The organism is Pseudomonas sp. AC252, from assembly GCF_979258105.1.
In genome coordinates this window covers 5,536,630-5,593,000 of the sequence record NZ_OZ409837.1, presented here as the reverse complement: position 1 = coordinate 5,593,000, position 56,371 = coordinate 5,536,630, and the positions used below count along the sequence as shown (strand labels likewise).

Annotated in this window: 49 protein-coding genes and 2 pseudogenes; 29 read left to right on the top strand and 22 right to left on the bottom strand. The window is 60.8% G+C overall.

Features of this window, described 5'->3' with window-relative positions:
• The first annotated feature begins 69 nt into the window (after window positions 1-69).
• Window positions 70-501 (top strand): VOC family protein, encoded by a 432-nt coding sequence (locus ACZZZ4_RS25390; protein WP_039763259.1) that lies wholly within the window; start codon window positions 70-72, stop codon window positions 499-501.
• On the opposite strand, the gene ACZZZ4_RS25385 is transcribed toward ACZZZ4_RS25390, so the two are convergent.
• Window positions 483-1,601, bottom strand: coding sequence for a carboxylate-amine ligase (locus ACZZZ4_RS25385; RefSeq protein ID WP_463549102.1), 1,119 nt, complete (start codon window positions 1,599-1,601; stop codon window positions 483-485). The genes ACZZZ4_RS25390 and ACZZZ4_RS25385 overlap by 19 nt on opposite strands.
• 160 nt (window positions 1,602-1,761) lie before the next feature.
• On the opposite strand from ACZZZ4_RS25385, the gene ACZZZ4_RS25380 reads away from it, so the two are divergent.
• The 5 genes and pseudogenes from ACZZZ4_RS25380 to ACZZZ4_RS25360 all read left to right on the top strand — a co-directional run bounded on the left by ACZZZ4_RS25380 (window position 1,762) and on the right by ACZZZ4_RS25360 (window position 7,767).
• Window positions 1,762-2,037: a hypothetical protein gene (locus tag ACZZZ4_RS25380; protein ID WP_039763258.1), complete on the top strand. Its 276-nt coding sequence runs from the start codon at window positions 1,762-1,764 to the stop codon at window positions 2,035-2,037.
• Window positions 2,038-2,074: 37 nt separating this feature from the next.
• Window positions 2,075-3,724 (top strand): malate dehydrogenase (quinone), encoded by a 1,650-nt coding sequence (mqo, locus tag ACZZZ4_RS25375; RefSeq protein WP_463549101.1) that lies wholly within the window; start codon window positions 2,075-2,077, stop codon window positions 3,722-3,724.
• 183 nt (window positions 3,725-3,907) lie between these two features.
• Window positions 3,908-4,512, top strand: a pseudogene (locus ACZZZ4_RS25370) (biliverdin-producing heme oxygenase).
• Complete coding sequence (locus tag ACZZZ4_RS25365) at window positions 4,509-6,746, top strand: ATP-binding protein (RefSeq protein WP_415762110.1); 2,238 nt, start codon at window positions 4,509-4,511, stop codon at window positions 6,744-6,746. The pseudogene ACZZZ4_RS25370 and the gene ACZZZ4_RS25365 overlap by 4 nt, the downstream one beginning before the upstream one ends.
• Window positions 6,747-7,179: 433 nt before the next feature.
• Entirely contained in the window at window positions 7,180-7,767 is a 588-nt protein-coding gene (locus ACZZZ4_RS25360; RefSeq protein WP_130000059.1) for a LysE family translocator, read from the top strand.
• Window positions 7,768-7,819: 52 nt separating this feature from the next.
• Here ACZZZ4_RS25360 and ACZZZ4_RS25355 read toward each other — a convergent pair whose 3' ends face one another.
• On the bottom strand, window positions 7,820-8,653 hold the full coding sequence (locus tag ACZZZ4_RS25355; protein WP_463549100.1) for an AraC family transcriptional regulator: 834 nt from the start codon (window positions 8,651-8,653) through the stop codon (window positions 7,820-7,822).
• Window positions 8,654-8,821: 168 nt separating this feature from the next.
• Here ACZZZ4_RS25355 and ACZZZ4_RS25350 point away from each other — a divergent pair, with 168 nt between their 5' ends.
• Window positions 8,822-9,214, top strand: coding sequence for a GFA family protein (locus ACZZZ4_RS25350; RefSeq protein ID WP_463549099.1), 393 nt, complete (start codon window positions 8,822-8,824; stop codon window positions 9,212-9,214).
• A 1,011-nt stretch (window positions 9,215-10,225) separates the two neighbouring features.
• Here ACZZZ4_RS25350 and ACZZZ4_RS25345 read toward each other — a convergent pair.
• Window positions 10,226-11,056, bottom strand: coding sequence for an alpha/beta fold hydrolase (locus tag ACZZZ4_RS25345; RefSeq protein ID WP_039763251.1), 831 nt, complete (start codon window positions 11,054-11,056; stop codon window positions 10,226-10,228).
• A 251-nt stretch (window positions 11,057-11,307) separates the two neighbouring features.
• On the opposite strand from ACZZZ4_RS25345, the gene ACZZZ4_RS25340 reads away from it, so the two are divergent.
• Genes ACZZZ4_RS25340 through ACZZZ4_RS25325 form a run of 4 tightly spaced genes read left to right on the top strand, consistent with a single transcriptional unit; the run spans window position 11,308 to window position 15,545 of the window.
• Window positions 11,308-11,763: a (2Fe-2S)-binding protein gene (locus tag ACZZZ4_RS25340; protein WP_007956954.1), complete on the top strand. Its 456-nt coding sequence runs from the start codon at window positions 11,308-11,310 to the stop codon at window positions 11,761-11,763.
• Between the two features lie 22 nt (window positions 11,764-11,785).
• A complete protein-coding gene (locus ACZZZ4_RS25335) occupies window positions 11,786-13,948 on the top strand; it encodes a xanthine dehydrogenase family protein molybdopterin-binding subunit (RefSeq protein WP_463549098.1) in 2,163 nt (720 codons plus the stop codon).
• Between the two features lies 1 nt (window position 13,949).
• Entirely contained in the window at window positions 13,950-14,528 is a 579-nt protein-coding gene (locus tag ACZZZ4_RS25330; RefSeq protein WP_130000055.1) for a hypothetical protein, read from the top strand.
• A gap of 54 nt (window positions 14,529-14,582) precedes the next feature.
• Entirely contained in the window at window positions 14,583-15,545 is a 963-nt protein-coding gene (locus ACZZZ4_RS25325) for a sensor domain-containing diguanylate cyclase (RefSeq protein WP_463549097.1), read from the top strand.
• Window positions 15,546-15,675: 130 nt separating this feature from the next.
• On the opposite strand, the gene ACZZZ4_RS25320 is transcribed toward ACZZZ4_RS25325, so the two are convergent.
• From ACZZZ4_RS25320 to gloB, 9 genes are all read right to left on the bottom strand, one after another.
• Window positions 15,676-18,795 (bottom strand): hypothetical protein, encoded by a 3,120-nt coding sequence (locus ACZZZ4_RS25320; protein WP_463549096.1) that lies wholly within the window; start codon window positions 18,793-18,795, stop codon window positions 15,676-15,678.
• 150 nt (window positions 18,796-18,945) lie between these two features.
• Window positions 18,946-19,740 carry an enoyl-ACP reductase FabI gene (gene fabI / locus ACZZZ4_RS25315; protein WP_014339032.1) on the bottom strand — a complete coding sequence of 265 codons (795 nt, stop codon included), beginning with the start codon at window positions 19,738-19,740 and terminating at the stop codon, window positions 18,946-18,948.
• Window positions 19,741-19,759: 19 nt separating this feature from the next.
• On the bottom strand, window positions 19,760-21,370 hold the full coding sequence (locus ACZZZ4_RS25310) for an ABC transporter ATP-binding protein (protein ID WP_463549095.1): 1,611 nt from the start codon (window positions 21,368-21,370) through the stop codon (window positions 19,760-19,762).
• Window position 21,371: 1 nt separating this feature from the next.
• Complete coding sequence (locus tag ACZZZ4_RS25305; RefSeq protein ID WP_016774153.1) at window positions 21,372-22,391, bottom strand: ABC transporter permease; 1,020 nt, start codon at window positions 22,389-22,391, stop codon at window positions 21,372-21,374.
• Between the two features lies 1 nt (window position 22,392).
• Window positions 22,393-23,466 (bottom strand): microcin C ABC transporter permease YejB, encoded by a 1,074-nt coding sequence (locus ACZZZ4_RS25300; RefSeq protein WP_039763243.1) that lies wholly within the window; start codon window positions 23,464-23,466, stop codon window positions 22,393-22,395.
• A gap of 4 nt (window positions 23,467-23,470) precedes the next feature.
• Window positions 23,471-25,312, bottom strand: coding sequence for an extracellular solute-binding protein (locus ACZZZ4_RS25295; RefSeq protein WP_463549094.1), 1,842 nt, complete (start codon window positions 25,310-25,312; stop codon window positions 23,471-23,473).
• Window positions 25,309-27,141, bottom strand: coding sequence for an extracellular solute-binding protein (locus ACZZZ4_RS25290; RefSeq protein WP_310409480.1), 1,833 nt, complete (start codon window positions 27,139-27,141; stop codon window positions 25,309-25,311). Before ACZZZ4_RS25290 ends, ACZZZ4_RS25295 begins: the two co-directional genes overlap by 4 nt.
• Window positions 27,142-27,450: 309 nt before the next feature.
• A complete protein-coding gene (locus tag ACZZZ4_RS25285) occupies window positions 27,451-28,914 on the bottom strand; it encodes a transglycosylase SLT domain-containing protein (RefSeq protein ID WP_463549093.1) in 1,464 nt (487 codons plus the stop codon).
• Window positions 28,915-29,013: 99 nt separating this feature from the next.
• The gene (gene gloB / locus ACZZZ4_RS25280; protein ID WP_130000050.1) at window positions 29,014-29,781 is read right to left on the bottom strand and encodes a hydroxyacylglutathione hydrolase; all 768 of its coding nucleotides are present in this window, start codon (window positions 29,779-29,781) and stop codon (window positions 29,014-29,016) included.
• 66 nt (window positions 29,782-29,847) lie between these two features.
• Between gloB and ACZZZ4_RS25275 the strand changes: the two genes are divergently transcribed.
• The 4 genes from ACZZZ4_RS25275 to ACZZZ4_RS25260 all read left to right on the top strand — a co-directional run bounded on the left by ACZZZ4_RS25275 (window position 29,848) and on the right by ACZZZ4_RS25260 (window position 32,945).
• The gene (locus ACZZZ4_RS25275; RefSeq protein ID WP_463549092.1) at window positions 29,848-30,606 is read left to right on the top strand and encodes a class I SAM-dependent methyltransferase; all 759 of its coding nucleotides are present in this window, start codon (window positions 29,848-29,850) and stop codon (window positions 30,604-30,606) included.
• A gap of 90 nt (window positions 30,607-30,696) precedes the next feature.
• Window positions 30,697-31,167 (top strand): ribonuclease HI, encoded by a 471-nt coding sequence (gene rnhA, locus ACZZZ4_RS25270; protein WP_123441684.1) that lies wholly within the window; start codon window positions 30,697-30,699, stop codon window positions 31,165-31,167.
• Window positions 31,168-31,283: 116 nt separating this feature from the next.
• A complete protein-coding gene (gene dnaQ / locus ACZZZ4_RS25265) occupies window positions 31,284-32,042 on the top strand; it encodes a DNA polymerase III subunit epsilon (protein ID WP_039763238.1) in 759 nt (252 codons plus the stop codon).
• Window positions 32,043-32,330: 288 nt separating this feature from the next.
• Complete coding sequence (locus ACZZZ4_RS25260; protein WP_039763237.1) at window positions 32,331-32,945, top strand: GNAT family N-acetyltransferase; 615 nt, start codon at window positions 32,331-32,333, stop codon at window positions 32,943-32,945.
• On the opposite strand, the gene ACZZZ4_RS25255 is transcribed toward ACZZZ4_RS25260, so the two are convergent.
• A complete protein-coding gene (locus ACZZZ4_RS25255; protein ID WP_130000049.1) occupies window positions 32,911-33,804 on the bottom strand; it encodes a LysR substrate-binding domain-containing protein in 894 nt (297 codons plus the stop codon). The two genes, ACZZZ4_RS25260 and ACZZZ4_RS25255, sit on opposite strands and share 35 nt — an antisense overlap.
• An 85-nt stretch (window positions 33,805-33,889) precedes the next feature.
• On the bottom strand, window positions 33,890-34,120 hold the full coding sequence (locus tag ACZZZ4_RS25250) for a hypothetical protein (RefSeq protein ID WP_016774209.1): 231 nt from the start codon (window positions 34,118-34,120) through the stop codon (window positions 33,890-33,892).
• A 182-nt stretch (window positions 34,121-34,302) separates the two neighbouring features.
• On the opposite strand from ACZZZ4_RS25250, the gene ACZZZ4_RS25245 reads away from it, so the two are divergent.
• On the top strand, window positions 34,303-34,860 hold the full coding sequence (locus tag ACZZZ4_RS25245) for an NADPH-dependent FMN reductase (RefSeq protein ID WP_039763234.1): 558 nt from the start codon (window positions 34,303-34,305) through the stop codon (window positions 34,858-34,860).
• Window positions 34,861-35,010: 150 nt separating this feature from the next.
• On the top strand, window positions 35,011-36,294 hold the full coding sequence (locus tag ACZZZ4_RS25240; protein WP_463549091.1) for an arsenic transporter: 1,284 nt from the start codon (window positions 35,011-35,013) through the stop codon (window positions 36,292-36,294).
• A 111-nt stretch (window positions 36,295-36,405) separates the two neighbouring features.
• Here the strand turns inward: ACZZZ4_RS25240 and ACZZZ4_RS25235 are convergent, their stop codons facing one another.
• Window positions 36,406-37,356: a DUF1853 family protein gene (locus tag ACZZZ4_RS25235; RefSeq protein ID WP_463538393.1), complete on the bottom strand. Its 951-nt coding sequence runs from the start codon at window positions 37,354-37,356 to the stop codon at window positions 36,406-36,408.
• Between the two features lie 114 nt (window positions 37,357-37,470).
• On the opposite strand from ACZZZ4_RS25235, the gene ACZZZ4_RS25230 reads away from it, so the two are divergent.
• From ACZZZ4_RS25230 to pepN, 6 genes are read left to right on the top strand one after another with little or no spacing between them, the layout of a single operon-like run.
• Complete coding sequence (locus ACZZZ4_RS25230) at window positions 37,471-38,397, top strand: NAD(+) kinase (RefSeq protein ID WP_463538392.1); 927 nt, start codon at window positions 37,471-37,473, stop codon at window positions 38,395-38,397.
• A complete protein-coding gene (locus ACZZZ4_RS25225) occupies window positions 38,360-39,331 on the top strand; it encodes a metallophosphoesterase (RefSeq protein WP_415762120.1) in 972 nt (323 codons plus the stop codon). Before ACZZZ4_RS25230 ends, ACZZZ4_RS25225 begins: the two co-directional genes overlap by 38 nt.
• Window positions 39,328-40,197 (top strand): rhomboid family intramembrane serine protease, encoded by an 870-nt coding sequence (locus ACZZZ4_RS25220; protein WP_415762121.1) that lies wholly within the window; start codon window positions 39,328-39,330, stop codon window positions 40,195-40,197. Before ACZZZ4_RS25225 ends, ACZZZ4_RS25220 begins: the two co-directional genes overlap by 4 nt.
• Before the next feature lie 34 nt (window positions 40,198-40,231).
• A complete protein-coding gene (locus tag ACZZZ4_RS25215; protein WP_016774215.1) occupies window positions 40,232-40,492 on the top strand; it encodes a YeaC family protein in 261 nt (86 codons plus the stop codon).
• Window positions 40,489-41,319, top strand: coding sequence for a DUF2797 domain-containing protein (locus tag ACZZZ4_RS25210; protein ID WP_415762122.1), 831 nt, complete (start codon window positions 40,489-40,491; stop codon window positions 41,317-41,319). The genes ACZZZ4_RS25215 and ACZZZ4_RS25210 overlap by 4 nt, the downstream gene beginning before the upstream one ends.
• Before the next feature lie 10 nt (window positions 41,320-41,329).
• Window positions 41,330-43,987 (top strand): aminopeptidase N, encoded by a 2,658-nt coding sequence (gene pepN, locus ACZZZ4_RS25205; RefSeq protein ID WP_463549090.1) that lies wholly within the window; start codon window positions 41,330-41,332, stop codon window positions 43,985-43,987.
• 184 nt (window positions 43,988-44,171) lie between these two features.
• Here the strand turns inward: pepN and katG are convergent, their stop codons facing one another.
• Together katG and ACZZZ4_RS25195 are read right to left on the bottom strand one after the other, a co-directional pair.
• Window positions 44,172-46,448 carry a catalase/peroxidase HPI gene (gene katG / locus ACZZZ4_RS25200; RefSeq protein ID WP_463549089.1) on the bottom strand — a complete coding sequence of 759 codons (2,277 nt, stop codon included), beginning with the start codon at window positions 46,446-46,448 and terminating at the stop codon, window positions 44,172-44,174.
• 138 nt (window positions 46,449-46,586) lie between these two features.
• A complete protein-coding gene (locus ACZZZ4_RS25195; RefSeq protein WP_463549088.1) occupies window positions 46,587-48,797 on the bottom strand; it encodes an LTA synthase family protein in 2,211 nt (736 codons plus the stop codon).
• Window positions 48,798-49,126: 329 nt separating this feature from the next.
• On the opposite strand from ACZZZ4_RS25195, the gene ACZZZ4_RS25190 reads away from it, so the two are divergent.
• Window positions 49,127-50,143, top strand: coding sequence for an ABC transporter substrate-binding protein (locus ACZZZ4_RS25190; RefSeq protein WP_463549087.1), 1,017 nt, complete (start codon window positions 49,127-49,129; stop codon window positions 50,141-50,143).
• 36 nt (window positions 50,144-50,179) lie between these two features.
• On the opposite strand, the gene ACZZZ4_RS25185 is transcribed toward ACZZZ4_RS25190, so the two are convergent.
• Together ACZZZ4_RS25185 and ACZZZ4_RS25180 are read right to left on the bottom strand one after the other, a co-directional pair.
• Window positions 50,180-50,377, bottom strand: coding sequence for a helix-turn-helix transcriptional regulator (locus ACZZZ4_RS25185; RefSeq protein WP_101159038.1), 198 nt, complete (start codon window positions 50,375-50,377; stop codon window positions 50,180-50,182).
• On the bottom strand, window positions 50,374-50,748 hold the full coding sequence (locus ACZZZ4_RS25180) for a hypothetical protein (RefSeq protein WP_463549086.1): 375 nt from the start codon (window positions 50,746-50,748) through the stop codon (window positions 50,374-50,376). Before ACZZZ4_RS25180 ends, ACZZZ4_RS25185 begins: the two co-directional genes overlap by 4 nt.
• A 219-nt stretch (window positions 50,749-50,967) precedes the next feature.
• On the opposite strand from ACZZZ4_RS25180, the gene ACZZZ4_RS25175 reads away from it, so the two are divergent.
• Window positions 50,968-51,459, top strand: a complete 492-nt coding sequence (locus ACZZZ4_RS25175) for a hypothetical protein (RefSeq protein ID WP_463549085.1) — start codon at window positions 50,968-50,970, stop codon at window positions 51,457-51,459.
• Between the two features lie 88 nt (window positions 51,460-51,547).
• Here ACZZZ4_RS25175 and ACZZZ4_RS25170 read toward each other — a convergent pair whose 3' ends face one another.
• Both ACZZZ4_RS25170 and ACZZZ4_RS25165 read right to left on the bottom strand, forming a co-directional pair.
• On the bottom strand, window positions 51,548-52,027 hold the full coding sequence (locus ACZZZ4_RS25170; protein WP_463549084.1) for a copper chaperone PCu(A)C: 480 nt from the start codon (window positions 52,025-52,027) through the stop codon (window positions 51,548-51,550).
• On the bottom strand, window positions 52,027-52,632 hold the full coding sequence (locus ACZZZ4_RS25165) for an SCO family protein (RefSeq protein WP_016774221.1): 606 nt from the start codon (window positions 52,630-52,632) through the stop codon (window positions 52,027-52,029). Before ACZZZ4_RS25165 ends, ACZZZ4_RS25170 begins: the two co-directional genes overlap by 1 nt.
• A 273-nt stretch (window positions 52,633-52,905) precedes the next feature.
• Between ACZZZ4_RS25165 and ACZZZ4_RS25160 the strand changes: the two genes are divergently transcribed.
• The 3 genes from ACZZZ4_RS25160 (at window position 52,906) to ACZZZ4_RS25150 (ending at window position 54,936) form a co-directional block, all read left to right on the top strand.
• Window positions 52,906-53,832 (top strand): Gfo/Idh/MocA family protein, encoded by a 927-nt coding sequence (locus tag ACZZZ4_RS25160; RefSeq protein WP_463549083.1) that lies wholly within the window; start codon window positions 52,906-52,908, stop codon window positions 53,830-53,832.
• A 128-nt stretch (window positions 53,833-53,960) separates the two neighbouring features.
• Window positions 53,961-54,590 (top strand): isochorismate family cysteine hydrolase YcaC, encoded by a 630-nt coding sequence (gene ycaC / locus ACZZZ4_RS25155; RefSeq protein ID WP_016774235.1) that lies wholly within the window; start codon window positions 53,961-53,963, stop codon window positions 54,588-54,590.
• A gap of 145 nt (window positions 54,591-54,735) precedes the next feature.
• Entirely contained in the window at window positions 54,736-54,936 is a 201-nt protein-coding gene (locus ACZZZ4_RS25150) for a hypothetical protein (protein ID WP_434765919.1), read from the top strand.
• A 94-nt stretch (window positions 54,937-55,030) separates the two neighbouring features.
• Here the strand turns inward: ACZZZ4_RS25150 and ACZZZ4_RS25145 are convergent.
• Window positions 55,031-55,597: pseudogene (locus ACZZZ4_RS25145) on the bottom strand (helix-turn-helix domain-containing protein); the annotation flags it as partial.
• 45 nt (window positions 55,598-55,642) lie between these two features.
• On the opposite strand from ACZZZ4_RS25145, the gene ACZZZ4_RS25140 reads away from it, so the two are divergent.
• Window positions 55,643-56,338, top strand: a complete 696-nt coding sequence (locus ACZZZ4_RS25140) for a B3/B4 domain-containing protein (RefSeq protein WP_039763216.1) — start codon at window positions 55,643-55,645, stop codon at window positions 56,336-56,338.
• Window positions 56,339-56,371: the final 33 nt, after the last annotated feature.

The window sequence follows — 56,371 nt, the reverse complement described above, 5'->3', positions numbered from 1 at the left end:
AAAATCGACAGTGAATTTTTTGCTGGTGCCGCACAATGAGCGGATCGCCGCTTTCAAGGAAGCCAGCCCATGCATCCGTTTTCCATTCAACACATCGACCATATCGTCCTGCGCGTTGCTGACCTGCAACGCAGCATCGATTTCTACGGCAAAGTGTTCGGCGCCGAAGTCGTCAGGCACAACCAGCCGTTAGGGCTGGTGCATTTGCGGGCCGGCACGTCGATGATCGATCTGGTCGACCTGGCGGGCGAGCTCGGGCGCAAGGGCGGCGGCGCAGCGCAGACGCACAAGCGCAACGTCGATCACTTCTGCCTGCGCATCGAGCCGTTCGACGAAGCGGCGCTCAGCGCTCATCTGCAGTCCTTCGGGCTGACCGTGGAAAAAGCCGCCAGACGTTTCGGCGCCGAGGGCTACGGCCTGTCGTTGTACTGTTTCGACCCGGACGGCAATCAGGTCGAACTCAAGGGCGCGTCCGAGATTGCTCAGCCAGACGTTTCCTGAAGCAACAGTTCGCTCACTTGCGCCAGCGCCGAGCGGTTGTTTTGCGGTTGTTCAGATGCTTGCTCAAACAGCGCCAGTTGTCGGTCAGCACTGGTGCCGCCGGCGATGATCGCCCGAGCCCGTTCAAACAACTGCGCCGCGCCCAAGGCCTGCGCAGTATCGGCAAAGCGCTGCTCGGCCAGCTCCAGCCACTGCGCGATTGAACAGTCACCGTCGATGCCTTCGACCAGAAAGCGCGCATGAATCCCCAAGCGTTTGGCCCGCCAACGATTTTCTTCCAGCATCGAACGCGCGGTCTGGTCGTACAGCAATCCGGGGCGCCGCTGCGCGCTGGCGTGGGCCACCAGTACACGGAAAAACGCTGCCAGGGTCAGCGCGTCGTCGACCCTGGGGCAAGCGTCTGTCATACGCAGTTCGAGCGTCGAAAAACGCGCCGCCGGACGCACGCCCCACCAGCACTCGGCGGGCTGCGTGATCGCACCGATGCGCGTGAGAAATGCCACGTGCTCATCGTAATGGCGCTGATCGGCAAACAGCGGCGGGATGCCCATGCGCGGCCACTCGTCACACGCCGTCTGCCGATAACTCATGAAACCACTGGCGACGCCATTCCAGAGGGGCGAAGAACAACTCAATGCCAACAGCAGCGGCGTCCACGGCAGCACTTCATTCATCACCGCGATGCGGTCCAGCGGCTGCGCGACCTCGACGTGCACGTGCAGACCTGACACTACGCTGCGCCGCGCGACATGACCGTAGCGTTCGAATAAGCCCTGGAAATGTTCTTCTTCGGTCGGCATCTGTGCTCGCCAGTCAGCCAGCGGATGGCTGCCGGCGCTGAGCACGCCCAGACCAAACGGCGCAAGCGCTGCGCGCAAGGCCTGACGGCTGCCACGCAAGAAATCGCCGGCATGCTCAAAGTCGCTGAACACCGGCGAAGCCACCTCTATCTGCCCCTGAAACATCTCCGTGGCAAACCACGCGCCCAGCGCCGCACGACATGCCTCGATGGCCGGCTGCGAAGGGCTGCCGACCATGCGCAGGGTCTGCAGGTCGGTCAGGAAAAATTCTTCTTCGATGCCAAATCGCGGGCTGGTCATGGCGCTGCTCGAGCGACTGTTTCTCATGGGAACCGCGCGCGGCAGCGGTGGTTCACGCCAGGCGACCAGCGCCGCGAAATGCACCGTTGGTCTTTTCCATTGCACTTGGAAGGCCCGTGGTTTTCAAAAAAGGTCCTACCAATGTGCTCTGGAGGCAGACATGAACAACCCGTCCAGCAACGACAAAGCGCTCAACGAAACCCTCAATCCCAACGACGACGGCTTCGTCATCGGCACCGCCGGGCGCGATGAAGACCCGAACGCCACCACCGACTGGGATGTGAGCCGCGACAACGAAGATGTCATGACACCTGACGATACTCGCGGTCTGCCGGGTTATCCCGGTGCTGAAGAGAACAACCCATCGAAACCCGTTCCCGACAGCAGCGTGCCGGCCAATGGTGATCCGTCCGTGCAGAACGACAGCGCCGACTAAACTCGCACTAGCGCCGACAGAGCCGAAGGAGGCCTTTATGAACCATCCGATGCGCAAATGCGCACTGCTCGCCTTGACCCTCTCGGTCGGCATTGGCCAGGCGTACGCCGAACAAACCAAACGGGTCGACGTGATGCTGGTCGGCGGCGGCATCATGAGCTCGACGCTGGCGGTCTGGCTCAGTGAACTGGAGCCGGGCTGGTCGATGGAAATGGTCGAGCGTCTGGACAAAGTCGCCGAGGAAAGCTCCAACGGCTGGAACAACGCCGGCACCGGCCACTCGGCGCTCGCCGAACTCAACTACACGCCGGAGAAGGACGGCAAGGTCGACATCACCAAGGCTGTCGAGATCAACGAGGCGTTCCAGATCACCCGCCAGTTCCTCGCCTGGCAGGTGAAAACCGGCGTGCTGAAGAATCCGCGTTCGTTCATCAACTCCACGCCGCACATGAGTTTCGTCTGGGGCGATGACAACATCCGTTTCCTCAAGAAACGCTACGAGGCGTTGCAGGCCAGCCCCTTGTTCCGGCCGATGCAGTATTCCGAAGACCCGGAGCAGATCAAGCAATGGGTGCCGTTGATGATGGAGGGTCGCGATCCGACGCAGAAGATCGCCGCCACCTGGACGCCGATCGGCACCGACGTCAATTTCGGCGAGATCACCCGGCAGTTCGTCAGCCATCTGCAAAGCCGCGACAACTTCAACCTCAAGCTGTCCACGGAAGTGCGCGACATCACGCGCAACGACGATGGCTCGTGGCACGTTGAGTACAAGAACCTCAAGGACGGCACCACGGCCGCCACCGACGCGAAATTCCTGTTTATCGGAGCGGGTGGGGCGGCGTTGCCGCTGCTGCAGAAGTCCGGGATCGAGGAAGCGAAAGACTACGCCGGGTTCCCGGTGGGTGGTTCGTTCCTGGTCACGGATAATCCCGAAGTCGCGCAACAGCACATGGCCAAGGCCTATGGGATCGCTTCGACCGGCGCGCCACCGATGTCGGTGCCGCACCTCGATACGCGGGTGCTCGATGGCAAACGGGTGATTCTGTTTGGGCCGTTCGCCACGTTCTCCACCAAGTTCTTGAAAGAGGGTTCGTATTTTGATCTGCCGGCCAGTACGACCCTGCACAATCTCTGGCCGATGGTTCGGGTCGGCGTGCGCGAGTTCGATCTGGTGCAATACCTCGCCGGCCAGTTGATGCAGTCCGATGACGACCGTTTCGAGGCGCTGCGCACCTACTTCCCCCATGCGAAGAAAGAGGAGTGGCGACTGTGGCAGGCCGGCCAGCGCGTGCAGATCATCAAGAAGGATGAACAGCAGGGCGGGGTGCTCAAGCTCGGTACCGAAGTGGTCGCTTCCAAGGACGGCAGCATTGCCGGGCTGCTCGGCGCGTCGCCGGGGGCCTCGACCGCCGCGCCGATCATGCTTGATCTGATGGGCAAGGTGTTCAAGGACAAACTGGCCTCGGCGCCGTGGCAGGACAAGCTGCGCCAGATCGTGCCCAGTTATGGCACGCGCCTGAACGAGCACCCGGACAAGGTCATGGAGGAGTGGCGCTACACCAGCGAAGTGCTGCAACTTACGCCACCACCGGGCATCGATCAGGCCCCGGCGCAAAACCCGCCGGGCAATATCGACGCTGTGCAGCAGAAGAATCTGGACAGCGATCCCGATCTCAAGCCCTGAGATTGGCAGATGTGGCGCGGGTCGAACTTTTTGATCCGGCGCCACTCTGAACGTGTCATAGGGTCGCGGTTCGGCAGAAATAATCGCCCTGGCAGGCAGAAACGCTGTCTGTCGTGATAAATTCCTCCCCACGTCGAGCCCACCCAGAATGGCCCCTGCCGGGTCCCACCAAGAGCGATCTACATGCAAGCAAAGGCCCGTGAGGTTTATGTGCCACCGGTGCTGCAGGATCTGCGGGCCGGCACAGCCGAACTGCACATCGCACTGGAAAAACGCCTTCCTTTTTCTCCGATACCCTCGATACCCCCGCTTTCGAGCGCTTGATGCAGGCCTATTACGGTTTCTATCAACCGCTGGAACAGGCGTTGCTCGCCAGTGGTGCGGTCCCGGACGATTTCAACCTGACGCCGCGTCTGAAGGCTCAAACCCTGCGCGCCGACCTGCGCGCGTTGGGCGCAACCGCTGATGATTTGCCACTGTGTGAGGATCTGCCGGTTATCGACTCCAGCGCTGCCAGCCTTGGCGTTCTGTACGTGCTTGAAGGCGCGACCCTCGGCGGGCAGATCCTGCGACGGGAAATCGCCGCGCGGCTGAATCTGGACGCCGACAACGGCGCCGCGTTTCTCGATGTCTACGGCGCTGCCACGGGGCGGCGCTGGCGCGAGTTCATTGAATACCTGAGCAACCGGCCCATGGCGGCCAGCGAACGCGCGGCCGTGGTCAGCGCAGCACAAACCACATTCAGCTGTTTCGAGCAGTGGCTCGAGCGCCAGGAGGTACTGGCATGAACCCGCAAGACCAACAAGCCTTTGAAGAACTGCTGGCCAACTGTGCCGACGAGCCGATCCGCTTTCCCGGCGCGATCCAGCCCCATGGTTTGCTGCTGACCCTGACCGAGCCTGCGCTGCAGATCATTCAGGTCAGTGCCAACGTCGAAACGCTGCTGGCCCGTGCGCCCGAATCGCTGATCGGCCAGCCACTGCACAGTCTGATCGGCGCCGAGCACGCCGCGCAAGTGCTCGAAGCCCTGCAGCAGACGACATTCTCCGAAGCGGCGCCACTGCGTTTCGAGCTCAACGGCACCGCGTTCGAAGGGTTGCTGCATCGCCATCAGGGCGTGCTGATTCTTGAGCTTGAGATCCACGTACAGAATTTCCAGCCGCGCAACGTCGCCGGGGTCAAGACTCATCTGGGCCGCATGCTCCAGCGCCTGCAAGCGGCAACCACGCTGCAGGCCCTGTACGACATCAGCGTCAAGGAAATCCAGGCGATGACCGGTTACGACCGGGTGTTGATCTATCGCTTCGAGGAGGAGGGCCACGGTCAGGTCATCGCTGAAGCCTCCGATCCGTCGATGGAAGTGTTCAACGGCCTGTTCTTCCCGGCCTCGGACATTCCCGAGCAGGCGCGCGAGCTGTATCGCACCAATTGGCTGCGGATCATCCCCAACGCCGATTATCAGCCGGTACCACTGGTGCCGAAGTTGCGCCCGGACACGCAGACACCGCTGGACCTGAGTTTCGCCACGCTGCGCAGCGTCTCGCCGATTCACTGCCAGTACATGAAAAACATGGGCGTGCTGTCGTCGATGAGCATTTCCCTGCTCAAGGGCGACAAGCTCTGGGGCCTGATCAGCTGCGGCAACCGTCAACCGCTGCACGTGCCGCATGAATTGCGCATGGCCTGCCAGACCATCGGCCAGGTCCTCTCGTTGCAGATCAGTGCGATGGAAACCCTTGAACTGACCCGTCAGCGTGAAGAGAAGGTCGAGGCGCTGGCGCGGCTCAATCAGGCGATGGTCGATTCGCCGCAGAACGTGTTCGACGGCCTCGCCCAGCAGCCGGCGACGTTGATGGCGCTGGTCAATGCCGGTGGCATCGCAATCATCGAAGACAAGCAATTGCACCGTTACGGCAACTGCCCTGAGCCGGAAGAAATTCGCGCGCTGCACAAATGGCTGCAGGCGCGCGGCGAGCCGGTGTTTGCCAGCCATCATCTGTCCAGCGTTTATCCGCCGGCGGAGCAGTATCAGGCGGTGGCCAGCGGTGTGCTCGCCTTGAGCCTGCCCAAACCGGTGGACAACGGCGTGCTGTGGTTCCGCCCGGAAGTGAAGGAAAACATCAACTGGAGCGGTGACCCGCGCAAACCACTGGACCTGGAAAACTCCGACGCCGGCCTGCGCCTGCGGCCGCGTACCTCGTTCGAGATCTGGAAAGTCGAGATGGCCGGGATCTCCACCAAATGGAGCCACGGTGATCTGTTCGCCGCCAACGATCTGCGCCGTTCGGCACTGGAAAATGATCTGGCCCGCCAGGTCCGTCGCGAGCAAGAGGCCGTGCGAGCGCGGGATGAACTGGTGGCGGTGGTTTCCCACGATCTGCGTAACCCGATGACGGTGATTTCGATGCTCTGCGGCATGATGCAGAAAGCCTTCAGCTCGGAGGGGGCGCACACTTCGCGGCGCATCTCTACGGCGATCGACACCATGCAGCAGGCCACGGCGCGGATGAATACGCTGCTGGAGGACCTGCTCGATACTTCGAAAATCGACGCCGGGCGCTATTCCATCACACCGCAACCGCTGGACGTCGGGCTGATCTTCGAAGAGGCGCAGTCGCTGCTGTCGCCGCTGGCCCATGACAAGGACATCAGCATTTCCTTCCAGGCCGATCCTGATTTGCGCATCCATGCCGACCCCGAGCGGCTGTTTCAGGTACTGTCGAACCTGGTCGGCAACGCCATCAAGTTCACCCCACGCATGGGCACCGTCGGCGTACACGCCAAATCGGTGGGCGATGAGATTGTCTTCATCGTGCGCGACAGCGGCGAAGGCATTCCCAAAGAGCACTTGCCGCATGTGTTTGATCGTTACTGGACGGTCAAAGAAGGCAACCCGACCGGCACGGGCCTGGGTTTGTACATCACCCAAGGCATCGTCGAAGCCCATGGCGGCCAGATCGTCGCCGAGAGCGAGCCGGGGCAGGGCAGCGAATTCCGCTTCACCGTACCGCGCCTGGCCTGAATGCCCCTGTAGGAGCGGGCTTGCTCGCGAAGGCGTCATCCCAGCCAACATTGGGTTGATTGACACACCGCTTTCGCGAGCAAGCTCGCTCCCACAGGTTTTGCGGTAGGCCCGAGATTGCATTTCACACACAACCCGGTGGGAGCGGGCTTGCTCGCGAAGGCGTCATCCCAGCCAACATTGGGTTGATTGACACACCGCTTTCGCGAGCAAGCTCGCTCCCACAGGTTTTGCGGTAGGCCCGAGATTGCATTTCACACACAACCCGGTGGGAGCGGGCTTGCTCGCGAAGGCGTCAGCCCAGCCAACATTGGGTTGATTGACACACCGCTTTCGCCAGAGGATTCGCATCCTCAGGGGCATTTTCTTCAATACCGCACCCCCGGCGCTCGCTACCGTAGCCACCTCGTTCCTCGTTTGAAGCAGGTGTGCAATGAGTCTGATTCTTTCCATGGCGGCATTTGCCCTGGCCGCTTCCATCACCCCCGGGCCGGTCAATATTGTCGCCTTGAGTTCCGGCGCGCAGTACGGTTTCCGCGCCAGCCAGCGGCATGTCGCCGGGGCGACGTTGGGGTTTGTGCTGTTGCTGGTGCTGATGGGCCTGGGCCTGCATGAGGTGCTGCAACTGTGGCCGTTCATGACTCGGGTGGTGCAATGGGCCGGGGTGGCGTTTCTGTTGTTCATGGCTTGGAAACTGGCCAGCGATGACGGCCAATTGAACACCCGCGAGTCCGGCCGCGCACCGTCGATGCTCTATGGCGCGGTGATGCAATGGCTCAACCCCAAGGCCTGGCTGGCGTGCGTGGCCGGCATGGGCGCGTTTGTCGCTGATGGCGAGGCACGCTTGGTCTGGCAGTTTGCGGCGGTGTATCTGGTGATCTGCTATCTGTCGGTGGGCTGCTGGGCGTATGCCGGGACGTTTTTGCGCGGCTATCTGAGCAACGCGGCGGGGATGCGCTGGTTCAACCGGGTGATGGCGTTGTTGCTGGCGGTGAGTGCGCTTTATCTCCTGATCACCTGATTTTCTGTAGGAGCTGACGAGTGCAGGGGTTTGCATGTACGGGAGATAAAACTCAGCCGCGATACTGCCCCGGCGTCGCCGCCAGATGCTGTTTGAACGCTCGCTGAAAATGCGCCTGATCGGCGAATCCAGCCTCTAGCGCCACATCGGCAATCAACCGCCCGCTGCGCAAGCGCTCGCGGGCGAACTGGATGCGCTGGTTGACCACAAAGGCATGGGGCGTCATTCCGTAACGCTGCTTGAACGCTCGAATCAGGTACGACGGCGACAGCTGCGCCGCTGCGCAAATCGCCTCGAGGCTCAGCACTTCGGTGCAATGTCCCCGGATGAAATCAGCGGCACGTTCCAGCTTGAAGTTAGGCTCACGTATCGGCTGAGCAGCAGGATTCAGACGCAGCTGCAAATCACTGAAAAACTCCACAGCCGCGCTCTGTTTCGCCAGCGCCTCCAACTGATCGTCAACCAACACTTCATATAACCCCATCAACTTGCCGAACAACTCGGCATCGGCCAGATGCGTGTCGGAAAAACGCCGAAACTCCAGCTCAGCGGCAAACCCCAACTGATGCTGCAAATCGGTCAGCCACGGCGTTTCGACATACAACATCACATACGACCACGGCTGATCATCGATCGGATTGCACGCATGCACATCGCCGGGATTCATCAGCACCACGGTGCCGGCCGCCACCTCGTACTGCGCCTGTTCATGCACATAAGTACTGCGCCCGGCGGTGATTGCGCCGATGGAAAAGTGCGCATGGGAATGCCGCGCATAACAGACCTCACGACCATCATCGATCGCCCGCGCTTCGATGAAGGGCAGGGCGTCGTCGCGCCAGAAGCGCGGGGCTTTCTCGGGGTTTTTCGCAGCGGCGTGTTTCATCGTGATCGTCCCGGCAGGTCAGCGTCTGAGTGTATTAGCTCTGGCCCGCGAATGCCTGTTGCAGCGCGGCAACATCGAGTTCTTTCATCTGAAACATGGCCTGCATTGCAGCCCCGACTGTTATAGGCTCTGGGGGACGTGACACCACGGGCGCGATGGAGCTGAACCATGAATATATTTGCCGGCGGATGCCTGTGCGGCGTTGTGCGCTTTCAAGTTTCTGGCGAGCCTTACCGGGTTGGACTGTGCCATTGCCTGAACTGTCGCAAGGTCCACGGTGCGCTGTTTCATGCCTCGGCGATATTTCCTGAGGGCGCTGTGACCATTAGCGGTGAAACCCACGAGTATCAAGGTCGACATTTCTGCCCGCGCTGTGGCTCGTCGGTGTTCAACCGCAGTGGTGATGAGGTCGAGGTGAACCTCGGCGCGCTGGATGCGCCGGATCAGTTGAAACCCACCTATGAGAGCTGGACTGTGCGGCGTGAATCGTGGCTGCCGGATTTTCCGCTGGCCAGGCACTACCGGGGGGATCGTGAAGGCAAAGGGCGGGCAGAGGGATAGGGGATTGATTCAACCTTCAGCACACCTGCGATTTCTGTGGGGGCGAGTCTGCTCGCGAAGTCTTGTTGTCGAGCGATGATTTGTTCTGGTTGACCGAGTACATATCTGTTGCTGCGGTAACGGCTGCTTAGGGTTTCGCCCTTACGGCGACTCACTTTTTTTACAAACGCCTAAAAAAGTAAGCAAAAAAACGCTTGCTCCTACGTTCGGTCCTCGCAGGCTCGGGTTCCTTCGCTGCGGGATCGATCCGGGCGCAGCGGCTACGGTTTGCTTCGCTGCACCTCCTTCCGCTGTGTCTGGCTGCGCCAGACGGTCGCTGCGCTCCCACGCCCGGATCAATCCCTCCACTCAGCCTTCCGACGTCGCCGGTGGATCAAGATCAAGAGCACTCGAGCTTGCGCTCATTGTTGAGTGGGGCGGCTGTGCCGCGGGCAGCTGCGCTGCTTTGCTTTTCTGCGGGAGCGAGCCTGCTCGCGATAGCTATCTCAAAGATAAGAATGAATAGCGGATCTACCCTGATCCCTGTGGGAGCTGGCTTGCCAGCGATGGCGGCCTTCCCGCCGACCAGTCTGTGTCGGATAAACCCATTACCAACTGTGGGAGCGAGCTTGCTCGCGATAGCTATCTCAAAGATACGAATGAATAGCGGATCTACCCTGATCTCTGTGGGAGCTGGCTTGCCAGCGATGGCGGCCTTCCCGCCGACCAGTCTGTGTCGGATAAACCCATTACCAACTGTGGGAGCGAGCTTGCTCGCGATAGCTATCTCAAAGATACGAATGAATAGCGGATCTACCCTGATCCCTGTGGGAGCTGGCTTGCCAGCGATGGCGGCCTTCCCGCCGACCAGTCTGTGTCGGATAAACCCGATACCAGCTGTGGGAGCGAGCTTGCTCGCGAAAGCGGAGTGTCATTCGCAGCTAACTAGACTGGAGAGACGCCTTCGCGGGCAAGCCCGCTCCCACAGGGGATCAGTATTTGCCAATATCGCGGTAATCCTGATTGAGGTGATTACCCGCGAATAAACGCCAGCAAATCCGCATTGATGGTTTCAGCCTGCGTCGTTGGCATGCCATGCGGGAAGCCCGGATACGACTTCAGCGTGCCGTTGGGCAGCAGTTTCGCTGACAACGGCCCGGAGTTGGCGTAGGGCACGATCTGGTCGTCCTCGCCGTGCATGACCAGAACCGGCACGGTGACTTTTTTCAGGTCTTCGGTGAAGTCGGTCTGCGAGAACGCGACGATGCCGTCGTAATGCGCCTTGGCGCCGCCGATCATGCCTTGGCGCCACCAGTTGGCGATGATTCCCTCGGAGGGCTCGGCGCCGGGGCGGTTGTAGCCGTAGAAGGGGCCGCTCGGCACATCGCGATAGAACTGCGCGCGATTCGCCGCCAACTGCGCTTGAAAGCCATCGAACACCGATTTCGGCAAACCGCCCGGATTGCTTTCGGTCTGCACCATCAGCGGTGGTACGGCGCTGATCAATACCGCTTTGCTGACCTTGTCCTGACCATGTCGGGCAATGTAGTGGATCACTTCGCCGCCGCCGGTGGAGTGGCCGACATGCACAACGTTGCTCGTACCCAGATGATTGACCACGGCCAGCACATCGTCGGCGTAGTGATCCATGTCATGGCCGTCCCAGACCTGGCTGGAGCGGCCATGCCCGCGTCGATCATGAGCAATCACCCGAAAGCCCTGCGCGAGAAAGAACAGCATCTGCGCATCCCAGTCATCCGAACTGAGCGGCCAGCCGTGGTGGAAGTGGATTACCGGCGCGTCGCGCGGGCCCCAGTCCTTGTAGAAGATGTCGACGCCGTCTCGAGTGGTGACAAAGCCCATGGGTAATGCTCCTGACTCAAAGGAAGGTCAAACGCGATGTGTCGCGTACCGAAAGTGCAGAGGTACGACGACTCACTGCGAGCCGTTATCAACTGTAGGAGCAAAGCTGCGGTCTGCATGACCGCTGGTCACAACGTCTCGCTTGCTGCGCAAATTAGGCTTTGCTGAAAGGGATAAGCGCGGGCATCCGTAGGTTTTTGCGACCACAGCGACGCCCCTTCGCCACACCGTGAGTCTGAGGAAATCACCCGATGCTGACCCTGAATATCAATGGCAAGGATCAGGAGCTCGATGTCCCCGCCGACATGCCGCTGCTCTGGGTTCTGCGCGATGTCGCGCACCTGACCGGGACCAAGTTCGGTTGCGGCATGGCCCAGTGCGGCGCCTGCACCGTGCACGTTGACGGCGCGCCATTACGTTCGTGTATCACCCCGGCCACTGCCGTCGCCCACGGGCAGAAAATCCTTACCATCGAAGGCTTGTCCAGCGATGGCTCGCACCCGGTGCAGCAAGCCTGGGCCGAACTCGATGTGGTGCAGTGCGGTTACTGCCAGTCCGGGCAGATCATGTCCGCCGCCGCGTTGCTGGCGAAAATTCCCAAGCCCACCGACAGCGATATCGATCAGGCGCTCTCCGGCAATATCTGCCGCTGCGGCACCTATCCGCGCATTCGCGCAGCGGTCAAACGCGCCGCCGACATCGGCTGATTCAATCTCTGGGAGATAGACGATGAACAGTCCGGTATCGCGTCGCGGGTTTCTCAAGGGCAGCGCCGTGCTGGGTGGCGGCCTGATGGTGGCGTTTGTGGTGCCCGGGGCCAATCGCTTCGCCCGCGCGGCAGAGAATGAAAACAAGACGTTCGCGCCCAATGCGTTTCTGCGCATCGCGGCGGACAACAGCGTCACCGTGCTGCTCGGCCATTCGGAGATGGGTCAGGGCATCTGGACCGGCCTGACCATGCTGATTGCCGAGGAACTGGACGCCGACTGGTCGAAAATCCGCGTCGAGCACTCCCCAGCCTCAGCGGCGGATTATGGTTTGCCGGCGTTCGGCGGCATGCAGATCACCGGAGGCTCGACCTCGACCTGGATGGAATTCGACCGCTACCGACTGGCCGGGGCGACGGCCCGGCAGATGCTGGTCGAGGCCGCAGCGAAACGCTTCGACGTCGCGCCGTCGACGATTCGCACTGAGTCCGGCGTGGTCATCGCCGGGGACCAACGCGCGACCTACGGCGAACTGGCCGATGCCGCCGGGCAACTGCCGGTGCCGGATCCGAAAACCATTACCTTCAAGGAAGCCAAGGACTGGAAAGTCATCGGCAAACCGACCAAGCGCCTCGACACCCCGGAAAAGATCACCGGCCGCGCCAAATTCGGCATGGACGTGCAGTTCGAAGGCCTGATGACCGCGATGGTCGCCCGCGCCCCGGTGTTCGGTGCCACGGTGAAATCCTTCGAAGGCGCCGCAGCGCTGGCAATCCCCGGCGTGCACAAAGTGCTGCAGGTGCCCAGCGGGGTAGCGGTGGTGGCCGAGCATTTCTGGGCGGCGAAGCTGGGCCGTGATGCGCTGAAGGTTGACTGGGATCTTGGGCCACTGGCCGACATGAGCAGTGAAAAACTGCTGGAGAGTTTCCGCAAACTGGCAGCGACTCCGGGCACCTCGGCCACGCAGGCTGGAGACGCCAAAGCCAATTTCGCCAAGGCCACGAAGAAAATCGAGGTCGAATACAGCGTGCCGTATCTGGCCCACGCGCCGATGGAACCGCTCAACTGCGCGGTGAAAATCAGCGCCGGCAAATGTGAAATCTGGACCGGCACGCAATTTCAGACGCTGGACCAAATGGTCGCCAGCAAGATCACCGGGCTCAAACCCGAGCAGGTTGAAATTCACACCGAGTTCCTCGGTGGTGGCTTCGGTCGCCGCGCCAATCCGACCTCGGACTTCGTCGCCGAAGCCGTGCAGGTAGCGAAAGCGGCGGGCCTGCCCGTGAAAACCGTCTGGGCGCGCGAGGATGACATTCGCGGCGGCTATTACCGCTCGATGTACCTGCACAAGGCGCAGGTCGGGCTGGGCGCCGATGGCTTGCCGATGAGTTGGCAGCATGTGCTGGTCGGGCAGTCGATCATGACCGGGACGATGCTCGAGGCGGCGATGGTCAAGAACGGCATCGATGCGACGTCGGTCGAGGGCGTCGCCGACAGTCCGTATATCAAGGATCTGCCTCATCATCAGGTCGACCTGCATTCGCCGCAGACCGGCATCAACGTGCTGTGGCTGCGTTCGGTGGGCCATACCCATACCGGGTTCGTCATGGAATCGCTGATCGATGAACTGGCGACGGCGGCGGGCAAGGATCCGGTGGAATACCGACGCACGCTGCTCAAGGCGCACCCGCGCCATCTCGGCGTGCTCAATCTGGCGGTGGAGAAGGCCCACTGGGGCGCGCCGTTGCCGGACGGGCATGCCCTCGGCGTGGCGGTACACGAGTCATTCGGCAGCTACGTGGCGCAGGTTGCCGAGGTGTCGCAGGACAATCTGGCGATTCGCGTGCATCGAGTGGTCTGCGCCGTCGACTGCGGCATTGCGGTGAACCCGCAGAGCATCGCCGCGCAGATGGAGTCGTGCATCACCTTCGGCCTCGGCATGGCGTTGCACAGCAAACTCACCGTCAAGGACGGCGGCGTCGTGCAGTCCAACTATCACGATTACCAGGTGCTGCGGCTCAACGAAATGCCGGTGGTGGAAGTGCATATCGTCCCCAGCAGCGAAAAACCCGGCGGCATTGGTGAGCCCGGCGTACCGCCGACCGCGCCGGCCGTGGCCAACGCGGTGTTTGCCCTGACCGGGCAACGCCTGCGCGAACTGCCACTGCAACTGTCGGGGGTGTGAGATGAAACGACATCTGGTGTTGGGCACCGTCGTGTTGCTCGGTCTCGGAGGCTATGCCTCGGACCTGTTTGCTGAGGATCAGCAGGCGTTGCAAGCCTTTGGCACGGTGCAGAAAGTGTTCCAGAGCCCGCGCTGCCAGAACTGCCACATTCCCGGCGATTCGCCGTTGCAGTTCGACGCCGGCATCCCTCACGCCATGAATGTGGTGCGCGGCATGGACGGCAAGGGCGCCGCCGGTTTGCCCTGCGCGACCTGCCACGCCGAAAGCAATCCGCCGGCCAGTTACGGCCCTCACGCGCCACCGGGTGCGCCGCATTGGAGCCTGCCGCCAGCCGCGCACAAAATGGCCTGGATCGGCCTGCCCTCGGACAAGCTCTGCGCAATGATCAAGGATCGCGCAAGCAACGGCGATCGCGACTTCGCCGCCCTGTTAAAACACGTCAGCGAAGACAAACTGGTGCTGTGGGGCTGGAATCCCGGGGCAGGGCGCGCGCCGGTACCGGTCCCGCACGACATTTTCGTCGCGCAATTCAAGCTGTGGGCCGATGCCGGCGGGCCGTGCCCGGTGGCGCAAATGTGAAGCCTCGGCGATTTAGCGCTACGCTGAACGCATGACTGTCTACGGAGTGTGCGCATGCTGGTGCCCGGAAAACCTGCCAACGAAGCTGCACGTATTGACGTGTTGCATGGCCTCAACCTCGACTCGGCCCCCGAAGAGCGCTTCGATCGCCTGACGCGCCTGGCCAAGCGCTTGTTCAACGTGCCGATCGCCCTGGTCACGCTGGTCGACAAGGATCGCCAGTGGTTCAAATCCTGTGTGGGGCTGGATGTCAGCGAGACGTCGCGCGACGTCTCTTTCTGCGGCCATGCAATTTTGCAAAACGAGCTGATGCTGGTCCCCGATGCGCTGGAGGATGTGCGCTTCCATGACAATCCGCTGGTCACCGGCGCACCGAATATCCGCTTTTACGCCGGTTATCCGCTGACCGTGCCCGACGGCAACAAAATGGGCACCTTGTGCCTGATCGATACCAAGCCTCGCCATCTCGATGACGAAGAGCGCGCGCTGCTGCGCGACCTCGCCGAGATGGCCGAGCAGGAGCTGATGGCGGTGCAAATGGCGAGCATGGATGAGCTTACGCTGTTGTCCAATCGCCGTGGTTTCAAGCAACTGGCCCAGCATGCACTGGATGCTTGCGCGCGCCTGAATCGCGCGGCGACGCTGCTGTTTTTCGACCTCAACGATTTCAAGCAGATCAATGATCTGTACGGGCATGCCGAGGGCGACAGTGCGCTGGAAACCTTCGCCGATGTGTTGCGCATTGCCTTTCGCGAGAGCGACGTGGTCGGGCGCTTGGGCGGCGATGAGTTCGTCGCGTTGCTGACCGGCTCCAGCCACGTCGAAACCACACGGATCATGGCGCGGCTCAAGGAAATTCTTGAAGAGCGCAACGCCACGTTGCACCGCGGTTATGCGATTCGTTTCAGCGTCGGCCAGATCGAATACGACCCCACGCGACACGAAACCGTCGACCGCCTGCTGGCCGATGCGGATGGCGCGATGTATGCGCACAAACAGGCGTTGAAAGGCTGCTAGTCCTGGCGCGAATCCTTTGTAGGAGTGAGCCTGCTCGCGATAGCGGTGGTTCAGGCAGTGTCGCAGTCACAGACAGAGCGCTAGCGCGAGCAGGCTCACTCCTACAGAATTCGATGGTGCACCCGGAGGTTCAGCGCTTGGGCGGGCTCAGCTTCTGGTAAAACGCCACCCACTTTTCATGACAGGCGTCAGCCTCGCTAAGAGCGGGCGCCATCAGGGCTTCTCGCAGCGCTTGGGCTTCATGGGCGTCGAACAGATGCCGGACGGCGGTGCTGGCGATGGCGTTGACTTTGTTGGAGGAAAAGCTGTCAGGCACGGCGGTGCGCGTTTGTTCCTCCAACGGTGCCCCTTGAATTTCGAGGCGAGTGATAAACGCTTTACAGGTAGCGTTTGCGCGAGGCTCGGTGCCATGCCGGTAGGCTTCGGCGTCGAAGGGCAGCGCTTTCGCCGGTTCTTTCGCGGCCGATGGCTTAAGTGCAGCGATGTCGACATCACGGCGCAAAACCACTTCATTTCTGCAGGTGAAAATTTCGAATACTCGGGTCGGGGTTCCGTGCAACAGCGCGAGGATGGCAAACGGGGCAGCGTCGGCAGTTGATGTGCTCGCGCTGGGCGATGCAGAGCGCAGGGCAAGCAATTCCAGCCGGTGTTCTTCGATATCGAGCCTTTGTGCCAGCGGCAGACGGCAAATCGCCTCCTTGATCAGGGCAATGTGGGCCTCTTTCATTTGCACGACGCGGGCCTCAAGTGCGGTTTTGAACAGGCTCGCGACGTTGTTCAATCGGGCAAAGGACGCGTTCATGGTGGTCAGCGACAACTGTTCACTGCTTGATTGCCAGGCCTTCATATCGTCTGAGAGCTTGCCGGCCACGTGCAATTGGCTCAGCGAGTAAAGCGGCGCAGAAGCTTGTCCGTGTGTTTCCGAGAGAGACAGTACCTTGGCCTCCAGATACGGATTATCAGCAAACACGTTGCGCAGATCCGACTGCGCGATTGTTGCAGGCGTGGGGAAAGACGCCAGAAAGGCCCGATGGTATAAGCCGCGCATCAACCGATTGTGACTGCGAAAAACCCGATCGGCGCGCTTCAGCGTCGCGGCGTCGTACACCGTGACCGGGCATTCGGCATTACGCTGGATCAATCCTCTGGCGACCGCCCAGTCAACGATCACCGAGGCGCAGGCTTCACCGCGCAGAAACTTGTAAAAATCCGCAGGCGCCGGGCCTTTCGTCAGGGCACTGAGTTGTCCGAACGTCATCAGGCGGGCCACACCAGGGAAACGACTTTCAATGTAAAGCACGACCTGTTTCAACCTGACCCAGCGCAGGCAACTCATGTAAGCGATGAATGCCGGAATATCGCGTGTGAGGAATTCCGGCGCCATGGCCGACAGCAGAAGATGGGTCGCCAGGGTCTTGTTTTTGATCGGTGCCAGACCGGGTTGCCGATCAATGAAACGTCGTACTTCATCGTAACGCTCGCCCCAGAAATCGCTGTCCTCCAGACGCTGGCCGATGATGCGGTTCAGGTCCTCGCCGGCGCTCGGCTCCAGACTGAGAATCAACGCAGCGAGCAACAGGCGGTCGCGGTTGGTCGCCACCAGACGCTTGTTCTGGCCCGGCGGCGCGAGCTTTGCAAGCAGTTGATTGCCCAATGTGCGCGCGCGTGGCGTGATCAGGATACAGCTGATCAGGTAGTCGGCCTTGGCCTTGAGCGTTGCAAGCGGCAAGTCGGTATCGACGCCTTCGCTCAGATAGTCGATCAACGGTACCGAGTCCTTGGGCAAAAACGATTGGGTGGTGTCGATGACGATCTGGCGTTGCGCAGCGCTGAATCGCTCGGTCCGGGTGCCGGGCTGGCCTAGCAGGTACCACTGGTTCATGTGCCCGGGGCGCATGTGCAGATTGATCTTGTTCCAGTGGGCAAGGGACAGGGCCTGTTGAATAGTCCTCGGCAGCGGCAACTCGTAGAATCGCAGCATCTGCGCGAGCGTGACTCGCCCGTTGGAGCGCAAGGCGCCGCCAGCTTTGCGTGCCTTGACTTTGAGTTTGTCGCGATAGAGCTTCAGGTCCGCGTGGCCTTCTACCTGTGCCGTTAACGTGACCCAGCCTTGCGCACTGGCAGTGCCGACATGACCGGATTCAGTCACCAGCAGTTGACTGTCTGCGGGTAAGCCGCGCTGCCGCAGAATGTTCTGAAAATCGGCGTTGGAACTGAGTAGTTGCAAGTCACTCTGGCCGTCTGCGATCCATTCTGCCAGTGCAGACTCCGGATGCGGATCACTGAATTCCTCGTAATCGATCCTGGCCGTCGGTGGCTTGTTCCAGCTCAGTGCTTCCAGGCGCTTGACGATGTGCCGAGCGTCTTCCAGATCAGCGAAGTCTTCGCGATAGCGGCGGATGGGCGCGCCAGTCTGCACGTAGTCGCTGACGTAGGGCAATTGCGGCCAGCGCTGTTGTCGCAGGCGTTGCGCCAGCGCTTTGGCTGCTTCGGCGTCCTCTGGCAAAGCAAACTCGTAGCGACGCAGGAGTTCGCCCAGTTTGAGGCGAGGCCCTCTGACGGGAGCGGAAACAGAAGCCGAAGTGAGTGTTACCGGCGTGTCGAGAAAGCCTCGCTGCTCGAACGGATCGCTCGCCAGCAGCACCTCGTCGATTCGCTCGGCGATGGCCTGTAAATCCTCCAGTTGCGCGTTGCGCTCCTTGACGAGCGCTGAAGTGGTCTGGCCGTTTTCATCAATGGCGGCCAGACCGGTTTTCTTCAACTCGGCGACGAGGACTCGGGCCTGAATCTGGTTTTGCGGTTCCGGATAACCGTAGAACGCCAAAACCACTTGCCGTGGAAAGCGATACAGCGGGTTGGCGGACTTGCCGCCGATATAGGGCAGGCCTGACCCGGCGGGGTCAATGCGCTGGGAAATCGACAGCAGCATCGGCGCCATCTGCCACCAGCCGGAATCATCTTCCAGCCGAAAGGTGCGTACGTCGCTGGAGCCGTTCGAGGGAATCTGCGCTTGCAGGGTATCGCCCTTGATCTGCAAGGTATCCAGATCGATATGGAAGCGGCTGGCCCAGTCGAGGAATTCGGGGCGTTCGAGGGCAGTCCAGTAAAGCTCCATCCATTCGCGCAGCAGGCACGGACGGGGCACCTCCAGCGTACGCGCCGGTCCGGCGGCGCTGACCACCGGTACGGCAGTCAATTCCGCGATGAGGTTCTGGATCAATGTCTGTTCATGTACCGGTGTGTCGTCCATCTGCGCCTCCCTGGCGGCTGATAAGCATCGAGCGCCGAGTATCAAAGGCAGGGCAGGGTGGGTGGCGGTACATATGTAGTTGGGCGAGCTTTTCCGCAGGCATAAAAAAACCCGCCAGAACCGGCGGGTTTTTTATCGGCTACAGGAAGATCACTCTTCGATGTTGCCCATCGCGGTGGTGTTGAAGCCGCCGTCGACGTACATGATTTCACCGCTGATGCCCGACGCCAGGTCGGAGCACAGGAAGGCGCCGGCGTTGCCGACTTCTTCGATGGTGACGTTGCGGCGCAGTGGGGTTTGCGCTTCATTGGCAGCCAGCATCTTGCGGAAGTTCTTGATGCCCGACGCGGCCAGAGTACGGATCGGACCGGCCGATACGCAGTTGACGCGGGTGCCGTCCGGGCCCAGGGAGCCGGCCAGGTAACGCACGCCAGCTTCCAGCGAAGCCTTGGCCATGCCCATCACGTTGTAGTTCGGCATGGTGCGCTCGGCGCCCAGGTACGACAGGGTCAGCAGGCTGCCGTTGCGGCCTTTCATCATTTCGCGGCCGGCTTTGGCCAGGGCCACGAAGCTGTAGGCGCTGATGTCGTGAGCGATGCGGAAACCTTCACGGGTGGTGGCTTCGGTGAAGTCGCCGTCCAGTTGGTCGCCCGGGGCGAAGCCGACGGAGTGGACGATGCAGTCCAGGCCGTCCCACTTCTTGCTCAGTTGTTCGAAGACCTTGGCGATTTCTTCATCGCTGGCCACGTCGCACGGGAAGCACAGCTCAGGGCTCGAACCCCAGCCTTGTGCGAACTCTTCGACGCGACCCTTGAGTTTGTCGTTCTGATAAGTGAAGGCAAGCTCAGCGCCCTCGCGATGCATGGCGGCAGCGATGCCGGATGCGATGGACAGCTTGCTGGCGACACCGACGATCAGTACGCGCTTACCGGCGAGAAAACCCATGTGTTGCTCCTCTTTCAGGTTATTGCGCAGTGGCTGGTGCCAGAAAAGCGGCTTCCAGCAACTGCTGTGTATACGGATGTTGGGGGGCGGCAAAAATACTTTGCGCGTCTCCCTGTTCGACCACTTGGCCATGCTTGACCACCATCAGCTGGTGGCTCAGCGCTTTGACGACAGCCAGGTCATGGCTGATGAACAAATACGTCAGGTTGTACTTGGCTTGCAGTGAACGCAACAGCTCCACCACTTGCCGCTGCACCGTGCGGTCGAGCGCCGAAGTCGGCTCGTCCAGCAGGATCAGCGCCGGTTTCAGCACCAGGGCCCGGGCAATGGCTATTCGCTGCCGTTGCCCACCGGAAAATTCGTGGGGGTAGCGGTGCCGGGTTTCCGGATCCAGACCTACCTCCTTCAATGCCGCGATGATCGCCGCTTCCTGTTCGGCTGCGGTGCCCATCTTGTGTATCCGCAGGCCTTCGCCGACGATGTCGTTGACGCACATGCGCGGGCTCAGGCTGCCAAACGGGTCCTGAAACACCACCTGCATTTCCCGCCGCAGCGGGCGAACCTCACTCTGCGTCAGGCAGTCTAGCTGCTTGCCTTCAAAGCGGATCGCGCCTTTGCTGCCGATCAGACGCAAAATCGCCAGACCGAGGGTGGATTTGCCGGAGCCACTTTCGCCGACGATTCCCAGGGTCTGGCCCTGAGGCAGGCTGAAATTGATGCCGTCCACTGCCTTGACGTAATCCACCGTGCGCTTGAGCAGGCCTTTCTTGATCGGGAACCAGACTTTCAGGTCCTCGACTTCGAGCAGCGGCGCGCCGATTTCATTGCTCGCGGGGCCACCGCTGGGCTCCGCGCCGAGCAATTCCCGAGTGTACGGATGCTGCGGCGAACGGAACAGCTCTGCGCACGATGCCTGTTCGACGATGCAACCGCGCTGCATGACACATACGCGATGCGCAATTCTTCGCACCAGGTTCAAATCGTGACTGATCAGTAGCAGCGACATGCCCAATCGAGCCTGAAGTTCCTTGAGCAAATCGAGGATTTTCAGCTGAACGGTCACGTCCAGCGCGGTGGTCGGTTCGTCGGCAATCAGCAATTCCGGCTCGTTGGCCAGGGCCATGGCAATCATCACCCGCTGGCGCTGGCCGCCGGACAATTCATGGGGCAGGGCCTTGAGACGCTTGTGCGGCTCGGGGATGCCGACCATCTCCAGCAGCTCCAAAGTGCGCTTGGTCGCGACTTTGCCGCTCAGGCCCTTGTGGATGCCGAGCACTTCGTTGATCTGCTTTTCGATCGAGTGCAGCGGATTGAGCGAGGTCATCGGCTCCTGAAAGATCATCGCGATGCGGTTGCCACGAATATGGCGGATGGTCTTCTCGCTCAAATCCAGCAGGTTCTGCCCGGCGTAATTGATGCTGCCGGCCGGATGCCGCGCCATGGGGTAGGGCAGCAGGCGCAGGATTGAATGCGCCGTGACCGATTTGCCCGAGCCCGATTCACCGACCAGCGCCAGGGTCTCACCGCGCTTGATGTCGAAGCTCACGCCCTCGACCACGCGGTGGACGCGCTCGCCGAAACCGAATTCGACGGCGAGGTCACGCACTTCGATCAGATTGTCCTGATTCATTTCACTTCCTCGGGTCGAAGGCATCGCGAGCGGACTCGCCGATAAACACCAGCAGACTCAACATCAGCGCCAGTACGGCAAACGCGCTCATGCCCAGCCACGGCGCCTGCAGGTTGGATTTGCCCTGGGCAACCAGTTCGCCCAGCGACGGACTGCCGGCCGGCAAGCCGAAACCGAGGAAGTCCAGTGCAGTCAGGGTGCCGATGGCGCCGGTGAGGATGAACGGCATGAAGGTCATGGTCGAGACCATGGCGTTGGGCAGGATGTGACGGAACATGATCGCGCCGTTCTGCATGCCCAGCGCGCGGGCCGCGCGCACGTATTCGAGGTTGCGGCCACGCAGGAACTCGGCGCGCACCACGTCGACCAGGCTCATCCACGAGAACAGCAGCATGATGCCCAGCAGCCACCAGAAATTCGGCTGGACGAAACTGGCGAGGATGATCAGCAGGTACAGCACCGGCAGCCCCGACCAGATCTCGAGAAAACGCTGCCCGGCCAGATCGACCCAGCCGCCGTAGAAACCCTGTAGCGCCCCGGCGATCACGCCGATGATCGAGCTCAACACGGTCAAGGTCAGCGCAAACAGCACGGAAATGCGGAAGCCGTAGATCACCCGCGCCAACACGTCGCGGCCCTGATCGTCGGTACCCAGCAGGTTGTCCGCCGAGGGTGGCGCCGGGGCCGGGACTTTCAGGTCGTAGTTGATGCTCTGATAGCTGTAGGGGATCGGCGCCCACAGAATCCACGCGTCCTTGGCCTTGAGCAGCTCACGGATGTACGGACTCTTGTAGTTGGCTTCCAGCGGGAATTCGCCGCCGAAGGCGGTTTCCGGGTAGCGCTTGATCGCCGGGAAATACCAGTTGTTGTCGTAATGCACGACCAGCGGCTTGTCGTTGGCAATCAGCTCGGCGCCCAGACTCAGGCCAAACAGGATAAGAAACAGCCACAGCGACCACCAGCCACGCTTGTTGGCCTTGAACAGTTCGAAGCGTCGGCGGTTGAGAGGGGACAGGTTCATCTCAATGCTCCCGGCTTGCAAAGTCGATGCGCGGATCGACAAAGGTGTAGGTCAGGTCGCCGATCAGTTTCACCACCAGCCCGAGCAGGGTGAAGATGAACAGCGTGCCGAACACCACCGGGTAATCGCGGTTGATCGCCGCTTCGAAACTCATCAGGCCGAGGCCGTCGAGGGAGAAGATCACTTCCACCAGCAACGAGCCGGTGAAGAAAATACCGATGAATGCCGATGGGAAACCGGCGATCACCAGCAGCATGGCGTTGCGGAACACGTGGCCGTAGAGCACGCGATGGCGGGTCAGGCCTTTGGCTTTAGCGGTGACCACGTACTGCTTGTTGATTTCGTCGAGAAAGCTGTTTTTCGTCAACAGAGTCATGGTCGCAAAGTTGCCGATCACCAGCGCCGTCACTGGCAATGCCAGGTGCCAGAAGTAATCGAGGATCTTGCCGCCGAAACTCAGCTCATCGAAGTTGTTCGAAGTCAGCCCGCGCAGGGGGAACCAGTCCAGATAACTGCCCCCGGCAAACACCACGATCAGCAGGATCGCAAACAGAAACGCCGGGATCGCATAGCCGACGATGATCGCCGAACTGGTCCAGACGTCGAAGTGGCTGCCGTGCCGCGTGGCCTTGGCGATCCCCAGCGGGATCGACACCAGGTACATGATCAGCGTGCTCCACAGCCCCAGCGAGATCGACACCGGCATCTTTTCCTTGATCAGGTCGATGACCTTGGCGTCGCGGAAGAAACTGTCGCCGAAATCCAGCTGCGCGTAGTTCTTGACCATGATCCACAGGCGTTCCGGGGCCGATTTGTCGAACCCGTACATGTGCTCGATTTCCTTGATCAGCGCCGGGTCCAGCCCCTGCGCGCCACGATAGGACGAGCCGGCCACCGCCACCTCGGCACCGCCGCCGGCAATCCGGCTGGTGGCGCCTTCGAAGCCTTCGAGCTTGGCGATCATCTGCTCGACCGGCCCGCCGGGCGCGGCCTGGATGATCACGAAGTTGATCAGCAGGATGCCGAACAGGGTCGGGATGATCAGCAGCAGTCGCCGAAAGATATACGCCAGCATCTGATTACTCCGTGCCCGCAGGGTCGGCTTGCAGTTGGGTTTCGACTTCTACGGCAGGCTTGGCGTCAGGCTTGACCCACCAGGTGTTGATGCCGATGTCGTACTTGGGCGAGGTTTTCGGGTGGCCGATGTGGTTCCAGTAGGCCACGCGCCAGCTCTTGATGTGCCAGTTCGGCACCACGTAGTAGCCCCATTGCAGCACCCGGTCCAAGGCGCGAGCGTGGGCCACCAGACTTTTGCGCGAGTCGGCGTTGATCAGGCTTTCCACCAGTTGGTCGACGGTCGGGTCTTTCAGGCCCATGCTGTTGCGACTGCTCGGCTTGTCGGCGGCGGCGCTCATCCAGTACTCGCGCTGTTCGTTGCCCGGCGAGTTGGACTGCGGGAAGCTGCCGACCATCATGTCGAAGTCCCGCGAACGCACGCGGTTGATGTACTGCGAGACGTCAACGCGGCGGATCACCAGATCAATGCCGAGGTCGCTGAGGTTGCGCTTGAATGGCAGCAGCACGCGTTCGAATTCGGTCTGGGCGAGGAGGAATTCGATCACCACCGGTTTGCCGGTGGCGTCGACCATTTTGTCATCGACAATCTTCCAGCCGGCCTCTTGCAGCAGTTGATATGCCTCGCGCTGCTGGTTGCGGATCATGCCGCTGGTGTCGGTCTTGGGATTTTCGAAGGCTTCGCTGAATACTTGGGCCGGCAGTTTGCTGCGGAACGGTTCGAGGATCTTCCGTTGCTCGGCGTCGGGCAGGCCGGTGGCGGCCATTTCCGAGTTCTCGAAGTAGCTGCGAGTGCGCACGTAAGCGCCGTTGAACAACTGCTTGTTGGTCCATTCGAAATCGAACAGCAGCCCCAGCGCCTGACGCACGCGCACATCCTGGAACACCGGGCGGCGCAGGTTGAAGACGAAGCCCTGCATGCCGGTCGGGTTGCTGTTGGGGATCAGTTCCTTGATCAAACGGCCCTCGGTGACCGCCGGAACGTTATAGGCGCTGGCCCAGTTCTTCGCAGTCATCTCCAGCCAGTAGTCGAACTGCCCGGCTTTCAGCGCTTCGAGGGCGACGGTGTTGTCGCGGTAATAGTCGGTGGTCATCGTGTCGAAGTTGTAGAAGCCACGGTTGACCGGCAAGTCCTTGCCCCAGTAATCCTTGACCCGTTCGTAACGTACCGAACGGCCGGCCTTCACTTCGGTGACCTTGTACGGGCCGCTGCCCAATGGGATTTCCAGATTGCCCTTGTTGAAGTCGCGGCTGGCCCACCAGTGTTTTGGCAGGACCGGCAACTGGCCGAGGATCAGCGGCAGCTCGCGGTTGTTGCTGTGCTTGAACTTGAACAAGACTTTCAACGGGTCTTCGGCGATGGCTTCGGCGACGTCGTTGTAGTAGCCGCGAAACATCGGCGAGCCTTCCTTGGTCAACGTCTCGAAGCTGAACACCACGTCTTCGGCGCGCACCGGGTGGCCGTCGTGAAAGCGGGCCTCGGGGCGCAGGTAGAAACGCACCCAACTGTTGTCGTCGGCTTTTTCGATTTTGCTGGCGATCAGGCCGTATTCGGTAAACGGCTCGTCGAGGCTGTGTTTGGTCAGGGTGTCGTAGATCTGGCCGATGTCATCGGCCGGCACGCCTTTGTTGATGAACGGGTTGAGGCTGTCGAAGCCACCGAACCCGGCCTGACGAAACACGCCGCCCTTGGGCGCATCGGGATTCACGTAGTCGAAATGCTTGAAGTCGGCCGGGTATTTCGGCGGCTCGTTGTACAGGGTCACGGCGTGTTGCGGGGCGGCCCAGGCCAGCCCGGCGAACAGCAAGCCGCCGGCCTGCACGAGCAGGGTGCGAACAGCGTTCATCGATCTTTCTCCGAAGACTTCAGCCACCATGCGCTCAGGCCCAGGGTGTAGGGCGGCGTGGTGACAAAGGCCAACCGGTTGCGGTAGGCCAGACGGTGATAATTGAGGTACCAGTTGGGAATGCTGTAGTGCTGCCAGAGCAGCACGCGGTCGAGTGCCTTGCCGGCGGCGACCTGCTCGTCGCGGGTGCGCGCGGCGAGCAACTGTTCGAGCAGGTGATCGACCACGGGATTGGCGATGCCCGCGTAATTCTTGCTGCCCTTGACGTTCACCTGGCTGGAGTGGAAATACTGCCACTGCTCAAGGCCCGGGCTTAAGGTCTGGCCCAGGGTCATCGAGATCATGTCGAAATCGAATTGATCGAGGCGCTGCTTGTATTGCGCACGATCGACGGTGCGCAGGCGCGCGTCGATGCCGATGCTGTTGAGGTTCTCGATGTACGGCTGATAAAGACGCTCCAGGCTCGGATTGACCAGCAGCAGTTCGAAGCGCAGCGGTTGGCCATCAGCGTTCTGCAAGCGCTGGCCGTGGAGTTTCCAGCCGGCTTCGGCAAGCAGGGCGAGGGCCTTGCGCATGGTCTCGCGCGGAATGCCACGGCCGTCGGTTTTCGGCAGGGTGAACGGCTCGGTGAACAGCCTGGCCGGGAGCTGATCCTTGTACGGCTTGAGCATCAGCCATTCATGCCCGACCGGCAGACCCGAGGCGGTGAATTCGCTGTTGGGGTAGTAACTGGTGGTGCGTTGATACGCATCACTGAACAACGCGCGGTTGGTCCATTCGAAGTCGAACATCAGGCCCAGCGCCTCGCGAGTCTTTACGTCCGAGAACGTCGCGCGGCGGGTGTTCATGAACAGGCCCTGAGTCTGGGTCGGGATCTGATGCGGGATCTGCGCCTTGATGACATCGCCACGCCGTACGGCGGGGAAGTTGTAACCATTGACCCAGTTCTTCGCCTGATGCTCGATGTAGATGTCGAACTCACCGGCCTTGAACGCTTCGAAGGCCACATCGCTGTCGCGGTAGAACTCGACTTCCATGCGATCGAAATTGTACTTGCCGCGATTGACCGGCAGGTCCTTGCCCCAGTAATCCTTGACCCGTTCGAAAATCAGCTGCCGCCCCGGCGTGACTGACGTGATGCGGTACGGCCCGCTGCCCAGCGGCGGCTCAAAGGTTGTAGCCTTGAAGTCGCGGTCTTTCCAGTAATGCTGCGGCAGCACTGGCAGCTCGCCCAGGCGCAGGATCAACAGCGGGTTGCCCGAGCGCTTGAGCACGAAACGGATGCGCTGTTTGTTGAGGATGTCGACCCGCAGCACTTCCTGCAGGGCCGTGCGATACAGCGGATGACCGTCCTTGAGCAGCGTTCGATAGGAGAACGCTACGTCGTAGGCTGTGATCGGCGTGCCGTCGTGAAATCGTGCTTCGGGACGCAGATTGAAGACGACCCAGCTGCGATCTTCGCTGTACTCCACCGATTGTGCGATCAAACCATAGCTCGACGCCGGCTCGTCGCCGGACGGCGAATATTGCCCGGTACCGACCATCAGCGGCTCGTTCAACTCGTTGATGCCGTACTGAAGAAAATTGGCTGTGGTGACCGGGCTGGTGCCCTTGAAGGTGTACGGATTGACCGTATCGAAGGTGCCGAACGCCATCACCCGCAACGTACCGCCCTTGGGCGCTTGCGGGTTGACCCAGTCGAAGTGGGTAAATCTGGCCGGGTACTTGAGCGTGCCGAACTGCGCATAACCATGACTTTCGGTAATCGTCGCGCTTGCGGGTGAGCTCAAGGCCAGGCTGATCAGGAGCAGGGAGAGGGCACGCTTCAAGTCAGATCCGATCCAGCGGCTTGGGCTTTGTGGGCCGTACAGTAACAGCTTGTCTGGACAGGAAAAAGATGCGGGTTAATGCCGGGTTAATCGGTACACGATGTTGCGCCAATTTGTTTCTGTGGTGGGGGGTTATCTGTGGCGAGGGGATTTATCCCCGCTGGACTGCGCAGCAGTCCCCCTTCTTCAAGATGCAGAAAAAACGGGGCCGCTGCGCGCCCAGCGGGGATAAATCCCCTCGCCACAGTGTTCCCGCCTGGCACAAAGCAATCGGCAATAAAAAGCCCCTGAAAACTCAGGGGCTCTTCATCAGTGCGGCTGATAAACCGTGAGCATTTGCCCAGGCTTGAGTGCCTTGCCCGCACCCGGGTTCCAGCGCTTGAGATGCTGCATCTCAACGTTGAAGCGCTTGGCCACCACGTACAGGGTGTCGCCGCGCTTGACCTTGTACTGAGTCTGCTGCTTGCTCTCGTCCTTGCTTTTGGTCTTGGTATTCGCCGCGACCACGGTGTTGACCCGGCCGGATTTACGCGCCGGGGCGCGCTTGGTGTTGTCCTGCATGACCAGGGTCTGACCGACCTTGAGGTTCTTGCCGGTCAGCTTGTTCCAGCGCTGCAGATCCTTGATTTCGACCTTGTTGGCCTTGGCGATGGAGCCGAGGTTGTCGCCACGTTTGACCCGATAGGCACGCTTGAGCTGCGCCACTTCCGACGGATCGGCTCCTTCGAACACCGGTTTCAGCGAGCGCGGGCTGATCAGCTCGTCCGGGCGCATGGTCTGCAGACTCGCGGTCAGCAGTTGTGCCTTGGACGTCGGCACCAGCAAATGCTGCGGGCCGTCGATGGTGGTGCGCTGTTTGAACGCCGGGTTGAGCTGGAACAGTTCGTCTTCATCGATGTTGGCCACCGCAGCGACCTTGGACAGGTCCATGCGCTGGTTGATTTCGACGACCTGAAAGTACGGTTCGTTGGCGATCGGGTTGAGGTTGACGCCGTAGGCTTCCGGCGCCAGCACCACTTGCGACAGTGCCAGCAGTTTCGGCACATAGGCCTGGGTTTCCGCCGGCAGCGGCAGGTTCCAGTAGTCGGTAGGCAGGCCGAGCTTTTCGTTGCGCTCGATCGCCCGGCTGACCGTACCTTCACCGGCGTTGTAGGCCGCCAGAGCCAGCAGCCAGTCGCCGTTGAACATGTCGTGCAGGCGAGTCAGGTAATCCATCGCTGCCGTGGTCGAGGCGGTGATGTCGCGACGACCGTCGTAGAAGCGGGTCTGGCGCAGATTGAAGTAACGCCCGGTGGACGGAATGAATTGCCACAGGCCCACCGCATCGGCGCGGGAATACGCCATCGGGTTGTAGGCGCTCTCGATCACTGGCAGCAGGGCCAGTTCGAGCGGCATGTTGCGTTCTTCGAGGCGTTCGACGATGTAATGAATGTAGAGACTGCCGCGTTCGCCGGCATTCTCGAGAAAAGAGGGATTACTGGCGAACCACAGGCGTTGTTGCTCGATGCGCGGATTGACGCCAAGGCCTTCCTGCAACTGAAAGCCCTGGCGCATGCGTTCCCAGATGTCCTGGGGCGCCACGGGAGTGGGCTTCTCGGTCAGCCAGATCGGCTTCTGCTTGGCTCGCGCAGCAATGTTCGGCGTGTGCGTCGCTTCAGTCTGCGGAGCGTGGCTGGAGCAACCCGCCAGCGTGGCGGACACAGCCACCGCGATGGCTTGCGCCAGGCGGGTCAAAGCATCTGAATTGACGGACTTACGTATGGATGACGACATTGGCTGGAAGTAAGTTCCGGGCAAAAATGTCGGGCGATTCTAGAAAGCGCACCCCCTGCGGTCAACCATTGAGAATTTTTGCCCCCGCCGACGCGGTCGTCAGAACGTGTCTTTCCATGCCCGCAGAGCCGCAAAAACCTCACTCGGCGCCCGGTTTTGAGCGCCTTCCCGTTCGTCCACTTTTTGTGTAACCAATGTTTCAGAAGTGCGTAAAAACGGATTGGTGAGCTTTTCCAGAGCCAGCGTCGACGGCAGGGTCATCACGCCGTTCTGCCGTTGCTGAGTGACCTTTTCCAGACGGGCGGCAACATGCCGATTGCCAGGCTCGACGGCGGCGGCAAACTTCAGATTGCTCAAGGTGTATTCATGGGTGCAGTAGACCAGGGTATCTTCCGGCAGGGTCGCCAGTCGGCTGAGCGAGTGGTACATCTGCTCGGGCGTGCCTTCGAACAGCCGGCCGCAACCGGCGGCGAACAGGGTATCGCCGCAGAACAGCAGGCCATGGTGGTAATAAGCAATATGTCCCAAAGTGTGACCGGGCACCGCGTAGACTGCGAAGTCCCAGCCGAGCACGCTGACCCTGTCGTTGTCTTTCAGCGCTACGTCGCGCGCCGGGATGCTTTCGCTGGCCGGGCCGTAGACCTTGGCGCCGGTCGCCGCTTTCAGGCGCTCGACACCGCCGACGTGGTCATGGTGATGGTGGGTGATCAGAATATCGCTGAGCACCCAGCCCGGATGGGCCTCGAGCCACGCCTGCACCGGGGCGGCATCGCCCGGATCGACCACCGCGCAGCGCTGGGTCTGATGATCCTGTAACAACCAGATGTAGTTGTCGGTGAACGCGGGCAGGGCACTGATCTGTATCATCGTCGGAATTCGCCAAGCGGAAAACATTGGCGCATCTTAGTAGTTCCTGGCGCGTTGGAGAATGACATGACCGATAAAGCGTTCGCTCAGGCCGATCCCGACTGGCTGGCATTGATCAGCGCCGCCCGCGAATGGCTGTCGGGGCCGCTCGGGCAATTTCTGCTGGATGAAGAGCGGCGCATGCTCGACGACGAGCTCGGCCGGTTCTTCGGCGGTTATCTGGTGCATTACGGCCCGTCCGCCGAAACCCCGCCGGCGGCGTCGCAAGTGCAGCGCAACGTGCGTCTTGGCGCGCCGTTGCCCGGCGTCGAGATCGTTTGCGAAGAGCAGGCCTGGCCGTTGAGCGAGCATGCCGCCGACGTGGTGGTGATGCAGCACGGTCTGGATTTCTGCCTGTCGCCCCACGGTTTGCTGCGTGAAGCGGCGAGCAGCGTGCGCCCCGGCGGGCATCTGCTGATCATCGGCATCAACCCTTGGAGCACCTGGGGCCTGCGGCATTTCTTCGCCAATGATGCCCTGCGCAAGGCGCGCTGCATCTCGCCGTCGCGGGTCGCCGACTGGCTCAATCTGCTCGGCTTCGCGCTGGAGAAACGCCGCTTCGGATGCTATCGTCCGCCGCTCGCGTCGCCCACGTGGCAGCACCGTCTGGCCGGCTGGGAACGCAAGGCCGGGGACTGGCAGCTGTCCGGCGGTGGCTTCTATTTACTGGTGGCGCGCAAGATCGTGGTGGGGCTCCGGCCATTGCGCCAGGAACGCCGCGAGCCGATGGGCAAGCTGATTCCGCTGCCGATGGCCAAGGTCAACCGCCGCCGCATCGAACCGTAAACCCTCTTTTATTTGTGGCCGGGCTTGTCCCGGCCGCGGTCATTGTCGATCCGTGATTGGCAGGACAGGCATTTTTCTGGAAAGACTGGCATGAGCGAAAGCGTGGAAAGCGTCGACACCGTAGAACTGTTCACTGACGGCGCCTGCAAGGGCAACCCCGGTCCTGGCGGCTGGGGCGCGCTGCTGGTGTGCAAGGGCGTCGAAAAGGAGCTGTGGGGCGGCGAGGCCAACACCACCAACAACCGCATGGAACTGCTCGGCGCGATCCGCGGCCTTGAAGCACTCAAGCGCCCCTGCGACGTGCTGCTGGTGACCGACTCGCAGTACGTGATGAAAGGCATCAACGAGTGGATGGCCAATTGGAAGAAGCGCGGCTGGAAGACGGCCGCGAAAGAGCCGGTGAAGAATGCCGATCTGTGGAAAGAGCTGGACGAGCAGGTCAATCGCCACAAAGTCACCTGGAAGTGGGTGCGCGGGCACATTGGCCATCACGGTAACGAGCGGGCTGACCAGTTGGCCAATCGTGGGGTGGATGAGGTTCGCGGTTACAAGCAGAGCTGATTTCGCTTTCTAATCGTGGCGTGGCCGTTCGCGAGCAGGCTCGCTCCACAAGGTTCGAGTCCAGCGTGTTAACATCCGCGCCTTTGCCCGATTGACCCGTTGAGAGCTGAGCACTGATGGCCACCAGATCCGTTGTACTCGATACCGAAACCACCGGCATGCCGGTGACCGATGGTCACCGGATCATTGAAATCGGTTGCGTCGAACTGATCGGTCGGCGCCTGACGGGCCGGCACTTTCACGTGTACCTGCAACCGGATCGCGAAAGCGACGAGGGTGCGATCGGTGTACACGGCATCACTAACGAATTCCTGGTCGGCAAACCGCGCTTTGCCGAAGTCGCCGATGAGTTTTTCGAATTCATCAAAGGCGCGCAGCTGATCATCCATAACGCGGCGTTCGACGTTGGCTTCATCAACAACGAATTCGCTTTGATGGGCCAGCACGATCGCGCCGACATCACCCAGCACTGCACCATCCTCGACACCCTGATGATGGCCCGGGAACGTCACCCGGGGCAGCGCAACAGCCTCGATGCGTTGTGCAAGCGCTACGGCGTCGACAACTCCGGCCGTGAACTGCACGGCGCCTTGCTCGACTCGGAGATCCTTGCCGACGTCTACCTGACCATGACCGGCGGCCAGACCAGCCTGTCGCTGGCCGGCAACGCCTCCGACGGCAATGGTACGGGCGAGGGCGCGGACAACTCAGCCACGGAAATCCGTCGTCTGCCGGTCGATCGCCAGCCGGCGCGCATCATCCGTGCGACCGAAGAAGAACTGGCGGCGCATCTGGTGCGGCTGGAGATCATCGCCAAATCGGCGGGGGCGCCGGCGTTGTGGACGCAGATTGCCGAGGCTGATGCGCAGGTCTGAAGATCAAGATCAAAAGATCGCAGCCTTCGGCAGCTCCTACGGGGATTGCATTCCATAGTAGGGACCAGGAAGGCAGCGATTTTTTGCGTTTGGCGACATGGAGCCAAGTTGCCACTCTCGCCACATTCGCTGCAACCCACTACCCTGAGTGCACTGGTCAGGTGCAAACCGCCGCCTCAGGACACTGAGCCTCATGTATAAAGAGTTGAAATTCACGCTGGCGATCATCCATCGCGACAACAAGGTCGACACTGTCGGCTGCGTCAAGGAATGAGGACTTTTCCCAGTATGCAACCGGTCATGAATCCGAAATACCCAGGGTTGTCGGTGCGCGTCGCCGATGAAGGTTTCGCGCCGTATATCTGGGGCAGTGACTTCAGTTTCGAGGTCGCCGCCTATGGTGCTGCCGCGATCGGCAAACCGGTCGAGCAGTGGCCGGTGACGCCGATCGTACCGTACCGCAAGTGCTATGGCATCGATCCGGAAGAGTTCAGCGCCTTTCACAACGCGCCCGACAGCGCGATTTTCATGGCGTATCTGGACGACGAGCCGGTCGGCCACCTGGTGATCAGCACCAACTGGAACGGCTTTGCCCACATCGATGAACTGGCTGTGCATGCCCCGGCCCGGCGCCATGGCGTGGCCAAGGCGTTGCTTGATGTGGCGCAGTTCTGGAGTCGCAAGAAAAAGCTGCCGGGCATCATGCTCGAAACCCAGAACAACAACCTCGGCGCCTGTCGTCTGTATGAGCGTTGCGGTTATGTGATCGGCGGCATCGACCAGTTGCGCTATCGCGGCATTGATGCGCACACCGCCGAGGTCGCCCTGTTCTGGTATCGCCTGTTCGACAATCCGCTGGAAAAACCACTCAGCTCGACAACATCGCCTCGGCTTGTTCCGTGACGATGGCCAGCAGTGCCTGAATCGCCGCCGACGGCGTGGCATGTTTGAAGGTCAGCGCGTAGAGGTTGATCGGCACTGCCGGTGAGAGCGGGCAGGCGTCAAGCCCACTGGTGCGAGCGCCCAACGCGGTGAAGGGGTCGACGATGGCCAGACCTTCGCCGGCCTCGACCATGCTGCGCATCATCTGATGGGTCTGCACGCGGGTCTGAATGCTTGGCGCCGGACGCAAGGCCTGGAGCTTGTTTTCCAGCGCCGGGCTGAGCGGGTCCTGACCTTCGAGACCGACCATGGCCTGACCGGCGAGGTCTGCCAGGGATATGTATTTCTGCTTGGGTTGCAGCCAGCCGTGAGGAGCGAGCAATTGCAGCTTGCCCTGGGCCAGCGATTGGCAGTGGATATCGGGGTGTTCGGGGTCGTGCAGGCTCAGGCCCAGATCGCTTTCGCGCAATAACAGGCTGCGGACAATGTCGCGAGTCGGCGCGCTGAGCAGGCTGCAAGGTGCGTCGGGCAAGCGTCGGCGCAGGGTCGCAAGGCTTTGTGGCAGTAATTGTTGGGCCAGCGGCGGGGTGCCGATGATGCGCAAGGGTGGTGCGAGGTATTGCTTGAGGCTGCTGGCCAGCCGCTGCACTGGCTCCAGCGCCTCATAAACGTGCGCGATTTCCACCTGCAGGGCGCGCGCTTCGGGGGTAGATTGCAAACGCCCGCGAACGCTGGCAAACAGCATGAACCCCAGCTGACTCTCGGCTTCGCGCAAACGCTCTTCGACCTCGGTCACCGGCAATTGCAGCCATTCGGCGGCGGTGCCCAGGTGACCGGTCTGCAAGAGCGCCTGAATCACTTCGATGTGGCGTAAACGCATGCGTGAAGTCCATGTTCAGCAGGTGGGGTCAGACGCTGAATCCTACCCCAAGTCCGCTCGCATGACTTCTGCTCATAACGCCGGGTTATTGAGCGACGGTTGGCTCAGGTTCACGGATCAGGGTAATGCCTGATTGAACCAGGAGAAACTCGCTGTCACTGACCTTATTGACCCGATCGCCAATGGCCAGTCTGTAAATGGGCTCCGAGCCAGTGGATCCGTCTGCAGACGGGTTCGATTCCTGGAATTCATGCACGGAATAAACGCGGCCTTCCGCATCTCTTGCATGAAACTGACCGACGAGTACTGCTGCCATCTGCTTAGAACCTCTGGAGATAAAACGCTTGATTTGCGGCTTTGTAGACCGTCATCAAGCTTGGTAAGTTTTCCTGCGGGAAAAAATATTCCCCGTGCAGGAAAAACCAATGACCACTGGTGAAAGCGTCACTGGATCATCTATAACTAGCGACTCTTCCCACGGACCATCGAGAGTCTTCCATGAGCAATGTCTACAACGTCGCCGTAGTGGTCGGTAGCCTGCGTAAAGCATCGATCAATCGCAAAGTTGCACTGGCCCTCGCCGAACTGGCACCGGCCAATCTCAAGCTCGAGATTGTCGAAATCGGTGAACTGCCGCTGTACAACGAAGACATCGACGGCGATTCTCCGCCCGCAGCCTACAGCACTTTCCGTCAGAAAGTGGCGTCATCCGACGCGGTGCTGTTTGTTACCCCCGAGTACAACCGTTCGATCCCGGCACCGTTGAAGAACGCCATCGACGTCGGTTCGCGCCCTTATGGCCAGAGCGCGTGGAGCGGCAAGCCTGGCGCGGTGATCAGCGTATCCCCAGGCGCCATCGGCGGTTTCGGCGCTAACCAGCACCTGCGCCAGACCTTCGTTTTCCTCGATATTCACTGCCTGCAACAGCCGGAAGCGTATCTGGGCGGTGCAGGCAACGCGTTTGATGAAGCGGGCAAGCTGAGCGACTCGGTGAAACCGTTCCTGCAGAAATTCATCGATGCGTACGGCCAGTTCGTCGAGCAACACAAGAAATAACCGCGTACACAAAAACCTGTGGGAGCGAGCTTGCTCGCGAAGGCGTCGTCAGCCGTTGCAAAATTGCTGATTGACCTACCGCTTTCGCGAGCAAGCTCGCTCCCACATTTTGATCTTCATTCCATTTTCGATAGTTGAAGGCTTCTGCGAATGCTCGCTGCGTCACTGATTTTCCTGCTGACCATCACCCTCGTCATCTGGCAACCCAAAGGCCTCGGCGTCGGCTGGAGTGCAACGCTGGGCGCTGTGCTGGCGTTGATCTTTGGCGTCGTCCACCTCACCGATATCCCGCTGGTCTGGCAGATCATCTGGAACGCGACCGGCACCTTCGTAGCGCTCATCATCATCAGCCTGTTGCTCGACGAAGCTGGCTTCTTCAATTGGGCGGCGCTGCACGTGGCGCGTTGGGGGCGGGGCAGTGGGCGCAAGCTGTTTGCCTTCATGGTGCTGCTCGGTGCGCTGGTCTCGGCGCTATTCGCCAATGACGGTGCTGCACTGATTCTTACGCCCATCGTGATTTCCATGCTGCTGGCGCTGCGGTTCTCACCAGCGGCGACGCTGGCCTTTGTCATGGGTGCCGGGTTCATTGCCGACACGGCGAGCCTGCCGCTGGTGGTGTCAAACCTGGTCAACATCGTTTCGGCGGACTTTTTCCACATCGGCTTCAACCGCTATGCCGCGGTGATGGTGCCGGTCAATTTCGTCAGCGTGGCGGCGACGTTGGGCATGTTGATGTGGTTCTTTCGCCGCGATATTCCAGCGGCTTACGACCCGGAACAATTGGAAAATCCGCAAACCGCGATCCACGACAAAGCGACGTTCTATGCCGGTTGGGCGGTGCTGGTGATCCTCTTGATAGGCTGCTTTGCCCTCGAACCGCTGGGCATTCCGATCAGCGCAATTTCGGCAGTGTGCGCCGCGCTGCTGCTGGGCATTGCCGCGCGGGGCCACAAGATCTCCACGCGCAAGGTCATGAAAGAGGCGCCGTGGCAGATCGTGATTTTCTCGCTGGGCATGTACCTGGTGGTGTATGGCTTGCGCAATGCCGGGCTCACCAGTTACCTCGCCGTGTGGCTGGATGTATTCGCCGGCCACGGCGTGTGGGGCGCGGCGATGGGCACCGGGGTGCTGACGGCGCTGCTGTCGTCGATCATGAACAATCTGCCAACGGTACTGATCGGCTTGCTGTCGATCGACGCCAGTCAGGCCAGCGGGGTGATCAAGGAAGCAATGATCTACGCCAACGTCATCGGCAGCGACCTGGGGCCGAAGATCACGCCGATCGGCAGTCTGGCGACCTTGCTGTGGCTGCATGTGCTGGAGCGCAAGGGCATTCACATTGGCTGGGGCTATTACTTCCGCGTCGGGATTGTGCTGACGGTGCCGGTGTTGCTGGTGACGTTGGCGGCTTTGGCGGTGCGGCTTTCGCTTTAGACCGGGGTGGGCCCCTTCGCTGGCAAGCCAGCTCCCACAGGATTTGTATTCACCGCGAAACCTGTGGGAGCTGGCTTGCCAGCGAAGGGGCCAGTTCAGGCACCACAAATCTCAGGTTTGGCCGGGGACATTCGGCCAAAGATCCGCCACCAGAAACAGGCGCTCCGCCTCTTCCCATTCGCCCTGGGCATTCTCGGTCAGGCGCACCATCAACTGCGCCGGGGCCAACGCTGGCAGGTCTTCGAGCCACAAACGCAGATGCTCATCCGCCCAGACCTGATCCGCCGGATAATGCGCCGGCGCCAGCCAGGCGTGGCGGGGCAGGGGTTGCCAGCGGCCCGGCGGGCGTTGCGCGACAAACGCCGGCCAGTCTTTCTGATGCAGCCAACTGCCACGCAAATGTTGCGGATGCGCGCCGTGCGGTGAATCGGCCTGCCCGGGCCACGGATAGAGTAGATAACCGCCCAGCCACAATTGCGCGCTGAACGTCTCGATATCCAGCGCGGCGAGCACTTCGCGGCTCTCCGGGCGCGCCGAGATCGGCAATTGATGCTCGGCCAGATGCGCCAGTTTGCGATCCAGCCGGTCATGACAACCCGGCCCCAGCCACTGCGCCGGATCGCGGCCATCGCCAGCCTGCGGGCCAAGGTAGAGCTTGATCGCCAATTCCAGGTGATGCACACCGTCGCGGTCACGCAGCAGCATGTCGAGTTCGCCGAGGGTGTGCCCGGCGCGGCGGATCGGCAGGTTGGCGGCGATCAATTCGATGCCCGGCGCATGCTCCACAGCGAACTGCCACAGACGCTCGTAATACAGGCCCAGACGCCGGGTGCGCGCCTGCGCCAGCCATTGCAGCAGGCCGTAACTGTCGTGGTCGAGCTGGCGCAGCCAGTGTTCGAGACGCTGCGGGTCATGTACCCAATCGCTGCCGGCCAGCGGATGGCGCTGCGGCCACGGCGTGGCGGCGAGCATCGGCGGTGCGAGGATGACCCACGCCAGGTCCCGCACTTCGGGATGGCGTAATTGATGAGGCAACTGCAACAGGTCGGGAAAGAGGATCATCTTGCGAGCATAGCCTTAAACCTGAGCCCGCCCTTGAGGCTGAAAGGATTTTGTCTATCTGGCGCTTTCGCCCATAATCGGGTTTTCGCGTTTTCGATTGTCCGCAGAGGTCCCATGGAGCAATTTCGTAATATCGGCATCATCGGTCGCCTGGGCAGTTCCCAGGTGCTGGATACCGTCCGCCGACTGAAACGCTTTCTGCTCGACCGTCACCTGCATGTGATCCTCGAAGACACCATCGCTGAAGTCCTGCCCGGCCACGGCCTGCAAACCTCGTCGCGCAAGATGCTCGGCGAAGTCTGCGACATGGTCATAGTCGTCGGTGGTGACGGCAGCCTGCTCGGCGCCGCGCGGGCGCTGGCCAAACACAATATTCCGGTGCTGGGCATCAACCGTGGCAGCCTCGGCTTCCTCACCGATATTCGCCCGGACGAGCTGGAAATCAAGGTCGCCGAAGTGCTCGACGGCCACTATCTGGTGGAAAACCGCTTCCTGCTGCAAGCCGAAGTGCGTCGCCATGGCGAGGCCATCGGGCAGGGCGATGCGCTCAACGACGTGGTGCTGCACCCGGGCAAATCGACGCGGATGATCGAGTTCGAGCTGTACATCGACGGCCAGTTTGTCTGCAGCCAGAAGGCCGACGGCCTGATCGTCGCCACGCCGACCGGCTCCACTGCCTACGCCTTGTCTGCCGGCGGGCCGATCATGCATCCCAAGCTCGACGCTATTGTGATTGTGCCGATGTACCCCCATACCTTGTCGGGACGGCCGATCGTGGTCGATGGCAACAGTGAGCTGAAAATCGTCGTGTCCAAAGATATGCAGATCTACCCGCAGGTGTCCTGCGACGGCCAGAACCATTTCACCTGCGCACCGGGCGACACCATTACCGTGAGCAAGAAAGCGCAGAAGCTGCGCCTGATTCATCCTCTCGATCACAATTACTACGAGGTGTGCCGCACCAAGCTTGGCTGGGGCAGCAAGCTGGGGGCGGAGGCGACTGATGCTCGATCCCGCGCGCAGTTACGACCTGATCGGTGACGTGCACGGATGCGCTCTGACCCTCGAACACTTGCTGGACCGTCTCGGTTATCACAAGCAGGCCGGGGTCTGGCGCCATCCTTCACGCATGGCGGTGTTCGTCGGCGACATCATCGACCGCGGCCCGCGCATTCGCGAGGCGCTGCACATCGTCCACGACATGGTCGAGGCGGGTCAGGCGCTGTGCATCATGGGCAACCATGAATTCAACGCGCTCGGCTGGGTCACCCCGGCACCACCGGGCAGCGGCAAGCAGTTCGTGCGCGAACACACCAAGCGCCACGCGCGGCTGTTGCAGGAAACCCTCACTCAATTTGAAGACCATCCCGGCGACTGGCATGACTTCCAGCAATGGTTCTATGAACTGCCGCTGTTCGTCGATGCCGGTCGTTTCCGCGTCGTCCACGCCTGCTGGGATGCCGGACTGATCGAGCCGTTGCGAGCGTTGTTTCCCAATGGCTGCGTCGATGAGCACTTCCTCCAGGCCTCGGCGGTTCCGGGCAGTTTTGCCTGCACTGTGTTCGACCGCTTGCTGCGCGGCACCGACATGCGTTTGCCGGGCGGCTTGACCATGACCAGCGGCGACGGTCTGGTGCGTTCATTCTTTCGCACCAAATTCTGGGAAGACGACCCGAAAACCTACGGCGACATCGTCTTCCAGCCCGATGCGTTGCCAGAACCTGTCGCGCAGACGCCGCTGACTTCGACCGAGAAGAATTCCCTGCTGCGCTATGGCGTCGACGAGCCGTTGCTGTTCGTCGGCCATTACTGGCGCAGCGGCAAACCGGCGCCGATCCGCCCGAACCTCGCGTGCCTGGATTACAGCGCGGTGCTCTACGGCAAACTGGTGGCCTATCGTCTGGACCAGGAAACGCGCCTGGATCCGCAAAAATTCGTCTGGGTCGATGTCGAGCGGCCGGAGGTGCTGCAATGAGTGCGGTAGCGGTATTGCGCCTGCCGTTGGCGGTGGATTTGAGCGGTTTCGTCAAACTGTTGCAGCGCATGCAAGTGCCCCATCGGGTCAGCGAAGAGGCGGGCGAGCAGGTGTTGTGGGCGCCGGAGGAAATCAGCGAGGACGTGCGTTCGCTGTACGAGCGCTTCCCGGCTGGCGACCCGGAACAGCAACTGGATATTCCTGTAGGCCAGACCTTCAAACGGCCAGGCTTCGGCGAACAGCTGAAACACGCCAAAGCCACTGGGTTCATTCTGCTGTTGAGCCTGATCGTCGCTGGCCTGACCTTTCTCGGCGAAAACCTCGAGACACTGCGCTGGCTGACCTTCCTCGATTTCCGCGTGATCGGCGAGTACATCCACTTCACGCCGCTGGCCGACAGTCTGGCGGCAGGGCAGTGGTGGCGGCTGGTCACGCCGATGCTGATCCACTTCGGCATTCTCCATCTGGCCATGAACGGCATGTGGTACTGGGAACTGGGGCGGCGCATCGAGTCGCGTCAGGGCAGCATCAACTTGATTGGCCTGACGCTGCTGTTCAGTCTGGTGTCCAACTACGCGCAGTTCGTCTGGAGCGGCCCGAGCCTGTTTGGTGGGCTGTCCGGCGTGCTTTACGGCTTGCTCGGGCATTGCTGGATCTTCCAGCTGCTGGCACCGAATCCGGCATATCGCCTGCCGCGCGGCGTGCTGGTAATGATGCTGGTGTGGCTGGTGGTGTGCATGTCCGGGCTGATCTCGCTGATCGGTTTCGGCCAGATCGCCAATGCCGCGCACCTGAGCGGGTTACTCATCGGATGCCTCACCGGTTTGTTGGGCGGTTTGTATAACCGCCGTAAACTGGCCGTCTAACATTTTTGTTTCAGTAAAGAGCACGGAGACCCTGATGTCCTCTTTCAACGACATGATCAACAACATCACCCCGGACATCTACGAAAGCCTGAAACTGGCCGTGGAGATCGGTAAATGGTCCGACGGCAACAAACTCACTGCCGAACAGCGCGAGCTGTCGTTGCAGGCGATGATCGCCTGGGAAATCCAGAACCTGCCTGAAGACCAGCGCACCGGTTACATGGGCCCGCAAGAATGTGCGTCGAAGTCGATCGAAGTGCCGAACATCCTGTTCAAGTCGGATGCCATCCATTGATCGAGATTGGCCGCGGTGCAATCAGCAAAATGTCGGCGCGTCTGGACGGGTCGAACGTGCAGTACGCGTTTCGTCTGGATGACGTCGAGGTGCCGGTCAACCCGTTGATCGGCAGCACGCTGCGTCTGGAATTTTTGGGAGCAATTCATTGCACCCATTGCGGGCGCAGGACCAAAACCAGTTTCAGTCAGGGTTATTGCTACCCGTGCATGACCAAACTGGCGCAGTGCGACCTGTGCATCATGAGTCCGGAGCGTTGCCACTTCGACGCCGGCACCTGCCGTGATCCGGTGTGGGGCCAGCAGTTCTGCATGACTGATCATGTGGTCTACCTGGCCAACTCGTCGGGGATCAAGGTCGGCATCACCCGTGCCACGCAGTTGCCGACCCGCTGGCTGGATCAGGGCGCAAGTCAGGCGCTGCCGATCATGCGCGTGTCGACGCGCCAGCAATCGGGGTTTGTCGAGGACCTGTTCCGCAGTCAGGTGGCGGACAAGACCAACTGGCGCGCCTTGCTCAAGGGCGATGCCGCGGCGGTGGATCTGGCGCAGGTGCGCGATCAATTGTTCGAAAGCTGCGCCGAAGGCCTGCAAGGCTTGCAGGAGCGATTCGGCCTACAGGCGATTCAGACGATTGCCGATGTCGAACCGCTGGAAATCCGCTATCCCGTCGAGCAATACCCGGCGAAAATCGTCAGCTTCAACCTGGACAAGAACCCGATTGCCGAAGGCACGCTGCTGGGGATCAAGGGCCAGTACCTGATCTTCGACACCGGCGTGATCAACATTCGTAAATACACGGCCTATCAGCTCGCCGTGCATCAATAAGGATTCCAGCATGCGCACCGAACAACCGAAGATGATTTACCTCAAGGACTATCAGGCGCCCGAGTACCTGATTGACGAAACCCACCTGACCTTCGAGTTGTTTGAGGACCACAGCCTGGTTCACGCGCAACTGGTGATGCGCCGCAACCCCGAGCGCGGCGCAGGCCTGCCGCCGCTGGTGCTCGACGGCCAGCAGCTGGAATTGCTCTCGGTAACGTTGGCCGACAAGGAACTGAGCGCAGCGGACTATCAAATTTCCGACAGCCACCTGACCCTGCAGCCGGGCAGCGACAGCTTCACCCTCGACACCAGCGTCAGGATCCACCCGGAAACCAACACCGCGCTGGAAGGCCTGTACAAGTCCGGCACGATGTTCTGCACCCAGTGCGAGGCCGAAGGCTTTCGCAAGATCACCTATTACCTCGACCGCCCGGACGTGATGAGCAAGTTCACCACCACCGTCGTGGCCGAACAGCACAGCTACCCGGTGCTGCTCTCCAACGGTAACCCGATCGCTTCCGGCCCCGGCGAAGACGGCCGGCACTGGGCGACCTGGGAAGACCCGTTCAAGAAACCGGCGTACCTGTTCGCGCTGGTCGCCGGTGATCTGTGGTGCGTCGAAGACACCTTCACCACCATGAGCCAGCGCAACGTCGCGCTGCGCATTTATGTCGAGCCGGAAAACATCGACAAGTGCCAGCACGCGATGAACAGCCTGAAGAAATCCATGCGCTGGGACGAAGAGGTCTACGGTCGCGAGTACGATCTGGACATCTTCATGATCGTCGCCGTCAACGATTTCAACATGGGCGCGATGGAGAACAAGGGCCTCAACATCTTCAACTCCAGCGCCGTGCTGGCCCGCGCCGAAACCGCGACTGATGCCGCGCACCAGCGGGTCGAGGCGATCGTCGCCCACGAATATTTCCACAACTGGTCGGGCAACCGCGTGACCTGCCGTGACTGGTTCCAGCTGTCGCTCAAGGAAGGTTTCACGGTGTTCCGCGATGCCGGTTTCTCCTCGGACATGAACTCGGCGACGGTCAAGCGCATTCAGGACGTCGCCTATCTGCGCACCCACCAGTTCGCCGAAGATGCCGGCCCGATGGCCCACGCCGTGCGCCCGGACAGCTTCATCGAGATTTCCAACTTCTACACCCTGACCGTGTACGAAAAGGGCTCGGAAGTGGTCGGCATGATCCACACCTTGCTCGGTGCCGAGGGCTTCCGTAAGGGCAGCGATCTGTACTTCCAACGCCACGACGGCCAGGCCGTGACCTGTGACGATTTCGTCAAGGCCATGGAAGATGCCAATGGCGTCGACCTCAGTCAGTTCAAGCGCTGGTACAGTCAGGCCGGCACACCGCGTCTGGCCGTCAGCGAGTCCTACGACGCTGCCGCAAAAACCTACAGCCTGACCTTCCGCCAGAGCTGCCCGCCGACCCCGGACAAAGTAGAAAAACTGCCATTCGTGATTCCGGTCGAGCTCGGCCTGCTCGACAGCCAGGGCAACGAAATTGCTCTACGTCTGGCCGGTGAAGCCTCGGCGCAAGGCACCACCCGAGTGATCTCGGTGACCGAAGCCGAGCAGACCTTCACTTTCGTCGACATTAACGAGCAACCGCTGCCATCGCTGCTGCGCGGCTTCTCGGCGCCGGTGAAACTGAGCTTCCCGTACAACCGCGATCAACTGATGTTCCTGATGCAGCACGACAGCGACGGCTTCAACCGCTGGGATGCCGGTCAGCAGTTGTCGGTGCAAGTGCTACAAGAGTTGATTGGCCAGCATCAGAAAGGCGAGAGTCTGAAGCTCGATCCGCGTCTGGTGTCGGCGCTGCGCACGGTGCTGTCCGACGACTCGCTGGATCAGGCGATGGTTGCCGAAATGCTCTCGCTGCCGGGGGAGGCCTATCTCACCGAGATCAGCGAAGTGGCTGACGTCGAGGCGATTCATGTCGCTCGCGAGTTCGCCCGCAAGCAACTCGCCGAAGGCTTGTTCGAAGCGCTGTGGCTGCGTTATCAGGCCAATCGCGATCTGTCGAAAAAGACTCCGTACGTGGCCGAGGCCGAGCACTTCGCCCGGCGCGCCTTGCAGAACATTGCCCTGTCGTACCTGATGCTCAGCGGCAAGCCGGAAGTGCTGGCGGCGGCCCTGGAGCAGTTCGAGACCGCCGACAACATGACCGAGCGCCTGACTGCGCTGGCGGTGCTGGTCAACTCACCGTTCGAGGAGCAGAAGGCACTGGCGCTCGCCAGTTTCGCTGAGCACTTCAAGGACAATCCGCTGGTCATGGATCAATGGTTCAGCGTGCAGGCCGGCAGCACCTTGCCGGGCGGGCTGGAGCGGGTGAAGGCATTGATGCAGCACCCGGCGTTCAACATCAAGAACCCGAACAAGGTGCGGGCACTGATCGGCGCGTTCGCCGGGCAGAACCTGATCAACTTCCACGCGGCGGACGGGTCCGGTTATCGCTTCCTCGCCGATCTGGTGATCGAGTTGAACGGCTTCAACCCACAGATCGCCTCGCGCCAACTGGCCCCGCTGACCCGCTGGCGCAAATACGACAGCGCGCGTCAGGCGCTGATGAAGGCTGAGCTGGAGCGGATTCTGGCGTCCGGAGCGTTGTCCAGCGACGTGTATGAAGTGGTAAGCAAAAGCCTGGCGTAACGCCGATCAACTCCTGGGCGTTTGATTGATCGTTCCCATGCTCTGCGTGGGAATGCCTCTCCCGACGCTCTGCGTCGGCTTTGGGACGCAGAGCGTCCCTTGCTGCATTCCTTTGCTGCGCGTGGGAACGATCAACAAAAAAATGCCGCTCAACGAGCGGCATTTTCATTAGTACAAGAAACAGCTATTTACGCAGATCAAACCGATCCAGATTCATCACCTTCGTCCATGCCTTGACGAAATCATTGACGAACTGCGTCTTCGCATCGGCGCTGGCATACACCTCGGCCAACGCGCGCAATTGCGCATTCGAGCCGAACACCAGATCCACTCGTGTCGCCGTCCACTTTGGCGCCCCGGTCTTGCGGTCACGGCCTTCAAACTCATCGGCATCCCGCGACGTCGGCGTCCATTCCACGCCCATGTCCAGCAGGTGAGTGAAGAAGTCATTGCTCAGCGTATCGGTTTTATCGGTGAACACGCCATGCCGCGTCTGCCCGACGTTGGTGTTCAACACCCGCAGACCACCCAACAGCACGGTCATTTCCGGTGCCGTGAGAGTCAGCAATTGCGCCTTGTCGATCAGCAGAGTTTCCGCCGCAACCGTGTATTTGCCTTTGCTGTAATTGCGGAAGCCATCGGCGATCGGTTCGAGGAAGCCGAACGATTCGACATCGGTTTGCTCCTGCGAAGCATCGACGCGGCCCGGTGAGAACGGCACCGACACTGAGTGCCCGGCGTTCTGCGCGGCTTTTTCCACCCCGGCATTGCCGGCCAGGACGATCAGGTCTGCCAGCGAGATCTTCTTGCCATTGGCAGCCGAACCGTTGAACTCGTTCTGGATGCCTTCCAGCGTGCTCAGCACCTTGTCCAATTGCTCGGGCTGGTTGGCCTGCCAGAACTTCTGCGGGGCCAGACGCAAGCGACCACCGTTGGCGCCGCCGCGCTTGTCCGAGCCGCGAAAGGTCGACGCTGCCGCCCACGCCGTCGAGACCAGTTGTGACACCGACAATCCCGAAGCCAGCACCTTGTTTTTCAGCGACGTGGCGTCGCTGTCATCGATCAGCGCGTGCGTCACGTCGGGCAGCGGGTCTTGCCAGAGCAATTCCTCTTGCGGCAATTCGGGGCCGAGGTAGCGGGAGAGCGGACCCATGTCGCGATGGATCAGTTTGTACCAAGCGCGGGCGAACGCGTCGGCGAGTTGATCAGGATTGGCCAGGAAGCGCCGGGAGATCTGTTCATAGGCAGGATCGAAACGCAGCGCCAGATCGGAGGTCAGCATGGTCGGCGAGAGCTTCTTGTTCGGATCGTGAGCGTGGGGAACGGTGCCCGCACCGGCGCCGTTTTTCGGTTGCCACTGATTGGCGCCCGCCGGACTTTTGCTCAGCTCCCATTCGAAGCCGAACAGGTTTTCCAGATAATTGTTGCTCCACTGCGTGGGCGTGGTGGTCCAGGTGACTTCCAGGCCACTGGTGATGGTGTCGGCGCCTTTGCCGGTGCCGAAGGCATTTTTCCAGCCCAGACCTTGCTGCTCCAGACCGGCCGCTTCCGGTTCGGGACCGACATTGTCGGCAGGGCCGGCGCCGTGGGTCTTGCCGAAGGCATGGCCGCCGGCGATCAGCGCTACGGTTTCTTCATCGTTCATGGCCATGCGGCCGAAGGTTTCGCGAATATCCTTGGCCGAGGCCACAGGGTCCGGGTTGCCTTCAGGGCCTTCCGGGTTGACGTAGATCAGGCCCATCTGCACGGCGGCGAGGGGATTTTCCAGATTGCGTTCGCCCTGATCGGTGCGGCTTTCTTCGCGGCCATGCAGATCGGGCTCAGCCACCAGCGTGCCGTCGCCGGGCTCTTGCACCGGGCCGTTGCTCTTGCCGTAACGGTTGTCGCCGCCCAGCCATTCGGTTTCCGAACCCCAGTACACATCTTCATCCGGTTCCCAGACATCGGCACGGCCACCGGAAAAACCGAAGGTCTTGAAGCCCATCGACTCCAACGCGACGTTGCCGGTGAGCACGATCAGGTCGGCCCAGGAAATATTGCGTCCGTATTTCTGCTTGATCGGCCACAGCAGGCGGCGGGCCTTATCGAGGCTGACGTTATCTGGCCAGCTGTTGAGCGGCGCAAAGCGTTGCTGACCGGAGCCAGCGCCACCACGGCCATCGGCGGTGCGATAGGTCCCGGCGCTGTGCCAGGCCATGCGCACGAACAACGGGCCGTAATGGCCGAAGTCGGCCGGCCACCAGTCCTGAGAATCGGTCATCAGCGCTCTGATGTCTTGTTTCAGCGCTTGAAAGTCGAGGCTTTTGAAGGCTTTGGCGTAGTCGAAGTCCTGGCCCAGCGGATCGGACTTGGGTGAGTGCTGGCTGAGGATTTTCAGATTGAGTTGGTTCGGCCACCAGTCACGGTTCGTCGTACCGCCGCCGGCGGCGTGGTTGAACGGGCATTTCGATTCGTTTGCCATGTTCGTATCCCTATCAGGTCTGCGGCCGGCTCGTGCCGACTTCGGACTGGTAAGGCTAGACCCGAGTTGGCAAGTCGGCTAATAGCCCGACTGTTGGAGGCCGATAGGCAAACTCTTTCACCGCAACTCCTACAGGGATTAGCTGGACTGCGCGGTTTCGTCATCAGGAACGTCATCAAGAATGTCATCCTGCCCCGGCAGTTCAGTGATCACGCTGAAGTCCGACACTTCAACCGCGCCATTGCCATAGCCCAGCAAATGAAACGAGAAGGCCTTGCGCGGCTGCGGGTTTTCAAAGCTGAAGTCCAACTCCAGTGGCTGGTCCGCCGTGGCGACCATTTCCGTAGGCAGGCCCAGTTGCACGTCCTGTTCGAATTGCTTGGCCTTGAGCTGAATGTACGCCGCCTGCTGCGGATCAACCGAGCGCACGGTCAGGCGCACGCGGGTGTGCGAGCCTTTGGGCATTTCCAGGTATTGCGCGCCGATCAGGTTGTCGGCCCAATCATCCTTGATCTGCGCTTGCAGTGGGATGATGTTGTTACTGCCGAACTGGTAGCGATGGTTGAGCGGCGTGCGCAGCAGGGACAGGTCCAGCGCATCGGCGCGCGCGGCAATCTGTCGGGCCGGATGGCCGCTGTAGGTGCCTTTGTAAGTGGCCCTTTCGGCGATGAAGCCGGCGCTTTGGTAGTAGCGGCAGCGACGCGGCAGGTCGCATTCAGAAAAGATGCCCTGACCGTTGTGGTAGCGCAGTTTGCCGTTGGTGAACGACATGATTTCGCGCCCGGAATCGTAGTCGCGAAACAACGACCGACCGCTCAGCGCAGTCGGCACCGGCAGGTCGAAATAGTCGAGGATCGAGGTGCTCAGATCGACGTGGCCATAAACCCCGGCATTCAGCCGCGGCAGTTGCGCCTGTTCCGGCGCCAGCGTCAGGTTGAAACCCCATGACGAGGCCAGACGTACACCGTCGATGCCGTGGGATTCATCCGAGGTGATCACCACCAGCGTGTCGTTGAGAACGCCCTGGCGCTCAAGCCCGGCAAGAAACTGATCCAGCGCATCGTCCAGATAACCGACGGCAGCCTGCTTTGGCGTTTCATAACGCTGCAGGTAATCCTCCGGTGCGGAGTAGGGCTGGTGGGTGCCGACCGTCAGCAGCGTGAGCATCCATGGCTGTTTTTGCTTTTTCAGTTGGCCGACGTAATCCAGCGCGCCTTCGAAAAACGCCTTGTCATCCTTGCCCCAGGGGAATTCCAGATAGTTGCTGTTGCTGAACCATTCCAGACCGTGGGTCGCATCAAAACCGATGTGCGGCATGATCTTGTCTTTGGCCATGAAGCGCAGGCCGGCGCCCTGTAAATAGTGGGTGCTGAAGCCGTGTTCGCGCAGTTGCGCCGGCAGGCAGGCCTGATTGCGTTCGTTGAGGGTGAGCATTTCCACGCCTTTGGGCGTGCCATTGTTGAGCTTGTCGTAGTCACCGCAGAGCATGGCGTACAGACCGCGAATGGTCTGGTGGGTGTGCAGCACGTAATCCGGGGTGTTCATGCCGCGCTCGGCCCAGCGGCTCAGGTTGGGCATCAGGTCTTCTTGATAGTGACTGCCGATCGCCTCACGGTTGGCGCGAATGTAGGCACCGGGAATGCCCTCCAGCGCGATGATCAACACGTTGCGCGCCTGGCCGGGCGCGGCGAGCAATTTCTGGCCATTGAGGTCGACGTCGGTGAGTCCAGCCATCGCGGGTGTGGGTTCTTCGATGTCGCCGTCCAGCCATTCTTCGGCCTGGATCTGCAGGTCGGCGACTTCGCTGGCGAGCAATTGATGCGGCAGGTTGTACAGGCGCCAGGCATCGCCGTCGTTCGGCCACAGGTTTTGCGTGCCCCAATGTGCGGCGAACAACACGATTGGCGCGACCCAGACAGAGCGAGGCAGAGCAGGGCGAGACAAGCCGCGACCAACAAACTGAGTCACCAGCCAGAAAACCAGCGCGCCCAACAAAGCAATGGTCAGGGCAGGGTGCGCAAGTCCGCCGCCGGTGGAATTCTCGACGAACTGCGGGTCAATCAGGTAGTGAATATCCGAAGGCGTCGGCAGGCGGCCGACGGCGCTGACCAGTTCTGCCGTGGCGATCGCCAACAGTGCCCAGAACACCAGCACTGGCAAGGCCAGCCACCACGCGCGACGATGCAGTGCCACGACCAGCAGACTGCCGACGGCCAGGTCCGAGAGAAAGCCCAGCGGTGTTGACCAGCCCAACGCCGCGCGCAGGCACACGGGCACGATCAGTACCAGAACGATCAGGGAAAGGAGGCGGGCATTCGGCCGCCGTAGCCAGTTAAAAAGTGAGCTCACAAAGAAAGGCCTGCGTGTCATGAAAGGGTCAAGAAACTGTGGGCGATGATACCAAGGGTAGGAACGCTGATCGGTTTTTTTGACCCGCGACTGGCGATTCGTGAAAGACCGCGTGCCTAGACCGGGCGGGGCTTCTGGACGTTTTGCGGCTTTTCAGGGGAGGCAGTTTTTTGTTTCAGACTGTTGTAGGTTCGTCCGGTGCTCGTGGTATTCCAGCCGCAGAAGACAAATCGCTCAGTGCTATCGATATACGATAAAGATATTTAATTTCTATTTTTTATAGCTATAAAGTCAGCCCTTTCAGCCCACCCCCATGCTGCGAGGTTGTCATGGCCACACCGTTCAAACGTTCTTCGCTGACTCTGTTGGCCGCTACTCTGGCAGCGGGTGCGCTGTTCAGTAGCGGCGCCCGGGCCGAGGGCAAAATCAGCATCGCCCAGCAATTCGGCATCGGTTATCTGATTCTCGACGTCGTGCGCGATCAACAACTGATCGAGAAACACGGTAAGGCCCAGGGTCTGGAGATCAAGGTCGACTGGAACAGCATTTCCGGCGCCACGGCGATGAACGAAGCGCTGCTGACCGGTGCGCTGGACGTGGTCTCGGCCGGCGTGCCGCCGATGCTCACCGTGTGGGATCGCACCAAGGGCAAGCAGAACGTCAAGGCTATCGCCGCGCTCGGCTCGATGCCCAATTACCTGCTGACCAACAACCCGAACATCAAAACCCTCAAGGACTTCAGCGACAAGGACCGTATCGCCGTGCCGGCCGCAGGCGTAGGCTTCCAGTCGCGTACCCTGCAGATTGAAACCGCCAGGGAATTCGGTGACGACCAGTTCAAGAAGTTCGACAACATTTCAGTCAGCCTGCCGCACCCGGACGCCACCGCTGCGCTGATCGCCGGCGGCTCGGAGATCAATTCGCACTTTTCCAGCCCACCGTTCCAGTACCAGGCTTTGCAAAACCCGAACGTGCACAAAGTGCTGAGCTCCTACGACATCCTCGGCGGCCCGGCGACGTTCAACGTGCTCTACACCACGGAAAAATTCCACGACGAAAACCCGAAAACCTACAAAGCTTTCTATGACGCACTGGCCGAAGCCGAGAACATCATCAAAGCCGACAAACCCGCCGCCGCCAAGGCCTACATCCGCGTAGAGCAATCGAAACTGCCGCTGACACTGGTCGAGCAAATCGTCAAAGACCCGGAAATTGACTTCACCGTCGTACCGCAACGCACGTTCATCTATGCCGAGAAACTGCAGGAACTCGGTGTGTTGAAGAACAAAGCGGCGAGCTGGAAGGATTATTTCTTTGAAGAGGCGCATGGTGGTGCGGGGAGTTGATCGAACAGGGGCAACGTGTGTTGCCCCTTTTGCCATTCAAGATTCGCCATCATCAAAAATGCTCTCAATCGGCAGCTCAAACGCCCGGGCAATCTGAAACGCCAATGGCAGGCTCGGATCGTAGCGTTCGTTTTCGATGGCGTTGATCGTCTGGCGCGACACGTTCAGGCGTTCGGCCAGATCGACCTGCGACCACTTGCGCTCGGCGCGCAATTCCTTGAGACGGTTTTTCATTGGTAGCGGCGTCGCGCAATGTGCAGGCCGACAATCCACATCAGCCCCATTACCGGCCACACACACGTCCACGGGATATGCGGGGCGCCGACGTTTTCCAGAAAACCGTAGCTGAAGGTCACCAATGCCGAGGCGGCAAAGGCGAATCCCAAGGCTTCGAACTGGATGCGCAGATGCATTTCGTCCATGCGCCGCATTTTCCGCACGATGGCCCAGCACATCAGGGCCGCCGGAATGATCGGCGTTAGTGCGACGGCCGAGCGCAGCACGAGGTGCGCATCCATCAGGTATTGCGAGGCAATCAATGATGCTGTCAGCACCAGCATGTAGAGGATTAATGCTGCGCCCAATTCGAGGTGGTACCGGTTCATTCTTCACTTCCTATGTAAAAGACCCTTTACATAGTTGCTGATGTTGTTTCAGATGTAAAGCACGCTTTCCATCAGGCTGGTTACTTCTAACACGCTCGAGCCGGATAACTTGCAGCCGGGTTCACGCTTCTGGACAGCGTACTAGCCACTCAGTAGCATTTGCCTCCAACGGATTTTCCCTTCGCACGTCGTCCGACGTGGAACGCTCAAGGAATCGACATGCGCGATACTCCCGCTGACTCACAACGAACGGTCGTGACCCTGGTCAACGGCGAGATTCGCTGTGACACCCAAATCAGTTTCAGCTCCGTCTCGCTCGTCAATGGCGAAATTCGGGTGCATCGTGCTGAAGGCAATCAGATCGAGGTGCCTGTGCCCGGGGCGGACTTCGCGCTGCGCTTTGATCTGCAGGGGATGCAGAAAGTACCGGAGGCGCCACAGACGCCGGTCGAACCGGTGCCTGCCGACGACAGTTTGAAGTTGTTCAACTCGAAAACCGTGTGGGTCACACTGGCGCTATGGTTCTTCGTGAGTTCGGTGTTCGGTTGGTTGGGGATCGTGGTAGCAGTCGGATATTTCGCTTACCACTGGCGTCAGGTAACGAAGCGCAAGGAACAGTTGGCCAAGGCGACCGTCCTTGAACCCATGACCCGTTCCAGCTCAGGGATGTCACCGGAAAGCGTGCGCAACGCATTGGCCCGCAAGCGTTAATTCTGCACACATCAAAAAAACGGGGCGGCCCGATCGTCGATCAAGCCGCCCCGTTTTCCAGTCGGGCGAAGAGTCTTTCTGTCAGCGATCAATGCATCTTGCTGTGATCATGGCCGCCCATGTTGGTCAGCGCGCGAACCGGTGCCTTGACCTCAACGGTTTCTTTCTCGCCCTTGGCGTTTTCAACGGTCAGGGTCAGCGGCACGCTGTCGCCTTCCTTCAACTGACCGGTCAGGCCCATCAGCATGACGTGGTAGCCGTTCGGGTCGAAGCTCACGGCTTTGCCGGCAGGCAACTCAACCGACTTCACCGGGCCCATGGTCATGACGTCGTTCTTCATGCTCATTTCATGAATCTGTACGTCCTTGGCCACTGGCGAGGCAACGCTGAGCAATTTGCTGTCGCTGTCGGCAGTAACGGTCATGAACGCGCCGCTGGCAGACTGGGACGGCACAGTGGCACGGACCCAGGCGTCGTCGACTTTGGTCTGCGCCGACGCCTGAAAGGCCAGGCCGAGCAGGGACAGTGCACATACGGTGCGTTTGAGGTGATTCAGAACGGGATGCATCAGCAGACCTCCATAACAGTAAGCAAATCTTCCGTGCACTCTTGGGCTGTCAGCGAAGTGGACAGGCCCAGGCGCAACTCACCACGCGAGTCGTAGACGTAGCTGGTGGACGTATGGGAGATGGTGTAGGTGTCGCCGGCCGGGACTTTCTCGTAAAACACGTCGAATTCCTTGGCGGTCGCCTTGGTTTCCTCAAGCGTGCCGTACAACGCGACGAAGCTCGGGTCGAAGGCTTTGACATAGGCGTCGAGGATCTGCGGCGTGTCGCGTTCGGGGTCGAGGGTGATGAACACCACTTGCAGGCGATCGCCGTCGCGGCCCATGAGTTTTTTGATCTGTGCGGCGCGGGCCAGAGTGGTGGGGCAAACGGCCGGGCATTGGGTGAAGCCGAAGAAGATCATCGGCATCATCCCGCGAAAGCTCGACAGCGACATGGTTTCGCCTTCGGGGTTCTTCAGCTTGAAGGTGCGGCCGAGGATCTTGTCGCTCAGATCCTTGCCGTACTTGTACGACAGTTGGCCACGGGTATCGCAACCGGCGAGCAGGCCGAGCCCGAGCACGCCCATTCCCGCAAGTACCTTGCGGCGAGTCAACAAAGCCGTCATCTAATACCGCCTTTTGCAGCCCGCGAGTCGGCAGGACTGGCGGGGGTTAACCGTAAAAGCGCCGCATGATAGCAAACTGAGGCTGATCGCCGGCTGCCGATCGCCGCGCGGTGCGGGATCGGACGACAAAAGGTGTAAGAAGAAATGACGGATACGCCCATTCGTTCGTTGTGATCAGAATCGATTTAAATAGTATGACGATTGGAGGCGGGCGCAGAAACACGTACTCTTGCCGCTGCGCTGCAAAGACCAAAACAACAACAGGAGTCTGTAATGCAACCGATTCGTCTCGGCCTGGTGGGCTACGGCAAGATCGCCCAGGATCAACACGTTCCCGCCATCCTCGCCAACCCCGCGTTTCAGTTGGTAGCGGTCGCCACCCAGGGCAAACCTTGCGCCGGGGTGGAAAACTTCCAGTCGCTGGGCGAACTGCTTGAAAACGGCCCGGCCGTCGATGCGATTGCCTTCTGCACGCCGCCGCAAGGGCGTTTTACCCTGGTGCAACAGGCGTTGGCGGCCGGCAAGCACGTGCTGGTGGAAAAACCGCCCTGTGCAACGTTGGGCGAGGCCATGGCCCTGGTCGATCAGGTCGCTGAACAAGGCGTCAGTGCTCTGTTCGCCTGGCATTCACGCTACGCACCGGGCATCGCCGCCGCCCGCGACTGGCTGGCCAGCCGCACCCTGCAAAGCGTACAGATTGACTGGAAGGAAGACGTGCGCAAATGGCATCCGGGCCAGGCGTGGATCTGGCAACCGGGTGGCCTGGGTGTGTTCGATCCGGGCATCAACGCCTTGTCGATCATCACCCACCTGCTGGCACTGCCGCTGTTTGTCGAAGCCGCCGAGCTGCGCGTGCCGAGCAACTGCCAGTCGCCGATTGCCGCCTCGATCAAAATGTCTGATGCGCATCAGTTGGACGTGCGCGCCGAGTTCGATTTCGACCATGGCCACGACGAGCTCTGGAGCATCGAAATCCGCTGCGCCGAGGGCGTCCTGCGCCTGGACAACGGCGGCGCGGTGCTGAGCATCGACGGCGAGCGCCAAAGCGTGTCTGAGGAGGGCGAATACGCAGCGGTCTATCGCCACTTCCAGCAATTGATCGGCGACAAGGCCAGCGACCTCGACCTGCAACCGTTGCGCCTGGTGGCGGACAGTTTCTTTGTTGGCAGCCGCGCGTTGGTCGAGCCGTTTTACGATTGAGGTGGATTGTCCGGTCTGAGTGGACGGTGAAACGCTTTTCAGCCGATTTATCCCTTTGCTGTGCGTCAGTAATCTGTACCCAACTTGAACGCAACAACAAACTTCAAAACTTAAAAGGGACGCACACCATGACCACTCCAACCTACAACCGCCTGAACAAAGACGACGCTATCGTGCTGCTGGTTGACCACCAGACCGGTCTGATCTCGCTGGTGCAGGACTTCTCGCCGAACGAGTTCAAGAACAACGTGCTGGCGCTGGCGGATCTGGCCAAGTTCTTTGACCTGCCAACCATCCTCACCACCAGCTTCGAACAAGGCCCGAACGGTCCGCTGGTGCCGGAGCTGAAAGAGATGTTCCCGGACGCGCCGTACATCGCTCGCCCAGGTCAGATCAACGCCTGGGACAACGAAGACTTCGTCAAGGCAATCAAGGCCACCGGGCGCAAGCAGATCATCATTGCCGGTGTGGTCACGGATGTGTGTGTCGCGTTCCCGACCCTGTCGGCGCTGGCGGAAGGGTTTGATGTGTTCGTGGTCACCGATGCGTCCGGCACCTTCAACACCACCGTGCAACAAGCCGCATGGAGCCGCATGACTCAGGCCGGCGCGCAGATGATGAACTGGTTCTCGGTGGCCTGTGAGCTGCACCGCGACTGGCGCAACGACATTGAAGGCCTGGGCAATCTGTTGTCGCAGCGCATTCCTAACTACCGCAACCTGATGAACAGCTACTCGGCGCTGACGCAGCAGAAGTAAGCGTTAAATCCAAAGCAAAAGCCTGCCTCGAAAGCAGGCTTTTTGCGTTCTCTACAGAAAGCCGTTCGTCCAGTGCCGGGCACTTGTCACGCTTGGGCATTTCACACGCTCAGGTACATCTCGCTGAATCACATCGGAGACCGACATGGACATTGATGAAAACGCACCGGGCAACCACTCGCAACAAGCCGTGACGCGCACCACCGACAACGAGACCGGCCACGATCCCAAGCGTGGAAATCCAGAAGTGCCTTTGCCGCCGGACGATGAGGCACCGGTTGAGGAAGACATGTCGGATGTCGATGCGACGAACTCGGTTTCGACGGAGCATCCGCCGTCACGCTGATTGCGAGCTGTGAATCGATGCCTCTTGCTCCGAAACTAGAGTGAGGGCTCTCGCGAGCGCCCTGATGCAGTTCAGTTACCGACATGGTGAACACCAGTTTCGACCGCCCACGGTTGGCGTACTCATGCGCCACATCCGTCCGCGCTACCGCCGAACAGCCAGGCCCGACAAGCAGCTCGGCATCGCCAACCTTGAGATGCAACGTGCCTTTCTCGACATGAAAAAGCTCGGTGGTGCCATTCGGGTGTCCGGCGGAAGAAAACGACTCGCCGGGAAACAGTTCCCAGCGCCACAACTCGAGCATGTTCGGGCCGCTGGTGCCGGCCAGCAGTCGCGCCGATCCACCCAGCTCACCGCTCCACAGCGTTGGGATGTCGTGGCTGTCGATCAGGTGCGCCGTCGGAGTGTCGGCGACATTGACGAAGTCGGCCACGGACAAGCCCAGCGCTGCGGCGATCTTGCACAGGGTCGCAATGCTCGGATTGGCCGAGCCTTTCTCGATCTCGACCACCATGCCTTTGCTCACGCCGGAGCGTCGCGACAGTTCGTCCAGGGTGATGCCCTGTTGTTTGCGCGCCTGATTGAGCGTGCGCGAAACCGCTGCGCTGACGGTCTGGACATCGGCGCCGGCTTCGGTCGATATATTGACTTTCTTGGTCATTGATCGCTAGCATCGTTTGAAATTCAGGTATGGGGGGATTCTGGGATGCTGTCTGTCGTGCCGTCAATCGATCCGGCTGTTGCGCAACTCGCGCCGGGCTTCAGAGCGCTGAGTATTGTCGTGCAAGCGGCGCCGATTACTCAGGCCTATGTGGCCGGTGAAGCCTTGGCCAAAGCCTGTCAGGTCGTCGCCGCCGGTGGTCCGCAGTGGGCGCCCGCGCACTTGCAGGCCTGGGCGGACGTGTTTCGCCAGTTCGGCGCCAAGCCGCAGCGCACGCCGTGCTCCGCCGAGGCTCTGCGCAAACGCGTGTTGCGCGACGGCGAGTTGCCGAGCATCGATCCGGTGGTCGATCTGTACAACGCCATCAGCCTCGAATATGCGATTCCCGTCGGCGGCGAAAATGCCGAGGCCTACGTCGGTTCACCGCGTCTGGTCGTGGCTGATGGCAGCGAGCTGTTCGATACGATGAAAGAAGGTCAGCCCGCGCATGAATTTCCGGACGCTGGCGAAGTGGTCTGGCGCGACGATCAGGGCGTGACCTGCCGGCGCTGGAACTGGCGCCAAGGCGTTCGAACCCGCCTCGATGCGCAGGCGCAGCACATGTGGTTCATCCTTGAAAGCCTGCCGGCCATGCCGCTGGAAGCGCTGACCGAGGCCGGCGACAAGCTCATCGAAGGCCTGCAGCAAATGATGCCCGGCGCCGAGATTGAAAGCATGTTGATCGGCCCGGGCGCGCGGTAGTCAGCAGCACCGCGATTCCTTGTGGGAGCGGGC

Bases quoted from the DNA above. Each gene is read 5' to 3' on its own strand.
- ACZZZ4_RS25390 (WP_039763259.1), top strand. From the start codon at position 70: ATGCATCCGTTTTCCATTCAACACATCGACCATATCGTCCTGCGCGTT.
- ACZZZ4_RS25385 (WP_463549102.1), bottom strand. From the start codon at position 1,601: ATGACCAGCCCGCGATTTGGCATCGAAGAAGAATTTTTCCTGACCGAC.
- ACZZZ4_RS25380 (WP_039763258.1), top strand. From the start codon at position 1,762: ATGAACAACCCGTCCAGCAACGACAAAGCGCTCAACGAAACCCTCAAT.
- mqo (WP_463549101.1), top strand. From the start codon at position 2,075: ATGAACCATCCGATGCGCAAATGCGCACTGCTCGCCTTGACCCTCTCG.
- ACZZZ4_RS25365 (WP_415762110.1), top strand. From the start codon at position 4,509: ATGAACCCGCAAGACCAACAAGCCTTTGAAGAACTGCTGGCCAACTGT.
- ACZZZ4_RS25360 (WP_130000059.1), top strand. From the start codon at position 7,180: ATGAGTCTGATTCTTTCCATGGCGGCATTTGCCCTGGCCGCTTCCATC.
- ACZZZ4_RS25355 (WP_463549100.1), bottom strand. From the start codon at position 8,653: ATGAAACACGCCGCTGCGAAAAACCCCGAGAAAGCCCCGCGCTTCTGG.
- ACZZZ4_RS25350 (WP_463549099.1), top strand. From the start codon at position 8,822: ATGAATATATTTGCCGGCGGATGCCTGTGCGGCGTTGTGCGCTTTCAA.
- ACZZZ4_RS25345 (WP_039763251.1), bottom strand. From the start codon at position 11,056: ATGGGCTTTGTCACCACTCGAGACGGCGTCGACATCTTCTACAAGGAC.
- ACZZZ4_RS25340 (WP_007956954.1), top strand. From the start codon at position 11,308: ATGCTGACCCTGAATATCAATGGCAAGGATCAGGAGCTCGATGTCCCC.
- ACZZZ4_RS25335 (WP_463549098.1), top strand. From the start codon at position 11,786: ATGAACAGTCCGGTATCGCGTCGCGGGTTTCTCAAGGGCAGCGCCGTG.
- ACZZZ4_RS25330 (WP_130000055.1), top strand. From the start codon at position 13,950: ATGAAACGACATCTGGTGTTGGGCACCGTCGTGTTGCTCGGTCTCGGA.
- ACZZZ4_RS25325 (WP_463549097.1), top strand. From the start codon at position 14,583: ATGCTGGTGCCCGGAAAACCTGCCAACGAAGCTGCACGTATTGACGTG.
- ACZZZ4_RS25320 (WP_463549096.1), bottom strand. From the start codon at position 18,795: ATGGACGACACACCGGTACATGAACAGACATTGATCCAGAACCTCATC.
- fabI (WP_014339032.1), bottom strand. From the start codon at position 19,740: ATGGGTTTTCTCGCCGGTAAGCGCGTACTGATCGTCGGTGTCGCCAGC.
- ACZZZ4_RS25310 (WP_463549095.1), bottom strand. From the start codon at position 21,370: ATGAATCAGGACAATCTGATCGAAGTGCGTGACCTCGCCGTCGAATTC.
- ACZZZ4_RS25305 (WP_016774153.1), bottom strand. From the start codon at position 22,391: ATGAACCTGTCCCCTCTCAACCGCCGACGCTTCGAACTGTTCAAGGCC.
- ACZZZ4_RS25300 (WP_039763243.1), bottom strand. From the start codon at position 23,466: ATGCTGGCGTATATCTTTCGGCGACTGCTGCTGATCATCCCGACCCTG.
- ACZZZ4_RS25295 (WP_463549094.1), bottom strand. From the start codon at position 25,312: ATGAACGCTGTTCGCACCCTGCTCGTGCAGGCCGGCGGCTTGCTGTTC.
- ACZZZ4_RS25285 (WP_463549093.1), bottom strand. From the start codon at position 28,914: ATGTCGTCATCCATACGTAAGTCCGTCAATTCAGATGCTTTGACCCGC.
- gloB (WP_130000050.1), bottom strand. From the start codon at position 29,781: ATGATACAGATCAGTGCCCTGCCCGCGTTCACCGACAACTACATCTGG.
- ACZZZ4_RS25275 (WP_463549092.1), top strand. From the start codon at position 29,848: ATGACCGATAAAGCGTTCGCTCAGGCCGATCCCGACTGGCTGGCATTG.
- rnhA (WP_123441684.1), top strand. From the start codon at position 30,697: ATGAGCGAAAGCGTGGAAAGCGTCGACACCGTAGAACTGTTCACTGAC.
- dnaQ (WP_039763238.1), top strand. From the start codon at position 31,284: ATGGCCACCAGATCCGTTGTACTCGATACCGAAACCACCGGCATGCCG.
- ACZZZ4_RS25260 (WP_039763237.1), top strand. From the start codon at position 32,331: ATGCAACCGGTCATGAATCCGAAATACCCAGGGTTGTCGGTGCGCGTC.
- ACZZZ4_RS25255 (WP_130000049.1), bottom strand. From the start codon at position 33,804: ATGCGTTTACGCCACATCGAAGTGATTCAGGCGCTCTTGCAGACCGGT.
- ACZZZ4_RS25250 (WP_016774209.1), bottom strand. From the start codon at position 34,120: ATGGCAGCAGTACTCGTCGGTCAGTTTCATGCAAGAGATGCGGAAGGC.
- ACZZZ4_RS25245 (WP_039763234.1), top strand. From the start codon at position 34,303: ATGAGCAATGTCTACAACGTCGCCGTAGTGGTCGGTAGCCTGCGTAAA.
- ACZZZ4_RS25240 (WP_463549091.1), top strand. From the start codon at position 35,011: ATGCTCGCTGCGTCACTGATTTTCCTGCTGACCATCACCCTCGTCATC.
- ACZZZ4_RS25235 (WP_463538393.1), bottom strand. From the start codon at position 37,356: ATGATCCTCTTTCCCGACCTGTTGCAGTTGCCTCATCAATTACGCCAT.
- ACZZZ4_RS25230 (WP_463538392.1), top strand. From the start codon at position 37,471: ATGGAGCAATTTCGTAATATCGGCATCATCGGTCGCCTGGGCAGTTCC.
- ACZZZ4_RS25225 (WP_415762120.1), top strand. From the start codon at position 38,360: ATGCTCGATCCCGCGCGCAGTTACGACCTGATCGGTGACGTGCACGGA.
- ACZZZ4_RS25220 (WP_415762121.1), top strand. From the start codon at position 39,328: ATGAGTGCGGTAGCGGTATTGCGCCTGCCGTTGGCGGTGGATTTGAGC.
- ACZZZ4_RS25215 (WP_016774215.1), top strand. From the start codon at position 40,232: ATGTCCTCTTTCAACGACATGATCAACAACATCACCCCGGACATCTAC.
- pepN (WP_463549090.1), top strand. From the start codon at position 41,330: ATGCGCACCGAACAACCGAAGATGATTTACCTCAAGGACTATCAGGCG.
- katG (WP_463549089.1), bottom strand. From the start codon at position 46,448: ATGGCAAACGAATCGAAATGCCCGTTCAACCACGCCGCCGGCGGCGGT.
- ACZZZ4_RS25190 (WP_463549087.1), top strand. From the start codon at position 49,127: ATGGCCACACCGTTCAAACGTTCTTCGCTGACTCTGTTGGCCGCTACT.
- ACZZZ4_RS25185 (WP_101159038.1), bottom strand. From the start codon at position 50,377: ATGAAAAACCGTCTCAAGGAATTGCGCGCCGAGCGCAAGTGGTCGCAG.
- ACZZZ4_RS25180 (WP_463549086.1), bottom strand. From the start codon at position 50,748: ATGAACCGGTACCACCTCGAATTGGGCGCAGCATTAATCCTCTACATG.
- ACZZZ4_RS25175 (WP_463549085.1), top strand. From the start codon at position 50,968: ATGCGCGATACTCCCGCTGACTCACAACGAACGGTCGTGACCCTGGTC.
- ACZZZ4_RS25170 (WP_463549084.1), bottom strand. From the start codon at position 52,027: ATGCATCCCGTTCTGAATCACCTCAAACGCACCGTATGTGCACTGTCC.
- ACZZZ4_RS25165 (WP_016774221.1), bottom strand. From the start codon at position 52,632: ATGACGGCTTTGTTGACTCGCCGCAAGGTACTTGCGGGAATGGGCGTG.
- ACZZZ4_RS25160 (WP_463549083.1), top strand. From the start codon at position 52,906: ATGCAACCGATTCGTCTCGGCCTGGTGGGCTACGGCAAGATCGCCCAG.
- ycaC (WP_016774235.1), top strand. From the start codon at position 53,961: ATGACCACTCCAACCTACAACCGCCTGAACAAAGACGACGCTATCGTG.
- ACZZZ4_RS25150 (WP_434765919.1), top strand. From the start codon at position 54,736: ATGGACATTGATGAAAACGCACCGGGCAACCACTCGCAACAAGCCGTG.
- ACZZZ4_RS25140 (WP_039763216.1), top strand. From the start codon at position 55,643: ATGCTGTCTGTCGTGCCGTCAATCGATCCGGCTGTTGCGCAACTCGCG.